This window comes from Pseudoalteromonas sp. NZS11_1, from assembly GCF_015864275.1.
Lineage (GTDB): Bacteria > Pseudomonadota > Gammaproteobacteria > Enterobacterales > Alteromonadaceae > Pseudoalteromonas > Pseudoalteromonas arctica.
The window spans coordinates 1-57671 of the sequence record NZ_JADYXK010000022.1 but is presented as its reverse complement, the minus strand read 5'-3'; the positions used below and the strand labels follow the sequence as shown (position 1 = coordinate 57671).

Genomic DNA, 57671 nt, shown 5'->3' with positions numbered 1-57671 from the left:
CTAAATGAGTTAAAACCTGTTGCACCACCATTACCCGACACACCGCGCATGTCTGGCACGGCTCCAGTAAGTACCACTACATTTGCCATTTCTGCCAAAGCTTCTGAAACAGAACCTAGTTGTCCATTTTCTAATAGTGACTTATCTACCACTGCAACTGATGTAATCGTATCTTTGAGTGACCTTTCGATTTTTTCGCCTGTTACAATAATTGTATCTATTGATTCGCGACTTGTTTCATCAGCAAATGCATTGCTTTGAGCCAACAACAAAGAGCTTGTAATCAGTAGTGAAAGTTTATTAGGCTTAAATGAAGCTACCACAGTTATTTCCTTTTATGGATAGTTGTTTTATTTTTCGAAAAAATAGCACAAACACACACTTGTTGCAATTGAGTTTAGTTATCATTTAGAATAGCATCATCATTAATAAGTGTTTTAATTTATGTTGCAACTTACCCTTTCTCTTATTTTATTTACTGCTACATCCCTGTTTTATCTTAGTAACCGCCACCAACGACTTCTAAGCAAACCCATTAACAAAAGCTGGCGCAAGCTCGCATTTATCCTTTTTGTTATTGCAATACCATTAGCCTTATATGCTTTTTCTAATGCGGCAGCCGTATTTTTTATCATTTTAATGATAATGCTCGCTTTAATAATAATTCCGCTCGTAAGCCTGATTAAACACAAGGAAGTAAAATAATGTCATCTGCAAAAAGGCAAAAAATAAAACCAACTTGGCTTGGCAAAAGTTTAGCTGGTTGTTTTTTAGGGCTAGCGCTAGCGTTTATTCTCGTTGCTTTTTTTGCATGGTACGGAGCGGGAGGCATAGATGCGCCCGACAAAGTGCAATTTAATATGTGGATGATACCCATTTTATGGTTAACTATTTTTAGCTTCACCTACCTGTTTAGTTCAGCAAAAAATGCTTGGCTGACACTTGGGGGCTTAAATATAACGCTATATAGTTTATTTATAATTTTAAGGAATTGGCTATGAGAGTAAGAGCCGATATTTTGCGTACCTACCAAGGCGTGCATACATGGACAGGAATAATTGCAGGTTTAGTACTTTTTATAGGTTTTTATGCTGGTAGTTTAACCATGTTTAAACACGAATTAGCGCAGTGGGCAAATCCCGCCAGTGCACCAGTGACTAAACCACAAACTAACAATCACCAAACATTAGTTGATCAAGCAATAGCTAAGTACCCTGAGCAAATGGGTAATGGTTTTTCTCTCGATTTATTAACAAATCAAGCGCCACTATCTTGGTATAGCCAAGGTAAAGAGCGCGGAATGAAACTTGATAATCAATTACAGGTGCTCTATCTAAACCAGCAAAATGATCTTGTAATACAGCAACAAAGTGAGAATAAACTTGCAGATTTAATAGATTACTTACATCGAACCGCAGGGTTTGCAGGCGAAATTGGGCACGACCAATCAGGCGTATATATACTCGGTATAGCATCTGCGCTGTACTTTTTAGCATTAGTGTCTGGCGTAATTATTTTACTACCTACGCTTGTAAAAACCTTTTTTGCGATTCGAAAAGAAAAAGGCGCCAGTCGCTTTTGGCTCGATAGTCATAATTTAGTTGGGATCGCCAGCTTGCCTTTTCATTTAATTATAGCGTTTACTGTGGTGGTATTTGCATTTCATGATCTGGTTTATGATGGTCTATCAGCATTTTATGACGATAAATCCTTTTTTCAACGGCCTGCTCCAGCAGCACATAATTATCATATTGCAAACTTACCAAGCATAAATAAGCAGCTCCTAGCGGCAAAAAACTACGCCCCAGGTTATGAGCCAATTCATATTACATTTAGTCGTTTAAATACAAACAGTCCGACTGCAACATTAAAAATGAGTAATAGCAGCGCTGTTGTTCGCGGACCTGATACCGACTACTTATTCTTACACCCCTATACATTAAAAGTACTTAACTCAAGCTATCCGCAAGGAGATGATGGTGTTTGGGGTAATATAGTAGGAAGTTTCTTTTCACTTCACTTTGGTACTTATGGAGGTGAATGGGGACGTTGGGGATATTTTGTTATGGGGCTACTTGGCGCATTCTTATTTTACTCTGGTAACTTATTATGGCTAGACAAGCGCTTTAAACAAGATGCCAACAAACGAAGTACACGATTTATGGCAAATTTAACAATTGGTGTTTGCTTAGGGTCAATGATTGCAGTGGTTGCCACTTTATTACAAGCTAAATGGACTAACCAATATATGGGTAACGCAAATTACAGCTATCTCTATAGTTACTATTTGGTATTTTTTGCCTTTGTTGCTTATACCTTTTTTAAAGGAACTCACCACGCTAGCTATTGGGGCTTAATGGGTATTGCACTTTTATCTGCTGGTATGGGGGGGTCAACACTTATACAGGCTTTATTAGCTGATGATTTTTTAAAATATTATCAAAGCGGTTTTGTTGATATTAGCGCTGCAGTATTTGCATTAATATTTTATTATTGTGCAAAAAAAGTTAGAAATAAATCAGTAAGCTATGCAGTTATACCTGCAAAATTATAAAGAAAAACTTAATGAGGCGTATTGCACGCCTCATTAAAGGTATAAATTTAGATTTAAAATATAAAATCATTAAATATCAGTGTTTTATAAGCATTAGCTAAAGTAGATTAGTTTACTGTGCGTTTAGGCTTTTCTCGCGTTACAAAGTAGCAAATTAGCGAGCCCACTGTTACCAGCACAACCCCCTGCCAAAACGAAGCACTCAGCGTAATAGATAAATACAACGCCGAAATAATAGTAGAAAACACCGGTGTAAAGTACGAAAGCGTTCCCAACAGCATTAAGTTACCGCCAATAATAGCTTGATTCCACAGTGCATAACCGCTCCCCACGACTACACCAGCTAATAGCAACGTTATGCTTGAGCTGAGTGAAAACGTTAATGGCGCTTCATTACTAAGACCATATTGCGCCCACAAACTCATTGCCGTAACCGCAAAAAATAACGTAATGGCATTTTTACCATTACTCAGCTTTTGCGTTACTACGCAATAAATAGCCCATATAAACGCTGCAGCTAATGCCATTAAGTAAGTAGCAGGATTATCAGCAAAGTTAGTAACAAGCGTATCGAGTGACATTTTTTGATCGCCCGTAATACACCAAGCAACGCCTAAAAAAGCAATGATCATGCTTGGGTAAACCCAGAAATTTACTTTTTTACGGCCAATAATAATAGAGAGCAGTATAGTCAGCGTGGGCCATAAATAATTAATAACCGCCATTTCCATTGCCTGATGACGGCTATTTGCCATACCAATAGAAAGCGCCAAGCAAATTTCGTACGCTACAAATAATAAAGTACCTACTCCCAAGTAACGTTTCGAAAACCCACTAAACTTAGGCACTCCCATAACCAAAATTAAAAATATCGCACTGACAGAATACATAGCCGCCGCACCACCAATAGGGCTAAACAACTCAGAAATATCTCGTAGTAATGCAACTAAGCAACTCCACAGTAATATGGCCGCGACTCCATAAAGCGTGTATTTATTTTTGCTTAAAAACTCCATATTAAACCTAAAGTACTACTCGTAAATTTGAAACTAAACTAACAGTAATTATTTAATTAAACAATCAAGGTTAATAGCTTAAACCTCTCGTTTGTTTTTAGCATTCACCCTTTTTAGTAATTGACCTTTTGGTCAGTAAAGCTACAATCAATCAATACGTTAAACACGCAAACTTTATAATGACCACACAAATAAAGCCAAATAAAAAAGAAGTCACACGCGAGAAAAACCAAAAACTAATTTTAGATGCCGCCGAGCAATTGTTTTCGCAATTAGGTTACGACGGAGCAAGTATGAGCATGGTTGCTAAAGAAGCGCAGGTGCCAAAAGCTAATATTTTGTATTACTTTAAAAGTAAGGATGGTCTGTACGAGTCTGTGATTGACCGCATAATAGCTAATTGGAACTTAGGGCTCGATAACGTCACAATTAACGACGATCCAGCTACCGTGCTTTATAACTATATTAAAAGCAAAGTAATACTGGCCGTAAATCAGCCAATGCAATCTCGCTTATTTGCCAGTGAAATACTGCGCGGTGCACCCTATTTACAAAACTACTTTAGAACCAATACCCGCCCTTGGGTTAAACAAAAGGTTGATGTACTTCAAGCATGGATGGACGCTGATAAAATGGATAAGGTTGATCCCTACCATTTGCTCTTTACTATTTGGTCTACCACGCAATATTACGCCGACTTTCAGGCTGAGGTTTTACTCGTAATGAACAAATTAGAGTACGGCGAAACCGATGTGGCACAAATTACGCAATCAATTGCCCACATAATTTTAAAAGGTATTGGTCTTAAAATACCTGAGCAAAGTGAGACTTAACCCATGACATCCTTTACTACACCCGATTTATTTGACGATCATCGCGATAACGTGCAAGTAGCAGACAGCGGCCTTTATCACTTTGGTAAAAAAACCACGTTTTATGGCAAAGTAGTTACCGTTACCTGCCCAGAAGACAACTCTTTTGCCGCCGATATATTGCATGAAAATGGTGAAGGTAAAGTATTGGTTATAAACGGGTTTGCGAGCAAACGCTTTGCGTTTATAGGCGATATTATGGCTGAGCGTGCCCTAAATAATGGCTGGGAAGGCGTAATAATAAATGGCTGTTGCCGAGATATAGAAATACTTGCCACGATGAACTTACCTGTAATGGCGCTAGGCTCTACACCGCGTAGTACCTTAAAGCGCGGCTTTGGTGATAAAAACCAAGCTGTTACCATGCTTAGCACCACTATTGAACCTAACAATTGGGTTTACGCCGATATTAACGGTTTAATCATCAGTAAAACGCCCCTTATTTAGCACTCAAAACCATATAAATAGAGACCAACTTGGTGCACCTTCGCACCAAATTGGTTTGTTTTAACTCATTTTTAATGTCACTATTTTTATAGCCCACATTTATAAACCTCATACAGCCCACCAAACCCTGACCAATTGGACAGGATTTTAATTTATGGCATTCCTCTTGCTTAGTCTAAACACTATAAAATCAAAACTACCGATTAAAAAGCGGAGCTTTAGCAATTGCATTAAATTAGTGATCTATTATAACGCGAAGAAAATAGCGCAATAACAAGGCAAAAATTATGACATATAGTTGTTCTCTATGAATAATTTTTAACGAAGTAAGTGCGCTATTTAATCCGATAGAATGATCATGTTTTTAATAAAATTGGTATTAAAATAATAATAACCAGCCCGCTTTCTAATCACTCTTAACTTAATAAGTAAGTACTTGGTCAGTTTTATAATAATGAGCTGCAAATGAGTGATAAAAAAAACAACAAAAGTATATTTTGCAATCACGGTCCTACCCTGTGGCAAACAAACCAATCTGGTCTACTTGCAAACAATCGCTTAGCCGTAAAAGATGTATTTGCAGTAAAAGGCGAGCGTAATAGTGCTGGCAATCCACATTGGTTTAAAACAGCTAAACCGGCTCAAAATACGGCAAGCTCGGTTAATAAGCTCATGACCGCTGGTTGTAACTTTATAGGCTTTACCCACACAGACGAACTGGCTTATAGCTTAGAGGGTAATAATATACATTATGACGCTGCGCAAAATCCTAAATTAAAAGGGCATGCTTGCGGTGGTTCGAGTATGGGTTCGGCAGCAGCCGTTGCTGCTAACTTAGCCGATATTGGCTTAGGCACCGACACTGGCGGCTCAATTAGGATACCCGCCAGCTATTGTGGTTTATATGGCATAAGGCCAAGCCATAACGTGATTGAAAAAGACGGCCTAATACCGTTGGCTCCCCCTTTTGATACCATAGGTTGGCTTACCCTGAGCGCCGAGCTATTAAGCGATGTAGGTAATGTACTGTTGCCACAACAAGCTATTAATAACGTTGATACCTTAGTTATTTGTGAGCCGTTATTTGAACTCGTTGACCCTGCTTTACAAGCCCCACTGGGTAAGCTTTTAGAAAAAACCAAACCTTATTTTAATCATCATATCGATTTTAAGCTCCCCAAAAGCACCCTGCTAAGTGAGCTTGCCGATACCTTTAGAGTATTACAAGGTCGTGCGATTGCTAAAACGCACCGAGACTGGCTTGAACTCCCAGATCAGCTTTCTCATTTTGCGCCAGCAATTGCGGCTCGTTTTAAAATGGCACTGGCTTTAACCGAGCAAGAAGAACAAGAGGCGTTAAAAATACAGCACGAGTGGCAAACAATAGTCGCTAAAAACCTAAACAAACACAGCTGCTTATTTTTACCCACCACACCCACAACCGCACCTAAATTAGGCGCCGACACAAGCGCCTTACGCATGCAAATTATTACGCTTTCGGCAATTGCGGGCCTTAGTGGCTCAGCGCAAGTGCATTTACCGCTGGCTGATTTAGCAAATGATCACCCTTATGGTTTTTCATTAATGATGACCCACGGTAACGATAAAAGCCTACTTGCTTGCGTTAAGCACCTAGCTGCACACTTTAAACAGGACACACCGACATGACCACACACAATATTGCATTTACCGCGTCTCATTTTTCGGCCACTGAGGCGGGTATAAATATACTAAAACAAGGCGGTACAGCTACCGAGGCTATGGTAGCCGCTGCCGCTGCGATTAGCGTTGTGTATCCACATATGAACTCAATTGGTGGCGACAGCTTTTGGCTTATCGATAACCCAAATCAAAAAACGCCCACAGCTATTGACGCCTGCGGCCGCGCAGCAACTAATACAACGGCCTATAACACGCTCACGCAAATACCAGAGCGCGGCGGATTAAGCGCACTAACTCAAGCGGGTACAATACGCGGTTGGCAAAAAGCGCTTGAACTAGATGAGCACGCAGCACTACCACTGTCAAAAATTTTAGCACCCGCTATTGAGCTTGCGCGCGAGGGTTTTACCGTAACAAAAAGCTTGCAAGCAGGCTGCGAAAAGCTAGCCGCTGTTAACAATACTAATGACGCGTTTAAAAACCTCTACATATCCAATGGTAACCCCTTGCAAGCAGGTCAACATTTTAAAAACCCTAAACTTGCAGCAACGTTTGAATACTTAGCAAAACATGGTTTAAACGCATTTTATGAAGGCGCACTTGCTAACTCATTTGCCGCCGACTTAGCAAAAGCAGGCAGCTCAATCACCGCAGGTGATATTGCAAATACAAAAGCCGAGGTCGTTACTGCGCTAAATGCTAACTTATCAGGTATTGATTGCTACAACTTACCCGCGCCAACACAGGGCGTGCATTCACTACAAATAATTGGTGCCGTAAATAAGTTAAAGCATTTAGCTAAAACCGATGCCGACTGGACGCACTTAATTGTTGAGGCAACTAAACAAAGCTTTACGCATCGCCCTACCCTTTGGGCTGATCCTGAAGTATTAGGGAATGATTATAAAAAAGCACTAACTGATGATCGCTTAAGCCAACTTGCTAACAATATTGATATGAGTAAAGCCAAACATTGGCCATTTAACGCAGAGCCTGGCGATACTGTATGGATGGCAGCCAGAGATAAAAACGGGCAATTAGTCAGCTTTATTCAAAGTATTTACTGGGAATTTGGCAGCGGAATATTAATGAGTGAAGGCGGCTTTGTGTGGAATAACCGAGGTTTAAGCTTTAGTTTAAGCAATGAAGATATTGATGCGAGTAACAATAATAATGCCCTTGCGCCAAATAAAAAGCCGGCTCATACACTTAACCCAGCACTGGCAAAGTTTAGCGATGGTCGTCGACTCGCTTACGGAACAATGGGCGGTGAAGGGCAGCCACAAACCCAAGCCGCTGTTTTTGCAGGCTACGCATGGCGAAATAAATCAATAAAACAAGCGATTAGCGACCCTCGTTGGTTACTTGGACGTACATGGGGCGATACAAGTACAAATTTAAAAATTGAAAAAGGGTTAGTTTTTCATATAGAACATGAATTAAATCAACGTGACCACGATTGGGTAAGCGTTGATAATAATAGCGAAATGATGGGGCACGCTGGGGCTATTTTAGATACACCTACAAGCCTTGAAGCTGCAACAGATCCTCGTTCAGATGGACGTGCAACAGTAACTACAGCAGGAACACAATGTCAGAAATAATAAACCAATGGCCAATAGTAGCGGCCTTAATAGCAACCGGTATTTTTGCCGGAATTTTAGCAGGACTTTTTGGTGTAGGCGGCGGTATTGTTATCGTACCTGTGCTGTATTTTTTACTGCAAGGTTTTGGCGTAAGCCCAGAGTCGGCAATGATGATAGCCACCGCCACATCACTTGCAAGCATAGTACCTACTTCGCTTTCATCTATTCGCTCGCATCATAGCAAAGGAAATATTGACCTTGCGCTAATAAAATACTGGGCACCGTTTATATTAGTTATGGCGGTAGTCGGTAGTATTATTGCTCATTCCGTTCGCGGTAACGCATTAGTGCTCATGTTTGCCTGCATTGCCATTTTGGTAAGCCTTAATATGTTATTTAGAGCCGGCGCACCCGCGCTTGTAAAACAACTGCCAGGTAAATTTGGTCAAGGCGTTATGGCAAGTATTGTAGGTGGTTTGTCGGTAATGATTGGCATAGGTGGCGGTACTATTGGCGTACCTATGCTAAACGCATTTAATGTACGCGCCCATGTTGCAGTAGGAACTGCGGCCGTTTTTGGTTTATTGATTGCGCTACCAGGTGTTATTACCTTATTAAGTATTGGCACAACGCCAACCGATGCTCCCCTAGGTACGTGGGGGTTGGTTAACCTCCCTGCCTTTTTCCTTATTATTCCGCTGACTATTTTATTTGCACCTATTGGCGTAAAAATTGGTAGCAAGCTGGATCAAAAACAACTAAAACGCGCTTTTGCCGTTGTCTTAATGATAACCGGCATTCGCATGCTCATTCAGACTCTGGGAGCCTAAAATATGTTTAATAACACGCAAGTTCAAACCTTAAACCCACCACAGCGTTTATTAATGGGACCAGGCCCTATTAATGCAGATCCTCGTGTTTTACGTGCTATGTCGGCGCAACTTATAGGTCAATACGACCCAGTAATGACCGGTTTTATGAACGAAACCATGGCGCGTTACCGCGAAATTTTTAAAACTAAAAACGAATGGACCATGCTAATAGATGGCACATCGCGCGCAGGGATTGAAGCCGTATTATGCTCAATTTTACGCCCAGGCGATAAAGTACTAGTACCAATTATGGGGCGCTTTGGTCACCTACTTGCTGAAATAGCAGAACGCGTTGGCGCAAAGGTGCACACAATAGAAGTACCGTGGGGCGAAGTGTTTACGCCTGAACAAATCGAAAAAGCCATTGTTGATGTAAAACCACATGTGCTTGCTATGGTACAAGGCGATACATCCACCACCATGAACCAACCTCTTGAGCATATTGGTGATATTTGCCAAAAGCACGATGTACTATTTTATTGCGATGCCACCGCCTCTATTGTGGGTAACGAACTTCCTGCCGATGAGTGGAAACTCGATGCACTTTCTGTTGGCCTACAAAAGTGTTTAGGCGGACCTTCTGGGTCTGCGCCATTAACACTAAGCGACAAATGCGCCGAGTGGATCCAAAAACGTAAAAAGGTAGAAGCAGGCATTCGCACAGCCAATCATATCGACGGCACAGAGCCCTTTGTACGCTCTAACTATTTTGATTTAGGTATGATCATGAATTACTGGGGAGAGGAGCGCCTAAATCATCATACCGAAGCCACCAGCATGCTGTATTGCGCCTCAGAATGCGCCCGCATAGTAATTGAAGAAGGCGTAGATAACTGCGTAGCACGCCACAAATTACATGGCGATGCCATGCTAACAGGCATTCAAGCACTGGGCTTAAATGTATTTGGCGATTTAACGCATAAAATGAACAACGTACTGGGTGTTTATATACCCGAGGGCATTAATGCCGATCACGTACGCGGGCAAATGCTAACCGATTTTGGAATAGAAATTGGCACCTCGTTTGGGCCACTTCATGGCAAAATTTGGCGTATTGGCACTATGGGCTACAACGCCCGAAAAGATACCGTACTACAAACACTTGCAAGCCTAGACGCTTGTTTGCATGCCAACGGTTACAAAGGTCCTAAAGGCGAAGCCGCCATTGCCGCCCTCACTCACTATAAATAAAAAAAGGATTTAGCATGACGATTGTAAGCCCCCTTTTAAAGCCTTTGTTAAACAAAGAACTTGCTGATGAATACGCAACACGCGCTTTATCTCGCTGTAAGACCCTCAGCGCACTATCGCAAATGCAAGGTGGTATTCACCGTGTGTACTTATCAAAAGAGCACAAAGAGTGTAACGCCGTTACTGCATCGTGGATGGTTGAGGCAGGCATGCAATCGTGGCAAGACGAAGTGGGCAACCTTTGGGGTCGGCTAAAATCATCAAACCCATATGCTAAACGTTTAATTATAGGATCGCACCTCGACACCGTACCAAACGCAGGTGCGTTTGATGGTATTTTAGGTGTACTACTGGGGATAGAAATTGCAGCGCTTGCACATAAGTTAAAGCTCGACCTGCCCTTTCATTTAGATGTAGTGGGCTTTTGCGATGAAGAAGGCACTCGCTTTGCCACTACTTTAATTGGCTCAAAAGCCCTCGCTAACGAATTTGACCCACAGTGGCTAAACATTGAAGACACAAACGGCATAACTATGCGCCAAGCCATGCTCGACTTTGGCTTAAATCCCAACGACTACGCAAAAGCTGCACTTAATAAAAATGAATTACTAGCTTACTGGGAAACTCATATTGAACAAGGCCCTGTACTCGAATCGGTTAATCAGGCGTTAGGCGTTGTAACTGCAATAGCAGGAGCAAAGCGCGCCATGCTTACCCTAACAGGGCAAAGCGGTCATGCGGGTACAACGCCAATGAATTTACGTCAGGATTCGTTAGCAGGCTGCGCCGAATTAGTAATCGAAATTGAAAAACTAGCAAGCAATGCTAAAAATGGCGAAGTTGCCACCGTAGGGCAAATACAGTCTCGCCCCGGTGCAACAAACGTGATTGCAGGTAAAACAACCATAAGCCTAGATGCACGCGCACAGAGCGACACCGATCTCGCTAACTTACTAAGCGCCATACAAAGCAGCGCTCAATCTATAGCAAGCAAACGCAATTTAACACTTGATTGGCAATGGACGCATGCCGCCGGTGCCGTAGCGTGCGACACCACTATTCAGCATTTGTTTTCAAGCGCATGTAAACTCAACAACCAAGCATCGCCTTCACTTGCCTCAGGCGCTGGGCACGATGCAATGGCAATCGCTCCTATTTGCCCCGTTGGCATGTTGTTTATACGCAGCCCTGGCGGTATAAGCCATCACCCAGCAGAAGCGGTTATAGACCGCGATGTAACAAAGGCACTCAGTGTAATGTACAGCGCGCTCGTACTTTATGTAAAAGGGTTTGAGTAATTTTAAGGTAATCGAGTAAACCAAGTATATTAACTTGGTATGCTTAGGGGCTTAAACCTCCTCAAAGTCATTTGGAGGTTATTACTGAAGGCAGGTAAATGCAGGAAAACACAGGAATATACGTTATTTAAAGTAGCTTTATCGAGCTGCCCTTTGCTCTTTTAGGCTAAGGCGTTTATGTGAGCTATATACATGTTGAATGTTTGTACCATTGACCAAATATGCATCCATTTCAACGGTAATTAAACCCGATAATGGCTTGATTTCTAGAACACCCAACTCACCTAAATTTGCAGATAGTAAAGTATTATTCCTAATAGCTAACAAAGTTTTGTCAGTATCTCGTAAGTCACCATTCACATATAATTTAGCACCACTAAACCAAGCGTTAATTATTTTAACTTTGATTGACTTAACGGTAAATTCAAAGGGTTTTCTCATCAGATCTCCATATTCAGAAAATGTAATTATTATACTTTGTGTTCTTATGTATTTGGCGCACAACCACTTTCTTTTAATACCCGCTTAGTTGATGCTGGGTAATTTTTTAGTGCAGCCAAAGGGCGAATTGGCCGCTGAACCAAATTACCTGAGCAGTTTGGGCACACGTTATTTAACACCGTTTGAGCACAGCCAGAACAAAATGTGCATTCAAATGAACAAATAAAAGCCTCTGTGGACTGTGCAGGTAGATTCTTATCACAACATTCACAATTAGGTCTTAAATCTAGCATTTAGAGCTCCCTTTTATCCACCCAATGCTGAGTAAATATCGACTACCTTTTATAACTTTTGATACCTGATGCTCACTTACATCAGGGCGGAATAGCTTAACTCGCTTTGTTTCAAATATCGGATTAGTGCAAATAAACTCACCACCCAAATCTGCCTTTTTAAGCACTATATTCAATCGATAGTGTTTACCAGATTCAACCTTGTCTGTGTGTGGTGCTATTTCACTTCCTTGTGGAAATTTAAGCAAATATGTATCAAATTTAATTGGCCACGTAGCACCACAAATCAACATTTTATCGTAGCCTGACTTTTGCCTGCCTCGCTCCCAACAAAATAATTTACTCAAAAAAAACATGCAATCCCTCGAAACAGCTAACAAGCAGCAGGTTAACTCGTTTTTTATTTATTTTTATTGGTAAATAAACCATAGCCGAGTTCATATTTTGGTTCAATCGTTTACTGTATTTTACGTAAAATACAAAAAGTGTTCGGTGTTGTTTAAATTAAAAGTGTTCGGTGTTGTTTAAATTAGTATTTTAGAAGGGAACACTGGTGTTTGAGTGACTTTATTGAGGTACTAAGGGCTTATCTTTCTTAATACATCGCGTTTTGCAGCTTTTCTACATTAAGAACAAGGCAATACAGTTGCCGCAGCGTAAAGAAACAGCTAAACAGGACAGCCATTCTAACTTAATGAAAAAACTTAGGCTGGCGTCACTGTTAATTCATCAAAAATTGAACATGTTTTCCAGAGCCGCCTCTAAAGACATGGGCATATGACGTTTATTCATAATTCGGTTGTTAAGCTCTTCTTTAAGTGATTTAACCGTAGTGCAATACTCTAAACGTTTAGCAATTTCATCACATTCATTATTTAGCGCCGCTAAATGGTTTACAAAATTATCTTTAATTTGCGCTTTACTACGACCATTAAACTTACGCCACACAATTGTATATTGGTCATTACTTTCTTTTTGTTGCCGATGCTGTTCATTTAGCTCGATTATTTTATTTTGCAGTAACGGAATTAAGTTTGCTTTGGTTTCTTCGTCAAAATCGACATCGTCGTCAAAATGGCTTATGTAAAGTTGTAATAAAGTAAAACCGTCTTTCTCTTTTCGAGCTTGTACTAACTGTTGCATTAGTTCGTGTTTTTCTGCTTTTTTTGCAAGATCAGATTCTTTATCTGGATGCAACTTAGATGCTAAACGTTTATACATTTTGTTTAGCTGCGAGCCTTTAAACAACTTTTCTAATTTTGAGTTGTTTTTTTGTTGTTTAATTTCATCGCGATCAAATCGCTCGTGTTGGTCAAAAAAGTCATCCCAATCTTCATCTTGTTCATAGTGCATATTATCTGCACTAAACGCTTCATCATCTTTCTCCTCACCAAAACCTTGCTCGTCAAGGTGCTTATAAAGCAATGAAGGATCAGCTGTTATTTCTCTCAGTTCGTCATCTGTTAATTTTAAACCGGGGAAATCTTGCTGTAACATATTACGTAATATGTTTAACTCTGAAGAAGGGATTGTACTAACCGTATCTTGGTTATACTTATTTAGGTAAGATTGAAAAACTTGAGACACTTCCTCAACATTCAACTCGCCAATGAATGGATGTTCTGACAAATAATCTAAATCTTCATTTATCCAATCCACAAGTTCATTACGCTGTTCAATAGTTAAGCTTTTACGTTGGATAAACTTACTAAAATGAATAATTTGTTCTGCAATCATTTGAGCTTGAATTTGCTCATGGTGCTCTACTTGTTCTTGAAATTGAGAAAACAGGATCTGCTTTTTAATATCAAAGTTTGCGTTACGCTTAGTATGTTTTTCAATTCGCTGCCATAAACGCTCTAATTCAGAAGGCGTTTTAGTCGCCGCTTGTTGCTTTACATTTTTTAAAAATGTCATATTAAGTTCCACTAAAATTTGTATCCATTACTTTTTATGCACGTAATTTGTATGCTTGAATTATAAATTTAATTAAAGCATACATAAAGCCAAGCATTAAAAAGAACAAGGATAAAAAGCGCCTGAGTTCATTTAAGAACAATATGCTAAACAGTTACTTTAAGGTCTTATTTAATCGTTACCTTTGCATCACTTACCCATGTTTCAGTTATAGCTTCATCATTTTTATCAACTAAATACGCGCGTATGTTCACTGGGTTATTGTTAGCTTGTTTGTAGTCAAACGCTAATCGCCATTGGTTTGTACCAACTACCGGATAAACTCCAATAGGTTCTAGTATTTCACCGTTGCTGGCTTCAACAATCGGCTTTATACCACTTTTGTTATCTAAGCCTTTAAATACTGGGCCTTCAAAATCAATCACCATCTTGTTAACGCCTTCAGGAATAGGCTGGCCGGGAATTCCGCCTAAGCCTTGGCGAGTATTTACAACGCTTGCAAGCGTTTTTGATTTTGGATCGAGTGGACGCCATTCAATATCATAAGAAAAGGTAAACTCATCACCTTTGCGCGCCTCTTTTTCGGGCACCCAGTAGGCAACAATATTGTCGAACGTTTCATCTTTTGTAGGAATTTCGATTAACTGTACTGCGCCTTTGCCCCAATCGTCAGTAGGTTTTATCCACGCTGATGAACGCTTATTGTAAAATACGCCGTCGTCCTGGTAGTTATTAAAGTCACGATCTCTTTGGATTAAGCCAAACCCTTTTGGGTTCTCATCAATAAAACTATTGGTCGACACCGACTGAGGATTATTTAATGGGCGCCAAACGTATTGACCCGATCCTGTGTGAATAGCCAGTCCATCACTGTCGTGAATTTCTGGGCGCCAATCTTTAGCTTCTGTTTTATCTTTTTGTGAGTACCAATACATACTGGTTAACGGTGCTACGCCTAAACGTTCAACATCGGCGCGCATATACAGATTAGCGCTTACTGAGGTGATATGTCCTTTGGCTTCTTTGTTATCTTTGCTTAAACCAAATCGATAAGCACCAGTGATAGAAGGCCCTTCAAGCAATGCCCAAACAGACACACTTTCACCTTTTTTCTCTGCGGGGCCAATCCAAAATGCAGAAAAGCGCGGAAATTCTTCTGGCTGATTCATACCCGTATTAATTGCAATACCTCGGGCTGACAGTCCATATTGTCCCTCTGGCCCGTCAGTACGAAAATAAGACGCGCCTAAAAAAGATATCCAATCTGGTTTCATATCTGGGCGCATTATTCTAAAGCCTGCAAATCCAAACCCTTCTGGGAGATCGTGAGCTGGGCTATTATCAGGCATATCAAAAACGTCATTACTAAAAGGTACATTTTGAACCTGATTTTTATCGTCTCTGATGTAAATACTTACTGGCTCAGGAAAATATCGCCCTGGGTAAAATAATTGTACAGGTGCCTTTTTTCCACTTGGGTATAAGGTTTCATCTTCTTTAAAGCGTATTTTCCAATGTTCGTCATACGTAATTTTATCGATTAACTCCGGCGCTGGCACCTTAGTTGACGTATAGGGCTTTTCGGCTGAGGCTTTTGCCAGCGCTTTTAAGTCTTCGAATGAAAACTCCGTTTTATCTACTGCTTCTGTCGCGTAAGACGACATCGAAGTGCTAAAAATAATTGCGATAAATAACTTTAATTTCATAAAAAGAATGTCCAATAAATTGAGTCAAATAAAAATGGGAACGCTGCACGAGCGTATGTTTAACTTAAAGTTCTGCATGAATATTACGTGACGTAATATGAACTAGCGTTTACTAAAGTATTGTTATTTGACTACAGGACCTTCTATAATTATTTTTTTAGGCTATTGATTTTCAGGGAAATTGCGCGCGTTTAATGATACCGCTGAAGTAAAAATAAGCGGGGATAGCGCAATTTATTGAACGAAGCCCTCAAGAGGTATGGATATATTTAGGTTTTAGTTGCCCACTTTTCTAAGGCAAAAATTTGTAGAGTGGCTGGTTTTTCTAATCGTTATAGGTGCATAGTTGATTTTAGGCTAAAGCGTATTATAAGCAGTAAAAGTGAAGGATAAGCCATATAACCACACTATTAGATCGCTGGTATTCAAATGGATAAGGGTTGTATTTAGGTGGTGGAAAACAAAGAGGCTCACCACTTTTAAAACTTGCAATTAATGGCTGAATTTTACTTGGCCCTCACTTCAGGGCATGTTTTGAAGTTAATTTTTCAATGGCATTTTTAGCTTCTTTCAAACTTACACCATGAACAGATCTATAATATTTTATTGCTCTAACTTTATGACCTGATTTTAAAGCAACAATAACATCACCTTCAGTTACGCTGCCATGCTTGGGTATTGAGTTACCAAATATTAATATAAATAAAACTGCAATAACCGCTAAAACACCCCAAATATATTCAATTTCCATAAATATCCTCGATGTTCGAAAAATAATGAGCCTGTAGATTAACTCGTTTTTTATTTATTTTATTGATAATCAAACCATAGCTAAGTTCCTATTTTGTTCAATCAGTTACTCAGTTATGCATAAATTTTCAAAAGCGGCTCTGGTAATAATTCAAAAGCCTGCCATTTCAATTCGATATATCGGCATTATTTTTTGTTTGATTTATACCAATAAGGATTTTCTCCAAATAAGTAAAAGTAAGCATTATTGCTAACTGTAGGCAAACAAAAATAACAATGGAGAACGGTGAACTTGATAGCATGCTTTGTGTTGTTTTTTCTGAAGTGTCAGCCAAATAAAAATCAACATAGGTCAAAAGTAAAAATAAACCCGAAACATAAAGGACAACCTTAACTTTTGCACTGCGTAGCTTTGAAACTACTTCATCATTAGTCATTTAAAACGCCTTCAACTGTATTATTTTTTTAAGGCGTTTTTTAATGACCTTTTGCTCGCAATAAAGCCCGATAAAACCACCAACAGCAATTGAAGCCACAACCAACAACCAATATAAAGAGCTGTTAGATGCCTGAATACCCGAAATATAAAGGTATAAGTTAAACGGGATAATAAAAAATAAGCTACCTAATACTTTAATGAATTCCCTAAAAAGCTCTGTATCAGACTTTGCTTTGTCGATATGAGAGTTAATAGTTTCATTTGATATCTCATTTAGCTCTGGGTATGTCTTTTGTAACCAATTTAAATAATTCAATCATGCATCCTTGTATTTTTATATCTAGTGCTGCCTTAAATAGGCAAAATATATTTGCTAAAGTAAGCGACATAGCAGTAAAAACCAGATTTTTTTTGTTCTGCTTTACGACTTGTTAGAGCTACTTTTTATCCACAACATAATAGCCTACATTTGATAAAGAATAACTAGCAACGCCCTTTTCGGTTGAAGGCGTAAAGTATATAAATTTTGGGGATATTAATTTTAGTTTCCCTTTAGTTTTAACTCCAGATTGAGCATTAGTTATTGTTATTGATAAATCACCACCAACGCCAAATGCCTGTAAGCCAATTGAAATTACTTTGGAGGATTGAGCAGACCAATTAAAAGACATAAAAACTATACAAAAAGTAATAGCTCCTAAACTGATAAATTGTGCCTTAGCCTTGAAGTAAATTAGCACTGAAATATGAGTAATAATAACCGCACACATACCTAATACAAAGAAAATCCGAGCAGTATCAGCACCAGAAATAAACTCTAAGATAAGGATCGACCAAGTAATTAAAGTAAATAAAATACTCAGGGCAATTAGTTGTTTATCGATTTTCTTTTTCTTAACTTTTCCAACAATCAATAAGACAGGGCTAAATATTGCTAATGAACTAATAAGTAAGAAAAAAGCAGTAGTTACGAAAAACAATTTCATTCCAAATACACCCTCCGTAAAGAAGTCGTAAGAGAAAAAGTCATATTCTCCCATGTAAATTAGAAACATGATCATCGTAATATTTGGTACAAGGAAAAAAGCGGAAATAATATACGAAAGTGTTCTCCACCAAATTTCGTTAGGGACACTTTTGATTTTTGTTATTAGATCATCCAATGCTAGATACTCCTTTAGTACCAACGAGCCTGTAGATTAACTCGTTTTTTTATTTATTTTTATTGATAAACAAACCATAGCTGAGTTCCTATTTTGGTTCAATCGATTACTGTGCTTTTACGCAGCATATAAAGAAGTGTTTGGTGTTGTTTTAATTGGCGTTTTGGAAAGTATTACTGAAAAATTTAGTGTGGGTACCTTTTTTACTCTTTCTAGAATGAGCAGGATTATCTGTGCGTTATTTATTTTTGGCTAAAGCACCGTTAATTGACCACGATAGTTGGCAGCAAGAAACCATAGGAAAGCCTCATAATACCATCATCAGTTCATTGGCATTTAAGTGGATACGAATACTATTTAGGTGCTGGAAAAAACACACGCCTTACGACGAATCAACTTACTTAACAGCATTAAAAAGTAAGGGATCACCACTATTAAAATTTGCGGTGAAAAGTGAGCTTTGGTGCTTGCTGTCCACCTCTGGTCGTGCTGTTATGTTTTATGGGAATACAGCCCCATTTTTCATTCCATGATTAGTATTTTTATCATACTTTTTTTCAAGCACTACGTATTTATCAATAATCTTTTTACCAAGACTATTAGCTTTACTTTTTAAACTAGAGCAATTTTTTGCTGCTAAAACTGACAGACGATTTTCAATCTCTTTAGCTGCATTAATACCAAAGTCTTTATGGCCATTTTCGTGAGCAATTAGTGCATTGTAATAATGTGCCCAACGCTTTTTTAGGTTTACCTCTGCACTATTACTATTCTCCCACTTGGGAAGAGTGAAATTAACTTTGACAGTACTTTTAACACTCGTCATAGAGCACAGACCATTACTTTCATTCCAGTTAAAGCGCCAATTAACAAACCAAGAAGTATAAGCATCGTAAGTGTTTCCCGATTGCTTAATAGAGCTTTTAGTATTCATTTCATTTCTTAGCTCATTAGCCGTTGAACCATGTATTGAGTAATACTCAGTATTTATATTTACCTTAGGCGTAGCAAAGGCACTACTTGATAATAAGCAAAACAATATTGAGGTTTTGCTTAGTAATATGAGCTTTTTCATGAAACCTACTCCTTGGTCAGATTTAAAAACTAATCTGCTTATTAGACACCACTTTGGGGGGTTATAACACCCCAGAACGGCGTATATTACATAGATCAATAATTTCACTAAATAACTTCAATGTAAACAAGTGATTAGGCATGTTATAAAAAGGCCTTTGTTATTTTGCACCAAAACGACTTTTAATAATGTTATTGGACAAAATTAAAATAGCTGTTTATTTAAACAGCTGGCTCTGTAAGTTAGCTTTATTTATGTAGCTACCTTTTACGACCATAATTAACAAACACACGATGACCAAGCGCCATATATGGACATATAAAGGCTTACTTATTACAGAATTAGCATTTTTATACGCTTTAATAGTTGGCGTTTAGCCTTGTTCGGTGAAAAACTCGAGTAAAGAACAAAAGAAAGTTGTAGGAAAATTTTGGCTTTATGTATTTAGCGCGTAATTAGCTAAAGCATTGGTGAGATAAGCGAGCCTTAACATATTAATGATACAGGCTCGCTGAGGTGCTTATGATAAAAACGAATGAGTGAGGTGTTTACTTTACATCAAAGTTCACGTGGTCAAAGTATGGATTTTTCTCATGCGCTTTAAGTACACTAATTGTAGTAAGCACAATGAGTTGCAGCTCGCTATTTACGTTAACAACTATGCATTCGTCTCTATTAGCATTGCGTTTTGTGTCAGTTGCTACGCCACATACACCATCACCATTTTTTAATATAAGCTCAATGCTTAAATGGTGCATACAGGCAATTTCGATGTAGTCGTATTGGTTGCAACTGATCATAAAATCCCTCTTTTATATTATTTAGCCGGTTTAAAAATCATTAAAAAAGCAATAACAACAAGGTTGGCTATATACCAAAGATCTTTAATTACAAACTGCCCTAAGCGCTCCAATAAAGTGGAAGAACTAAATGCACCGGTTGCAGTAATTAAGAATGTTTGGGTCATCATAAATACGCTTAAACACGCTAAGCCACTTACAATAATTAGCTTTTTATTATTTAAAAATAGCCCTAAGCCCAATAACACAGCAAATAATACATCAAACCCGCCAATCACGTTAGACGCGCCTTGTACGCTAAATACCGTGTATAACCACGACATAAACGGTGAGGTTTCTACTAAACTTACAATGCCTTTTGCTTCAAACTCATAAAACTTCATGCCGCCAATCCACAATAAAACCATGGCAACCGGTATAAAGTTTAAAAGTACGTGTTGTTTGTCGGTAAGTTTGTCTTTATAAAATAAAAACAAATACAAAGGCACTACAGCAAAGTATTTAATTATGCCCTGCCCACTACCAATGATTGGAAAGCCGCCAAGTTGAGCCATCCAACGGTTACTGGCAAACAAGGTAAGTAATGCAACTAAACTTATAATTGCTGCAAGTAAAAGTGCTGATGTAGGTTTCATTAATTTAAGGCGAGCGAGCACGGTGGCAAACGCTAAGGCAATCATAAATGAGCCACTAATCAAACCTAATGCAGATACAGACATTAGCGAATCAACGCCATAAAAACTAAACGTAGCCGTTAACGTATTAGGGTTTGCTCCTAACGCAAACGATAAGCCAAGTAACAAAAAGCTACTCGCTAATAAAAAAGTAATCACGTTGTTGGTTAATTTTAAGTTCATTGTATTTCCAAGTATTCGTTAAGACTTACAAAGACCTTGCTAGTCGATAAAACAATTCAAGCTAACTCTTAAAAATATAAGAGTTGATTAAGCACAACGTAAGCTCTCATCGGGTAATGTAATCAATCACTTTAGTTTATGATTTATTACCTCTTTATTAATAAAATTAAATAAGTCTAATATTCATATGATGTGCGTCATTTTTTTTATTATAAAATGAAGTAGAATAACGTCGCCTTTTCAATACACAGAATGCATGCATTTCTAAAACTTAGGGACATTTTTAATGAAGGGTACTGATATTCGAGTTACCTCTGGACTGATTTCTATAGCCATTGTTTTACTACTTTGGTTTGCTGTACCGCCCCCGCAAGGTGTTACCGAAAACGCATGGCATTTGCTCGCTTTATTTATTGGTACTGTTGTTGCCATTATTGGTAAAGCAATGCCAATCGGCGCCATTGCTATTTTAGCTATTACCTCTGTTGCGTTAACCGGCGTAACTAATGACAGCCCATCTGGCGCTATTAAAGATGCATTAAGTGGCTTTTCTAATTCATTAATTTGGTTGATTGGTATTGCTATTATCATATCTCGGGGTTTAGCTAAAACCGGTTTAGGTAATCGTATTGGCTATAATTTTATTTCTTTTTTTGGTAAAAAAACTATTGGTATTGGCTATGCACTCGCACTTTCTGAACTTGTTATAGCGCCTGTAACGCCAAGTAATACCGCACGAGGCGGCGCTATTATTCACCCAATAATGAAGTCGATAGCAACAAGTTTTGGCTCGTCCCCTGAGGAAGGTACATCTCGTAAAATTGGGCACTACCTTGCTTTAGTGAGCTACCATATAAACCCTATTACATCAGCTATGTTTATTACGGCAACTGCGCCAAACCCTCTAATTGTAAAGCTGATTGCTGATGCTACCGGTGCAAATATTAGTATTACTTGGGGTACGTGGGCGCTCGCAGCGCTTGTTCCTGGTTTGCTATGTATTGCCCTTGTGCCTTTGGTTGTTTATGCCATTTACCCACCTGAAGTTAAAAGTACGCCCGACGCTAAAACCTACGCAGAATCTAAATTAACTGAAATGGGCCCAATGAGTTACGGCGAAAAAATAATGGTGGGTGTTTTTGCCATGCTGCTTATTTTATGGGCCGGCGTGCCTGCAATGATTTTAGGGGCTGACTACGCAGTTAACACAACCGCAGTGGCCTTTTTAGGTTTATCGGTTTTATTAGTGACTGGTGTATTAAGCTGGGATGATGTACTTAAAGAAAAGTCTGCGTGGGATACCGTTGTTTGGTTTTCAGCATTAGTAATGATGGCCACTTTTTTAAATAAATTAGGTTTGGTAACGTGGTTTTCAACACTTGTTGAGAGCAACATTGCGCAACTGGGTTTTGACTGGATTGTATCGGCCATTATATTGGTAGCTGTGTATTTTTACGCTCATTACTTTTTTGCCAGTACCACAGCACATATTACTGCTATGTTTGCCGCATTTTACGCCGCAGGTTTGGCGCTTGGCGCTCCGCCTTTATTTTTAGGTTTACTGTTAGCAGGCGCTTCATCACTCATGATGTCGTTAACGCATTACGCAACAGGCACATCACCCATAGTGTTTGGCTCAGGCTATGTATCGTTAAAAGACTGGTGGGTAATGGGCCTTATAATGAGCGTTATTAATTTAAGTGTATGGGGAATTGTTGGCGGGCTTTGGTGGAAAGCACTTGGGTATTGGTAGTATTGCCTTTGTTAGCTTGGCTTGCACATTTAATACTGCGCACATATTTTGATTAGTTCTACAAATATAAACATTAAGGCTGTTGCAAGGGAGCACTATGGTTTTTAAATTTATAAAGGCAGCATATTCAGACCGAGACTACTTATTAAGCCTCAGAAAACTGACTATGGTTGAACACTTAGAGAATGCCGGGTTATTTTTAACTGATCAACAGCATGTTTTAAGGCTTGATGATCAATATGACTGCTCCCATCTTATAGTTATAAATGAGGTACCAATTGGTACTTTAAAATACCAAACGCACGCTCAACACGTTGAAATAATGCAATTACAAATACATCCATTGCACCAAAATAAAGGGTATGGGAAAGCGGTTATTGAACAAGTAATTACAAATGCGCAGTCAAAACCCATTAAACTCACCGTGCTTAAAAACAACCCAGCATTAGGACTTTATAAGCGGCTGGGTTTTACTATAACGGATGAGGATAATTACGAGTACCACATGCAAACGCGAGCTACTCGTAGCTAAAATTAGTCGCTTTGATCTCTGAAGTCTTTTTTTCTGAAAATAGTTAAATGCCAACCCCAATGCAAAGAGCCTAATCTTAAAAAGATAGTCGTGAAAAATGAGCCTAAAATACACCAAATGTAATCTACATTAAGGCTAAATAAAGCGGCATAAACTGCACCACCCGCTAAACACGCAGAGGCGTAAGGTTCGCTGCGCATAACAGTTGGCACCTCACGGCAAATTACGTCGCGTATTAAACCACCAAATATACCTGTAGTAATGCCCATGGTAATTGCGACCACCATGCCAGAGCCATTAATGAGTGCTTTTTCTATCCCCATAATATTAAATAACGCCATACCAACAGCGTCTACCAATAAAAAGTAGTAATTATTAACGCGCGGTAAGTATCGAATAAATGCAATTGTTGCTATAACGGCCCCGTAGGTCGAATACAAATACTCCGGGGTAGCAATCCAAAATACCGGTTTGTTTAAAAGTATATCTCTGAGGGTACCGCCCCCTAGTGCTGTAACGGTTGCAACCACTACTACGCCAAAGCCACTAATGTTTTTTTCATACCCAAGCAATGCCCCTGCAACAGCAAAAAATGCAACACCGAGTAACCCTAGTACCATAAAGTATTCAGCAGTCATGGTAATTCCTTTTTAAAATTTATAAGGAGTTGTATCAACTTACGTGCCAAAAAACATCCCTTAAAAGTTGAATTAACTTTAAAAAATACATTTAAAAACAACGCTGTAATTTACACTGAATGCAGTTTGAGGTTAAGTTTTATGAAAGGTAATATTTGAGAAGGTAATTATTTTAAAAGTAGGTATTTTTTACACGTTGTTTATAAGTAGGCTCATAAATTAAGCTAGCGCTATTTATCCACTCAAAATAAGCAAGATAGCCTACAAAAATTGACTCAAAGATTAATAGGCTAATACCTATCCAACTTGCAAAGTTACATAAAAAAATAACGCTGACACCTACCCTAATTTTTCATTGTTGATTGGTATTATACGGCCATTAAAAAACATGTCCCCTTGGTCAGGTTTAACCACATCATAAAGCATTTTCATTAATGTGCTTTTACCAGCCCTACTTTCCCCTTTAGATTTAAATAGTAAAAGCATTCGCTTCACCGTGCCTTATTTTTAAGGCTACTCCGTTATTACCTATACCTCGACAATTTAACCCAACCGCCCTTAACTGACCAAGCGGTCAACAATGGCATAGTAACTGCAATAAGCTAATTAAAGATTAAAAAGTATTTTTGTTACCCGTTCGCAAACAACAAGAAAAAACATACGCCAAGCCTTTATGTATCAGGGCTTTATAAAAATTAAGGGGGTCTGTGTGATTCAATTTTTATTAAATAACACGCCAATTGAAGTACAAGAATGTTCGCCAAGTCTCACCATTTTGGACTGGCTACGCACCAAAAAAGGGAAAGTGGGCACCAAAGAAGGGTGTGCAACTGGCGACTGTGGCGCGTGCACAATTTTAGTGGGTGAAGAGCGTATAAATGCAAACGGGCAAACTAGTTGGCAATACAAAACAATGAACAGCTGTTTATTGTTATTAGGTAATGCGCATGCAAAACATATAGTAACGGTAGAGGCTGTGACTACTGGCTTATACCCAAACTTAACCGATTTACACCCCGTACAACGTGCACTGGTGGAGTGCCATGGTTCGCAATGTGGTTTTTGCACGCCCGGTATAATAATGAGTTTGTTGGCTCTTTATATTAATGAGCCAACGTACCCTGGTAAAAAAGCGGTTATTCATGCACTTGGCGGTAACTTATGCCGTTGTACAGGTTATAGCCCTATATTACTTGCAGCCGAAAAAGCCTATAGCTATGAGCGTAAAGCTGAACCTTACTCAGCAATGGCCGCTCAATTTAAAGCATCACTTAATACGCAATATGATGACGATATTCCATTTTTAAAAAATGGTCCTCGCAAATTTTACTTACCACAAACTGCCCAACAACTTGTTGAGCTAAAAGCGCTTTATCCTTATGTACATTTAGTTGCTGGTGGCACCGACTTTGCCATTGAGCTTAGCCAAAACATGCTCTTACCAGATGTAATTATCTCCCTTAGCCAAGTAAAGGAGCTTTGCACCTTGGCAGATAATAACGGTGAGCTACACATTGGTGCAGCACTACCTTATAGCCAATTTGTTGAGGTATTTTATAACCATTACCCAGAGTCAAAAGAGCTATTTGAACGCTTAGGATCAAGCCAAGTACGTAACAGTGGCACACTCGGTGGCAGCATAGGGAATGCCTCACCGATTGGCGATCCAGCTCCTCTTTTAATCGCTCTTAATGCATCAATGGATTTATTAAGCAGCGCTGGTACGCGCACTATTAAAGTTGCCGACTACTTTATTGATTACAAAAAAACAGTGCTTAAAAGCGATGAAGTAATAAGTAAGTTCACCATCCCAAAGCGCCCAGAGTCGCTAAAACTGGCGTGTCATAAAATATCAAAACGCTTTGAAGACGATATATCTACCGTGTGTTTGGTGCTTGCTATAGAGCATTCACAAAACATGATTACTCAAGCCCGCTGCGCTATGGGCGGTATGGCTGCTATTCCTAAGCGCGCACAGCATATTGAGCAAAAGCTGATATCTCAATCATTACAAGTAAGTAGCTTTATAGATGCAGCAACGGCTATTAACGATGACTTTACGCCCATGAGCGATGTAAGAAGCAGTGCACATTATCGCACTACGGTAAGCAAAAACTTATTACAACGCATTGGTATTGAATTTTGTGAGCCGCAAGCACGCAACAATAACAACATTGCCATTACGAGGATCTCACATGCGTCACTTTGAAATGGATAAACTAAAAGCGCAAGGTGGTAGCGTTGGACAATCTAAATATCACGAAAGCGCTATTAAACAAGTTTGTGGCAGTGCAAATTTTGCCGACGATAATCCTGAGCCTTACGGTTGCCTGCATGCCTACCCAGTGCTCGCCCCTGTTACAAGCGGCTTTATTAAATCAATTGATACAAGTCTCGCACTGGCAGTTAAAGGCGTTAAACGTATTTTATCGGCAGAAGATGTACCGGGTAAATTAGATATTGGCCCGGTATTTCCTGGTGATGTATTACTCACTAGCCATGAGATTCAATACCACGGACAACCTGTATTAATTGTCGTTGCCGACACCTATGAAATAGCGCGCCGCGCTGCACGTTTGGTGGTTATAGAGTGCGAGCAAACTACGCCCATACTTGATATTAAAGAAGCCATTAGCAAAGAGCACTGGGTGAGGCCGCCCCATTCACTTAACCGTGGTAACAGCGAACAAGCCATTAATAACGCAGCCCACCAGCTTAAAGGAGAAATAAACATAGGCGGGCAAGAACACTTTTATTTAGAAGGCCAAATAGCGCTGGCGCAACCTGATAACGACGGGGGCATTCATGTTCAGTGCTCTACGCAACACCCTACTGAGGTGCAGCATTTAGTTGCTAAAATTTTAAAAAAGCCATTTAGCTTTGTAAACGTAGAAACCCGCCGTATGGGCGGTGCTTTTGGCGGCAAAGAAACCCAAGGCGCACCATGGGCATGCCTTGCAGCCCTTGCGGTTTACCACCTTGGCTGCGCAGTAAAAATGCGCCTAGCCCGTAGCGACGATTTTAAATTAACCGGTAAACGCCACCCTTTTTATAATCAATACCATGTTGGTTTTGACGAAAATGGCTTAATAGAAGGTGCCGACATTACCGTAAACGGATTTTGTGGCTACTCGCCTGATTTATCGGATGCAATTGTAGACCGTGCCATGTTTCATGCCGACAACGCCTACTACTACCCAGCCGCCACAATTAAAGGTAATCGCTGTAAAGTAAATACCGTAAGCCATACCGCATTTAGAGGATTTGGTGGCCCGCAAGGCATGATCATGGGCGAGCTAATAATGGACGATATAGCCGCCACATTAGGTAAAGATCCGCTTGAAATTAGAAAACTCAATTTATATAAAAAAGGCCGCGACACCACGCCGTACCATCAAACCATAGAGCAACATATTTTAAAAGATATGATAAACCAGCTTGAGGAGTCGGGTGACTACTGGGCACGTAAAGAGGCTATTAAAGCATTTAACATATCGTCACCTATTATCAAAAAAGGCCTTGCGATGACGCCGGTTAAATACGGTATTTCGTTTACTGTACAACACTTAAACCAAGCCGGTGCATTAGTACATGTATATAGCGATGGCTCTATACATTTAAACCACGGCGGCACCGAAATGGGCCAAGGGCTCAACACCAAAATTGCGCAAATTGTGGCCCATGGCTTTGGGGTCGATTTTAACACGGTAAGTATTAGTGCTACGCGTACCGACAAGGTACCAAACACTTCACCAACAGCGGCCTCAAGCGGTACCGACTTAAACGGTATGGCGGCGCTAAATGCAGTAAACACAATAAAAGAGCGCTTAATTGATTTTATTACCGAGCACTTTGAAGTAGACAGCCAAAGTATTACATTTAAAGATAACCTCATTACTTTTAGTAAAGGGGAAATTAGCTTTAGCGAACTTGCAAATCTTGCTTACATGAATCGTATATCGCTTTCATCAACGGGTTATTACGCCACACCAAAAATTCATTACGACAGAGCCAAAGGCGAAGGCCGTCCGTTTTTTTACTACGCTCACGGCGTAGCACTGAGTGAAGTTGAGGTAGATACACTTACGGGCGAAAACACGGTAACCCGCGTTGATATACTGCACGATGTAGGCAGTTCAATTAATCCAGCACTTGATATAGGCCAAATTGAAGGCGCCTTTGTACAAGGTATGGGCTGGCTAACAACTGAAGACTTACAATGGAATGATAAAGGCCAGCTTGCAAGCTTTGGCCCAGCCAACTACAAAATACCAGCCATTGGCGATACACCTGCCGAATTTAACGTCAATCTTTATAACTCAGCAAATCCAGAAACCACCGTGTTTAGATCAAAAGCCGTAGGCGAGCCGCCATTTATGCTGGCCTTTAGTGTATGGAGCGCGATTCGTAATGCCATAAGCAGTGTGGCTGATTACAAATACACCGCCCCATTGGATACACCCGCAACCCCAGAGCGAGTATTGAGTGCAATTGAGCAAACCGCTAGTTGGTTTAAGGAGCATCAACATGACTAATTTAAATGAGTCGTTTCAGGGTTTTCATACTCAAAACTGGGCGCAGGCTATAAACGAGCACGAACAAAGCGGCACTAATTATGTTATTGCCACGGTGCTTGGCACAAATGGCTCAACCCCACGCGGCACAGGCTCAAAAATGGTAATAAGCGGCGAGCATATTTACGACACCCTTGGCGGTGGCCACCTTGAATACGTAGTAATAGAAAAAGCTCGCGAACTACTTGCCAAAGGCGAAGCCGCCCAAGTAATAGAGCAATTTAACCTAGGTGCAAATTTAGGCCAGTGCTGCGGCGGGGCTGCCACCGTTATGCTTGAATGCATGCAATGCGAGCGCTTTACTTTAGATATTTACGGCGCAGGCCACGTAGCACAGGCGCTTATTGGTATATTGGCACAACTACCTATGCGCATACGCTGGATAGATAGCCGCGCAGATGTATTCCCACAGGCTATTCCAAATAACGTAGTAAAAGTGATTGATGAAGAGCCAACAGAACAAGTAAAGCGTGCGCCTAAAGCTAACAACTACTTAATATTGACCCATAACCACCAGCTCGACTTTGCACTCACCCAAGCCATTATTAAACGCGCTGATGCCAATTGGCTGGGCGTTATTGGCTCTGACACTAAAGCAAAACGTTTTAAACAACGCCTAGCACATCGCGATTTTACAGCCGATCAAATACAACAAATGACCTGCCCTGTTGGGCTTAAAAATATTACGGGCAAATTACCAATGGAAGTGGCTATTTCGATTAGTGGACAGCTAATTGCCCTTTATCAGGCTATGCAAACCCAAGCGCCAAAACGCCAAGGCTTGCAGTGGCGCACACTAAAAAATGCCTTAATTAGCACCACGCAGGAGGAAGTAGGCGCATGAGTAGCTTACAAATAAATACGCTAAATGATGCACAAGCAAAACAAGCACTTGAGCATTGCTGCGCGGCCCCTAACTGGGTGGCGGGCATGGTAAAAGCGATGCCATTTAAAAGTGCTCAACAGCTGTTTGAATGCGCAAAAAGCATATGGGATAGCCTTGGCGAGAGCGACTATTTAGCTGCCTTTGAAGGCCACCCGCAAATAGGCGACTTATCAACCCTTAGCAAAAAATACGCTGCTACAGCACAAAAAGCGGGGCATGAGCAATCGGGTATGAGCAAAGCAAACGAAGCCGTACTTACCAAAATGATCGTTCTTAATAATGAGTACCTGAGCAAGTTTGGCTTTATTTTTATTGTGTGCGCCACCGGTAAAACGGCCGAACAAATGCTTGAACTCATAGAGCAGCGCATACACAACACCCGCAGTACAGAGCTAAATATAGCCGCGGGCGAACAAGCCAAAATAACAAAAATAAGATTGGAGTCACTGCTATGAGCAAAAGCCCTATAACCACCCATATACTTGATACCAGCACCGGAAAACCTGCAGCAAACGTTGCTGTTAAGCTATTTAAACTTACAAATAACGAATGGGTACAACTAACCCAAGGCACAACCGATACCGATGGGCGAATTACCGACTGGCTAAATACAGAAGTAGAATTTGCAACCTATAAACTGGTATTTGATTTAGATAGTTATTACCAAAACCAACCTATCCCTGCATTTTACCCAGAAGCGCAAATAACGTTTAGATTACAAGATACTAAACATCATCATATCCCATTGTTGCTTAGCCCGTTTGGCTACTCTACATACAGAGGTAGCTAACTATGAGCACGCAAAACAATAATAACTTAACAGTAGTTTGTGCCGATATACTCGACTTTGTTGACGACCCGGCCATTGCTGGCGAAAGCGCCCATCGTTTTTTTGAAAAGGGCGCATTAGTTATCAAGCACGGCAAAGTAGTTAAACTTGGTTACGAGCAAGACATATTACCTACGATTGATAAATCAGCGCGTGTTATCCGCCACGATGGTAAGCTCGTTATGCCTGGTATGATTGACACCCACATACACTTACCACAAACCGAAATGGTGGGTGCATACGGCGAGCAACTGCTAAGTTGGCTAACCGAGTATGCGTTTCCGACAGAGAAAAAGTTCACTTGTAAGCATTATTCAAAAGAGATCTCTAATCGCTTTTTAGACGAGCTGCTGCGCAATGGCACAACCACCGCCCTTGTATTTGGTACTGTGCACCCGCAATCGGTTGATGCGTTTTTTAAAGAATCACAAAAACGCAATTTACGCATGATTGCCGGTAAAGTAATGATGGACCGTAACTGTCCTGACGACTTATCTGATTGCGCGAAAACAAGCTATGACGAATCCAAAGCCCTAATAGAGAAATGGCACAATGTTGACAGGCTAAGCTACGCAGTTACACCGCGTTTTGCGCCCACATCAACCCCTGAGCAATTACAAAAATGCACTCAGTTACTTGAAGAATACCCAGACACCTACCTGCACACTCATCTATCTGAAAACAAAGACGAGTGCGAATGGGTTAAAGGGTTATTTCCAGAAGCTGAAGATTACCTTGGCGTGTACGAGCAAGCAAAAATGGTACGCAAACGCTCGGTATTTGCCCATAGCATTCATTTATCTGAGCGCGAGCTTTGCTGCCTTGCCGATAACAATGCGGCTATATCGCACTGCCCTACCTCAAACCTATTTTTAGGCTCTGGCTTATTAAATTTAAAAGCCTGTGAAGAGCACGGCATAAACGTAGGCATGGGTACCGATGTAGGCGCAGGAACAAGCTTTTCTATGCTACAAACAGGTAACGAAGCTTACAAAATCCAACAGTTACAAGGTCAAAAGTTTTCAGCATTTAAGGGGCTGTATTTAGCAACACTCGGCGGTGCTAGAGCGCTCGATTTAGAAGGGACAATTGGTAATTTTGAAGCCGGCTGTGAAGCCGATTTTATTGTAATGGATTGTTCGGCAACTTCGTTTTTAAAATTTAGAATACAACATGCCAAAACCCTACATGAAAAACTATTTGCAATGATGATGTTAGGCGACGACCGCTGCGTTGAGCAAACCTACATTATGGGTAAAAGTGTGTATAAGCGCGATGATAACAATCAATTTTCAGACACCCGCTCACCGGTATTAGAAGAGGCTTAACTGTTATGGAAAACTATTTATTTGAGCTTGCTCATTTAGTACTGCGTTATTTTCATGTTATTGCTGGTATAGCCTGGATTGGCGCTTCATTTTATTTTGCATGGCTTGATAACAACCTACAAACACCACCGCAATGGAAAATAGATAAAGGCATAAAAGGCGATTTATGGGCCGTGCATGGCGGTGGCTTTTACGAAGTGGCTAAGTATCAAAATGGCCCTGAACAAATGCCTCATACCCTGCATTGGTTTAAGTGGGAAGCGTACACAACCTGGATCACCGGTATATTACTATTTAGCTTACTTTATTATGTTGGCGCCGATGTGTACTTAATTGATAACAGTAAAAGTGAGCTAAGTAAATTTGCAGCTATTGGCGCATCCCTTGGTTTTATTGGCTTAGGTTATGGTGTTTATCGTTTATTGTGTAAAACCCCGCTGGTTGAAAACGGCAAAGTGTTTATTGCTGTAGTTATTGGTTTATTAGCTCTGTGGACTTTTGGGGTTGATCAATTATTTAGCGACCGCGCTGTGTATATTCATGTAGGTGCGCTTATTGGTACTTGTATGGTTGGCAATGTGTATCACATTATTATGCCAGGGCAACGCTATATGGTGAGTGAAGTAGAAGCTGGTAGAATCCCTGATTCAGCGCCAGGTTTAAAGGCAAAGCTGTGTTCTATTCATAATAACTACGCCACATTACCTGTAGTATTTATTATGCTTAGCAATCACTTTCCTTACACGTATAGCCACAATTTTGGCTGGCTTATTTTAATTGCGCTGTTTGGTATTGGTATGTGGATACGCCATTACTTTAACTTAAAACATCAAGGCGTTAATAAACCTTCAGTACTTATAAGTGGTATCGCAGCATTTTTTGCCCTTATGCTAGCAATAGCACCTTGGCCCAGCAGTACAACAAATGCAGACGAAAACGCGCCTTTACAAGCAAGTATTACCGACGCACAAGCGTGGGATATAATCAGCAAACACTGTACGCAGTGCCACAGCGAGACACCTACCTCTGAGCTTTTTCAAACAGCGCCACTTGGCTTTAAACTTGATTCAATTGAACAGGTAAAAAAGTCGCAAGTACTTGTGCATACTCGCGCCGTAATAACTAAAGACATGCCACTGGCTAATATGACAAAAATGACAGACGCAGAGCGCGAAACGCTCGAGTTTTGGCTCACGGCACTTAAAAAGGAGCAATAAAATGAGCGAACAATTTAAAAACTACCCACGAGACTTAATTGGTTATGGCCCACATGCGCCTCATGCAAATTGGCCCAATAAAGCACGTATTGCCGTGCAAGTGGTATTAAATTACGAAGAAGGCGGCGAAAACTGCGTATTACATGGTGATGCAGCCGCTGAAACGTTTTTATCAGAAATAGTCAGTGCTCCCCATGTAGAAGACCGCCATATCAGCATGGAGTCTATTTACGAATATGGCTCGCGCGCGGGCGTGTGGAGGTTACTGCGTTTATTTAAAAAATACGATATACCGGTCACCATTTTTGCAGTGGCGATGGCCCTTGAGCGCCACCCCGATGTAGCTAAAGCCTTTGTTGAAGCAGGCCATGAGATTGCAAGCCATGGCCTGCGCTGGATTAATTATCAAAATATAGATAAGCAAACCGAGCGCGAGCATATGCAACAAGCCATTGAGATTATTCAAACGCTTACGGGTAAAAAGCCCAAAGGCTGGTATACCGGCCGAACTAGCCCAAATACCGCAGCCCTTGTAGTTGAGAATGGCACATTTTTATATGATGCCGACGATTACAGCGACGACCTACCTTTTTACAGTATTAAAGAAGGTAAACCACAGTTAATAGTGCCCTACACGCTCGATGTAAACGACATGCGCTTTGCTGCCGTACAGGGTTTTAATGCCGGCGATCAGTTTTATAATTACTTAAAAGATGCATTTGATACGCTTTATGAAGAAGGTGACCCTGAAGGTGAAAACACCCCAAAAATGATGTCGATAGGTTTACATTGCCGCTTAATTGGCAGACCAGGAAGAATAAAAGCATTAGCACGGTTTTTAGAATATGCTCGCTCGCATGAGCAGGTTTGGTTTGCCACGCGTGAGCAAATAGCCGAGCACTGGCTTAAAACCCACCCGTATAAAAAAGCATAGTTTATATTTTTTAAAACATAAAAAAGCCCAGCAAAGCTGGGCTTAAATTACTTTAGGAGTAGTGAAATTTATTCAAAAAACTATTTCCCCATTGGCAGCAAAACAGATATATAGCGCTGCGCCCAATTAGCAAGCTCCACCCTGTTGCGTGAGTTAGTTTTTTTAAACGCACTGTATAAATGTGTTTTTACAGTGTGGTCGCTAATGTTAAGTTTATCAGCGATTGTATTGTTACTCGCACCCTGTGCAATTAAATGAATAACAGACTTTTCTCGTTTTGTTAAATGATCGTAATCGTCCTGCTTTAACTCAATCTCGTCGTGTAAGCTATTAAACGACGATGCCACGGCTAAAATATCGTTAAAAGCTTTTGAAATCACTTTACGCGTAAACCAAAGCTCGCCAGTATTAACACGAAGTAACCCTTTAAAAATATCTTCTGGTGGATCAGATTTATAAAAAACACCATTAAAATGGTTAAGCAATAAGTTTTGCTCGCACACATCTTCTTTATCAACATTAAAAATGACAACGCTATAGTGTTTAGCTAAACAAATAAGGTCAGTCGGAATAAGGTCTTGCCATTTGCTTTTAGCACCATCTATTAAAAACAAATCATAATTTGTGCGCTGCTCAGCTTTAGGAATAACCTCGTCCATTTTAATATCACCAAACAAAGCTTGTAGTGTTCTTAAAATAGCGGTGTAGTTGTGTGAATGAAAAGATGATTGAAACGTTGTTTTTACAAATACCGAGTTTTTATGGGGCATAAATTTCGTCCTTGAAACATTTACACTACATTACCTAAATCAAATACAACTTACAATGGGATTTTGGTATTAAAATAAAGCTATCGCTTCTCATCCTGAAATAGATAAAACCCAATTAAATCAATGTAAAACCTTAATCAATTTTATTTTTAAAATTGCTTTTATAAGATAAATAACAGATCGGATTAGTGGCTTAATAACTTATAAAGCCTTAAATATGCATTAGCCTAAACTAACTTTAGGATCAATTATTCTATACTCGCTTTTAGTTTATTTAGCGCATCAACCGAAAAACCTCGATCATAAAAATATAAAATTTCGCCGCTGTTATTTATAAGTACCACACGTGAGTTATTTGGGCTTTGGTTACCTGTAAACTTTTGTACCGCTTCACCATCTTTATAAATAGTGATTACCCCACCCCATAATTCTTTAGGGATGCCTTTGCGCATACCGCTGTCTATAAATGTGCTAAACATGCGTGGCGCCATGCCGGCAATGGTTGGTAGTTCGTATGTAGGGAGCGTTACACCCGCCATATCTAAACCAATTAACCAACGGTCTATATCAAACTGACTATCTTGCTTGTACCCAATAAGCAGTAGTGTTTTATCTGCTTTAAAATCGCTGGGTATAGTCACCATGCTTTGCTCTAAACTTTCGCCGCTAATGCTTGGGAACTGCTTACCTGTTAACTGCTGGTTTGGATACTGTGTTGTACACGCACTAAGTAATAAAAATGCAAAAGCACTTAATGTTAATCTGATCATAATAAACCTAATATTTATAAATTTCATACCGATACGTTTAGTATGGCAGCTGAGATCTAAAAATGCTGATTAGTTATATAATTTTTAAATTTAGACGCCGTCATGGGCTTACCGTACTTCCAGCCTTGTCCATAATGCACACCCGCTGTTTTTAAAATTGCTTCTTGCTCAGTGGTTTCAATCCCTTCTGCCACACAGGTATAATTAAACTTATGCACAAGTTCCATAATATTTGGGATCATAGAGGCTTTTAAGCCCTCAGTTGCTATATCTTGAACAAACGTACGATCAATTTTAAGTTGATGAAAACTCAAGTTTTGTAAGTTTCTTAAATTCGAATAACCCGTACCAAAGTCATCTAATGATAAGTTAAATCCCGATTCAACTAAGGTTCTAAAATGAGCATGCGCAATGCTTGTATCAAGGTACTCGTCTTCAGTTATCTCTAAACAAATAATAAAGCGTGAGTTGGTAAGCTCTGTAATTTGCGGCAGTAACGACACATTACCCAGCTCTACATCACACGGAAATATATTAAGCGACACTTTAAAGCCTTCTGGCAATAACTCTATAGAGGTTAACTCTTTTATTGTGGTAGCAATCATTGCCTCAGTAAAAGTCCAGGTTAAATTATTTTTTCTAATAACCGGAATAAACTCATCTGGAAATAAAGCACCGTACTTATCTTCAAAACGTGCAAGTACCTCGCAACCAATCAGCTTGCCACTTTGAAAACAAATAATGGGCTGGTAAGTCCAATAAAATGATCCCTTTTTAAGCCCTTTACGAATACGCTGATTAGTAGAGCGTCGTGCAGCAATTCTCGCATCAACTATTAACGCACTCGATATGCCCGCTAAACACGTTAAAATTAACGAAATTATTAATAATAAGTGATTATTAGAAAAAAACAGACTCCAAGGTAAGCGCACTACTACACAATATTGACTACTTGTAGAACTACAAACTGAATTAGTTTCGTAAGGAAAAAAAATATTACTTTTTACCTGCTGATATAGCCCTTCTTTACCTGCTAAATGATGCAAAGCATTTGGTGTTTTATAAATAACTTCCCAATCTGGCGCAGTAATTCCAATGTTGGTAAAAGGCGTACTCTGCATAATTAAATTATAGTCCCCTTGTCTGACTATAATTACCTCCATAGGGCGCTCACTAAATAATAATAGATAAAGCTCTGACTCAAAACGAACCCTCACCTGTTCATCATCTCGAATAAAGTCAGGCTGTTTGTCGTTAATTGGTTTACTTAATAAGCCTGCACCCGTAGTGCAAACTAGCTGGTTACCTTTAAAAAAGCCTATATCAATTACATATTTTGCATCAAATAAAGCGCGGCGCATCTCAAGAAGAGTTGTGTTGTCACACTGTTTAAACGCAAGCTTATTTAATGGGGTAAGTATTCGACGCCTCTCTGCAATTGCACCTTCTATATGAGTGAGAATATATTCAGCGTCTGACTTTGTTTGTGCTGTTAATTGTTGAGCTGCAAAGTTGAGCAAAATAAAACAGCCAGCTACAAATACCAACCCTCCGGTTAAAATGGCTATAATAGATTTTTGTTGGTACTTTTTCATAGCATCTCGAAGTTGTTAATTTATGTCGTTTTTTTTAGATGATTACATAAGTCGTACTAAATTCAAATAGATAGATTCAAGAATTGTTGAGCAAATTTCGAACCAGTTGAGTGATTTTAGTGCTTAGCGTTAAATGCTGATTACTTTCAAAGTGAAGCCCATCACCGGCTGTTACATTAATAAATGTATTAAAATCAATAAAAGTACATTTATTATTAGCCGCAACGCTTTTAAATGCACTAGAGAGCTTTGTTGCTTTTGTATCTGCACCTTCGTAAATACGCGAATACTGCTCGGTAATTCTTATTTTAGGTGGGCTAGCAATAATAATTTTAGGTGATTTTAAAGTACTACTTTTCTGATAATAACTATGTATTGAGTTAATTAAATCATTTAAGCCATCTGCTATTAAACTAGGTGTTAAATTAAAACGTTTTTTAAGATCGTTTGTACCAAGGGCAATAATAATAAAGTCAATTCGATGCGCCTCTAAATAAGGCTTTAAATAGCTAACACCACTCAGCACACCATCAAAAGGCGGGTTATGCACTAACGTGCGGTTAGGTTGCCCCGCCTCAATAATAGCAAAAGCACACTCTAAATTTTTAGCTAATAGCGATGTCCAACGGGTATTTTCATCAAAGCGTTTACCCGTTATAGAGTTTAATCCCCAGGTATTAGAATCACCAAAGCAGAGTATATTTTTTATCATTTGAGTCATTAAAATGGGTTAAGTGTATAACCTTGTTGTTGTAACTGAGCATGTGCTGTCATCGCAGAAAGTGACATTTTTACGCCATCAATTAAAAGCTCTGGCGTTACTTTAAAGTGAGTAGCCGATTGCCCGCAAACATACACTTTAGTGTTATTAGCAAGTAGCTGCTCAATTAACGCTTGGTTTTTATTGTCAGCGTCAAAACGTTTTTTATATTCGCTATTAGCTAACACATCAACACTTGCACTACCGTGCACAACTAACGCTAATTGAATGTTATCTGGCTTTACACCGTGTGCTACATGCATATTAATAAAACGTGCAAGTGAGTTCATTGAATTGTTCTGCTCACCTTTTTTAGCGCCATCTGCAACATCAAAGGCTATTTTAAATACCGTAGAGTCATTTATTTCATCATGTTGAGGAACATTGTAATAATTCCCAAACCCTTTAATTGGTTGCTCATTAGCATTAATAAACGGGCTAAAAATTAGTACTAACCATAGTAAATATTTCATTAAACTATCCTTTGTTTTTTAAGCGTATTACTAAACTACCAGAGACAACCAAAAAAGGCTGCAATTTAAGCAACCTTTTGGGTACTTTTATGGTTGTGGTTAATAAACTGCATACCTAAATAGCTAAACGTATTTTTAAACTGATCTACAAAACAGGCGGGAGCTTCGCTTGATGACGCATTCGAAAGCACTGAAAAATGCTTACTACGTAAACTACGAAGCTTAGGTTTTAATGCTTCATCGTCCATATAATCGGTTATTCTATCAATAAATAATTTCATTTGTACTGTGGTGCTGTACCAATAAACTGGCGAAGCAAACACCCAATGGTCATACGTTAAAAGTGCTTCAAACACAGCGTAAAAATTATCATTTTTATAGTTTTTGTTATAGCAGTACGGCGCAATTTTGTAATCATCTAAGCATATTACACGCACATTATTTTGCTCTGCAAATCCGTTAACGTGCGCCTGTGTATTACCATTTTTACGTGCGCTTGAATAAACAATAACCGTACTACGCTCAAGTTTTTGTTGCATTTAGTTAGCTCCTTTTTTAATGTTGAATGAAGCTTAAAACCTTAAGTTATATTGAGGTCAACTAAAGGATTAAAATAATGTCAGTAGGACAAAAAAAATTAACTGAGGCCAACCTAACCGTTGGTTATGTAGCAAAAAGAAGTGGTGTAAAAGTATCTACTCTTCATTTTTACGAAACTAAGTTTTTAATTAAGAGCTGGCGAAATAATGGTAATCAACGACGCTATAAACCGGATGTATTACGCCGTGTAGCTGTAATAAAAGCAGCTCAAGCGATGGGAATTACGCTCGAAGAAATTAAAAACACCTTAGCTACCCTACCCGACAACCGCACACCAACAAAACAAGACTGGTCAGCACTTTCGAAACATTGGCAAGCGCAACTTGATGAGCGAATTGCGCATATGCAACGCCTGCGCAACAAAGTAGACGGCTGTATAGGATGTGGTTGTTTATCACTTAAAAGTTGTCCAATTTACAATAAAGATGATCATTTAGGCGAGAATAAAAGTGGTGCTGTGCTTTTAAATACATAGTCTTTGCCTGTGTAAAAAGTTCTCCACTTTTGTATAACAAAAATAAATACCCCTCTTAGGAGTTGGGCCAACAACGCCTTAAATATAAAAGCTAACTACGCCTCATTATTGAGTTATTAAAGAAGGACTTTTTAGTCCATTTATTGGTAATACTTTACTTTGCTAACAAAATAGCCTCCGGCACTACAAAAACTCTCTATTCATTAATATAGAACTATGATGTTTCTCGTTTAGTTGGATCGTGAGATGATTTAAAAAACAATTTAAAATTTAAGGGAAAGGCTATACTCGAGTGGTTTCTTTAATATACGTATATATGTAAAAAGTATATTCAATGTTGGTAGGAGCATTGATAACTGGTTAATTTTTAAGTATTCTTGTGCACCTTAAAAGGAAGCAAATATTCAAGGAACAAGCTGTTGGAACCAACTAATCACACCCCAGAAAACAATACAAAACCACCTGTAGCTACTCAAAAATTCACTCAAGCCCTTAAAACGGTCGATCATAAAGAACTGAAAAGCACAGGCTTTTGGTTAAATCAATTTTTTATGGTTATTTCTACTGTATTTGGTGTTTTTCTGGCGGCCCAAAGCGGTTTAGAACAAGCACTTAAGTTTGATTCATTTAGCAAGATGGAAGATAACTACTATTTACGTACATCACTTTATGACGAAGTTAATGATAATGCAAACACGGTAGCTGAGTATGCAGAACGCTTAGCGAAGAGTCCTCCAACATCAGAGATGGAGTTTTTTAAACCCACACTTGAGCAATATATATGGAAAACCATGCAGTTTTCTCCTACTACGCTTGAAACACCGAGTGAGTTTTTAACTAAAATACGTCGGTTTTATTCTCGAGCCGACTTTATCATTAATGCCGCAATAAATCGCAAAATGTCTGCTAAGCAAGCCTCTATCGAATTAGCAAAAATAACAAACTTAATTAAAACTCAAACACTACCAGCATTAAAAAATAGCGCTAAACAATTAAAAATGGAATTACAGCAGAATGATATTTCTGTTGGTTCGTTAAAGGAACTTGAAAATGCTAACTAAGAACTGCCCTCATTGTAAAGACCATCCATTAGAAGCAACCAATTATCAAGGTGAAGAAATAGATATTTGCCGTGAGTGTGGCGGTTTATGGTTCGAAAAAAATGAAGTAAACCGGATGATTTTAGAAATAAATGACGGCCCTGAAGGAGATAAATTTGAAACTCACTTTGGTGAGCCATTAGGGATTTCTGAGCTTGACTGTCCTGACTGTAAAAAAAGTTTAGAACGTTTTCATTTACTTGAAGCTTTTCATACCGAAATTGATGTTTGTAGACACTGCGATGGCACATGGATTGATAAAGATGAGCTTGAAAGTGTAGAAAAAAGCCCTGAAATAAAAGCGAGTTTAGGCGAGCTAAATCAAAAAGTAAGCTGGAAAACCTACCTGTTCCAATTTTTAACGCAAATGCCTGTTGAATATAATATTAAACCACAAAAAACCCCTTGGGTTACTCGCGGCCTTATTGTTTTAAATACATTGATTTTTGCACTTTATTTTTTAAATCCAAGCTCATTTAGCTATGTTATTGATAACTTTGCTATGACACCTGCAGATTTAAGCAAAGGTAATGAGCTATGGACTGTATTAACTTGCGTATTTTTACATGGCTCTATAATGCATTTAGTCGGTAATATGTACTTTTTATATATAGTTGGCGATAACCTAGAAGATGTTTTAGGCCATAAACGCTTTTTGTTATGGTATTTAGCCTGTGGACTACTCGCTTCGTTTGCAAGCTATATTGTAAGTCCAATGTCGAATATACCAGGCGTGGGTGCAAGTGGCGCCATAGCCGGTTTATTTGGCATGTACTTAATGTGGTTTAGACACGCAAGCCTTACTTTTATGTTTGTAATTTATCAGAAGAAACTTTCTGCGGTATGGTTTTTTGCTATTTGGTTAGGATTTAACATTTTTGGTGCAGTAACAGGCCCTGATGGCATTGATTATGGTGCGCATATTGGGGGCTTTATAGCTGGACTAATTATTGGTTATATTTTGAAAAGTAAAATATTAGAGCAAAACCCTATAATTCGTTTACTAAACCAAAAAGAAGCACAGTTAAAACGTTAATCGTCATATTAAAGCCACTAATAGATGAACATTAGTGGCTTTATCAAACTTCTCACTAATTTCTATAACNATCATTTTGCGGGGCTAAACGTGTCGCTACCTGCGTTAAAAAATTCTCATTTAGAACAACTAAATAGCGAATTTTTTGCCTAGCTATCAACACGTTTTTCCGCCCTCAAAATAGACCACTTAATTAAGCGAATTGGTATTACAACGCGTATAAACTGTATAAAATTGACTCGTATTTTTTATCGGTATATCGTACGTTCTAGCCTCTTCACTAAGTTCGCATTCAAAGTTATTTAATATATCAGACAGCAGTGCTTGCTCTTCGGTGAACTGTATTGTGGTATACCACAAGATTGAATCTTCATCTTTTTTGTTTTCAATATAAATACTCTGTAGCAAAGAGCTATTAAAAAACATGCTTGAAGGTTTTGAACTGCGTATTGTTTTATTATCGAAATAAAAGTAACCATTGTTATCACTTATGGCTTCATCAATATAAGTATCACCATAAATCAGCTCTCTTGTTACTTTAACGCCCTGTTGGGGTTCACCATTACTTAATAGTCTGCCTTTTACAGGCAACGACAACGTAACGTCTTGTTTATTAAAGAACCCAAACATGTCTGCACATCCTTGCATTGGTATTAATAAAAATAAAATAAGCGTTAAAGTCACGCCAGCCGATCTTGTATTGGTCATAAAAAGTCCTTTTCCTATTTATACTTTAACCTAACAATAAATCCGGAAAATAAATAGCGACAATACTGCATCCTACATTAATTAAAATACATAACCACAACACAATAATAAAACGTCGCTTTTGCGATTTATGACGAAGTAATTGTTGAGCAAGTAATGCCCCCGGCCATCCTCCAAATAATGCAAGTAGTTGCAGTGTACGCTCTGGCGTGCGGTTTACTTTTGTATGTGAAGAACGCCTAGCTTGTCGCTTATCCCACGCGTACATTAAAAAAGTGATAGCACTTAATACACTTATATAACCAGGTACATATATTGGTATATAAACAGGTAAGTATTGCAGAGGGTAAGCTAACCAAATGGCAGCTAAATAAAGCAATGAGAACGTGATTAATATTTTCTTTATCAATTAATTATCACCTATACTGGGCTTATAAGAGCCTAACAACGAGAGCCAAATTATGACATATTTTAAATCGCTATTCTTCGCATTATGTTTATGCACATTTAGTAGCTTTGCTAATGAAAATGCCAGTAACCTTGATAAAGACCTAGAAGTGTTTAAACCTTACTTAGGAACGTGGCAAGCAGACTTTAAAGTACCAGAAGGCGCTAAAAAAATACAAGATGTTGGCCGTTGGGAACGCGCTTTAAACGGTAAAGCTATTCGTACCATGCACTCGATTAACGAGGGTGAGTATGGCGGTGAGTCGATGATTTTTTATGATAGCAAAAGGAAGTCACTCGTATTTTATTATTTCACTACGGCAGGATTTTACACTAAAGGCACAATAACGGTATTAAGCCCTACTCAATTTGTAGCCTATGAGGAAGTAACAGGCAGTAAAGAGGGAGTGACTAAGGTTAAATCTACTAGTGATTTAAAAGACGATAAGTTTATTGTATCGACCTCTTACCTTAAAAAGGGTGAGTGGACAAAGCCCGAACAACGTATTTATACACGCAGTACAAAAACGGTTAAATTTAAATAGCCGCGATTTATAAGCACAAAAAAGGCAGCCTAGGCTGCCTTTTGTCATTTATAAAATTGTATTTATTTTACGTATTTTTTAAATGCAGCGTCTACTGGTGTATCAGCAAGGTGATTAGTGTAGTTGCTCATTACTTTTTGAGACAAGCCTACAATAATTTCAAGTAGTTGTTGCTTACCGTAACCTGCTGCAAAGAATTTTTCGATTTGCTCATCGCTGATCACGCCACGTTCACGTGTCATTGCGAGTGTAGTTTCACGAAGAGTTTCTAGCTTAGGGTTTTCAAGTGGTGTTTTGTTTACAAGTGCGTCAACAATACCTTGATCAACTTTCATTGCCGCTGCAATACCACTGTGAGCAGGAACACAGTAATGACATGCGTGCTCAACGTTAATTGATTGCCATACTACTGTTAGCTCTTCTGCATTGAATGATGTTTTTTGAAACAGCTCATGCAGTACTTGGTAACCTTTAAGTAATGTTGGTGCTTCAGCCATTACTGCATGTAAGTTAGGAAGCATACCAAATGCTGCTACTGAATCAGCTAGTAACGGTTTTGCTTCTTCTGATGCGTTTTCTTGAGTGTATAAAGTAAATTCGGCCATGGTTAGCTCCTAATAATTAATAGTTTTAAGTAACTTCGAGACACATAGTATTTGATTTTGAGCGACTGTTCAAGTTAAAATTGAGCAAATGTTCAAATTGATTGAGAATGATATGGCTAATAAGGTTAAATTTGAACGCGAGAATGTAGTTCGCGTTGCTAGTCAGCTATTTTGGCAAAAAGGTTTTCATGCAACCTCAACGCGTGACTTACAAGAAGCCGTTAATATGCGCCCGGGTAGTATTTACTCTGCGTTTGGCTCTAAAGAAGGTCTATATTGCGAATCGCTGAAAGATTACACAGTACAAATGAAAACCCAAATAGAGGGGTTTCTATCAAGTGCAGATACAGTACTTGGTGGGTTACGTGCATTTGTTGAAAACGTGGTAATTAAAACAAAAGATTGCAGCCCAAGCGCTATTTGTATGCTGGTTAAAGCAAACAGCGAGTTTGCAGAAAAAGACTCAAATCTATATGAGCTAAGCTTAGATTTAACAGCTCAATTTGAAGCTTATTTAACGCAGTTGTTTACACAAGCAATAAACAAAGATGAGTTAAGTAATACGTTGACCGCTGTTGAATATGCGCGCTTTTTTCAGGTGCAATTTACAGGTTTACGCGGTTATTTTAATCGTCCTAATGTAGATCAATTTGCTGAGCCAATGATCAACCAAATGTTTATGTTGATTAAAAAGTTATAAATAGCAGTTATCGAGCATTCTCAACAAGTTATACTTATTTTACTAAATAAAAATGGCCAGTATTAACTGGCCATTTTTTTGTGCTTAAAACTTAATTTATAAGTTACGTTTTAAGCTTATTTAGCTCATTATCTTGCTGGGCAACAAGTGCATTAAGCGCTTCGCTGCTATCCCCTGCTTGTGTAGATAAGTCAGCAAGCTGCGATGCGGCATCAGATATAAGCGTTAAATTACGGTTTATTTCTTCAGTCACTAAGCTTTGCTCTTCAGCAGCGGTGGCAATATGTGTAATTTGATTGGTTATTTCATCAACTTTAACAACAACACTGTGCAGAGCATCAAAAGCTACCGATGTTTCATCAACGGCATTTTGTGCACGTACTACGCCTTTTTCAATAACGGTAGATGCGTTACCTACTTCAGATAATAAACTATCAATTAACTGGCTTATGTCATCTGTTGATGAACGCGTTTTAGAAGCAAGTGCACGTACTTCATCAGCAACAACGGCAAAGCCTCGCCCGTGCTCACCAGCGCGCGCAGCTTCAATGGCTGCGTTAAGTGCAAGTAAGTTTGTTTGTTCTGAAATAGTACGAATTACATCTAATATTTGCGTAATGTCTTTACTACGCGAAGCGACTTTTTCAACTGCTTGGTTTGCTTCTTTAATTTCTTCAGACATCGTTTTAACTTGTGTCATCGCTGACGATAAGCTCGACTCACTGCTTACTACCAAGCTATTTATTTCATCGGCTTGTTGGGCTGATTGCTCTGATGCTCTGGCGACTTCGAGTGCTGTTGCGCTCATTTCGTTCATAGCCGTTACCACACTTTCAATTTCTTGAAATTGAGATTGAACATTATGCTTAGTATCAATAGCGATGTGTTGTGCTATTTCGCCTTGCTGTTTAGTTTGCTCAGACACCGCTTTTAGTTCAGAAATTAAATCACGTAGTTTTGCTAAAAATCGATTAAACCCACCAGCTAATGCAATAAGTTCTGCGTGGCTATCAACATGCAATGTATGCGTTAAATCACCCTCAGAACTTGCGAGGTTATCAACCCGCTGTTGAATTTGTTGTAGCGGCGCTATTACACCTGCAATTACTAATTTCATAATAACAAAAGCAACCACAGCAATTATTAAGCCTGTAATTAAAATAATAAACCCGAGTGATGCTGCTGTTTCTTGCATGTTTTTTTCTAGCGCTTCAGGCCCTGCAAGTGCTAGGTCTGTAGGTACTTCTATGATTAATGACCACTGAGTGTTTGCTAGTTTTATATCAATTGGATAATTTACTAAATATTCACTATTTGTTTTAAAAATACCGCTTTGCCCTTTAGACTTTTCAATATCATTAAATATAGTAGAACTAACAGCCTCTTTAATTGGGCGCCCTAATTTAGATTTATAATGACTGCTGCCTACAACTAAACCTAAATCACTTAATAAGGTTACTTTAGCTTGACCATTGTAAAGCTGCTTAGAAAGCTGCTCAGTCATTACTTGAAAGGTTGGTAGAGTTAAATCAACGCCTGCTAAACCAATAAACTGGCCTGACTTTAAAATAGGCACGGTTAACGAAGTTAGCATTACCGAATCGCCCGATGGAATTTCGTATAAATACGGTTCCATAATACAAGGCTTAAGTGTGTCTTTTGCGCACAAATACCACTGCGCTTCACGAATACCAAATTCATTTAAAGAGGTAATATATTTATCGGCAGCATTCGCTACTTTTTGTTGTTCAATTACGCCTTTTTGATCGCGAGTTATATATACCTCTAACGTACCAGCACTATCTACTGAATGCTTATACCCTTGTTGATATTGAGAATCTTGCCCATCAAAAGCGTTCGGTTCAAATTGAGAATAAATAGATGATAAGAGAGTGTTTTGTTCTAAAACCGCTTTATTTATACTGACAACTGTATCTCGGTCTAAAGTGCTTTGTTTTGCTGCATCGCCAAGTAGTGCCGCTAATGAATAAGGAACACGGTAAGCTTCATTAATAAAGCCAGCAATTTTTTCTCCGTATCCAGCCGCATGAGCATTAAGCTTTTCTTCTACTTCTACAGTAATGTACTCTTCGGATTTGGTCGCTAACTGCTTATTACTTGATGATAACTGCCACCACAAAATGCCTGATAGCACTAGTACAGTTATAAATATACTGCCGACGCTAAGCCAGAGTAACTTTTTTGCTAACGATATTTCTCGCATTCATCACACCCTTTAAATTAAAACTACTGGTACAGTTTAGTAGATCTAATCAATGAAGCTATGAATATCGTTAAACAAATTGAATTTAATACAATACGTTGAGTTTTTTAAAGTTTAGCTAAACGTGCCGTTGTAATTGAGGCTGCAATTAATAAACACACACTTACCCATAAACACGCACTAAGCCCATATACTTGAAAAACCCAGCCAGAAAGCACCGTACCAAGCAAACGCCCTATCGCATTAGCCATATAATAAAAGCCAACGTCGAGCGACACCCCATCGTTTTTAGCAAAACTTACTATTAAGTAACTATGCAGCGATGAATTTACAGCAAATACACCACCAAAAATAAGTAAACCGATTACAAGCGTAAAATGTACCGCTACATCAAATTGCATCAACAACGCTAAAATGCCAGTTACGCCACTTAATAGAGCAACCCACCAATACGCTTTTTTGACTGAATGTGAATTTGAATCACCTTGCCCAGTTATACGCGGTGCTTGCGATTGCACAAGCCCATACGCAATAACCCACAAAGCCATAAAGCCGCTTACCCACCAGTGATCCCAGTTAAACTGAGCGGCTAAGTAAACCGGCAATGCAACCACAAACCATACATCGCGCGCCGCAAACAAGCATAAACGCGCTGCACTAAGTAAATTGATTGCCCGCGATTTAGAAAATAATTCTTTAAACTTAGGTTTGTTTTTAGCTTTACCAATATCGCCTTTTAAAAAAGTTAAACTAATAACCCACGCAACACTGAGTAAAAGAATTAGGCTTATTAATGCCCCCACAAAACCAAATACGGTAAGTAGCAAGCCACCTAAAAAAAAGCCCACTCCTTTTAATGCATTTTTAGAGCCTGTAAGTATGGCAATCCATTTATATAATTGGCTTTGCCCTGCATCGTCTTGTGGTACTAAATACTTAATGGCGCTTTTTGCGCTCATTTTATTTAAGTCTTTAGCTATGCCACTCAGTGCTTGCGCTGCCATAACATAGGCAACGGTTAGCCAATCCCCAGGCACGCAAAGCATAGCTAAAGCTACAAGCTGCAGCCCAAGCCCTACATTCATGGTTTTATTTAACCCTAAATGTGCTCCTAGCCAACCACCTATTAAATTGGTGATTACGCCAAAAATTTCATAAAACAAAAACAACATGGCTATCGCAAATGCGCCATATCCCAACTGATGAAAGTACAGCACCACCAGCATGCGCAATGCACCATCAGTTAAAGTAAATGCCCAGTAATTACCGGTAATTATTAAATATTGTTTTATAGAGCTTGGTAAATTAGCCAACTGCGCAAGCATGAATTTAAACCTTTTTAAACGAGATTAAACCAAATCACTTTGTGCAACTTTAAGCATTAGCTCAGCGGTACGGTTTGCATAACCCCATTCGTTATCATACCAAGCGTATAATTTAAGCTGAGTGTTGTTAATTACCATAGTTGAAAGCGCATCTATGGTGCAGCTACGTGGATCTGTTTTATAATCTATAGATACAAGCGGTCTTTCTTCGTAGCCTAAAATGTCTTTTAGCTCGTTATTTGCGGCGTTTTTAAACCAAGTGTTTACTTCATCTTGTGTAACACCTCGCTCTAGCTCAAAAACACAATCGGTAATTGACGCGTTAGTAAGAGGTACACGCACAGCATGGCCGTTTAATTTCCCCTTAAGCTCAGGGAAAATATGCGTAATAGCCGTTGCACTACCGGTTGTAGTAGGAATTAAACTAGTACCGCACGAACGCGCACGGCGTAAATCTTTATGAGGGGCATCAATAATCGTTTGGGTATTAGTAATGTCGTGAATAGTAGTCATTGAGCCGTGCTTAATACCCACTTTTTCTTGGAGTACTTTTACTATTGGCGCTAAACAGTTAGTTGTGCAAGAAGCAGCTGTAACAATTTTATGCTCACTTGGGTTATATAGGTCATCGTTTACACCCATTACTACATTTAAAATACCGTCTTCTTTTACTGGTGCTGTTACCACAACACGCTTAACACCTTGCGCTAAATATTGATTTAACAGCTCAGTGGTTTTCATTTTACCGCTGGCCTCTATTACTACATCGCAATCTGACCAATCAGTTTCATTTATGGTTTTGTTGTTGGTAACTGCAATCGTGTGCTTACCCACACTAAAGCTATTATCATCACTAGAAACCTGTTGTGCTAAGCGCCCGTGTACTGAGTCAAACTCAATTAAATGTGCGTGTGTTTTAGCATCGCCCGCTACATCATTTACTTTAATAAACTCTATTTCTGGCCAATCAACTGCTGCACGCAGTGTTAAACGTCCCATACGGCCAAAACCGTTAATACCTACTTTAATAGTCATAATTAAATACCTTTAATAAGTTAATTTATTAGTTAGTTACAACAGCTAGCTGCACGTTCAGGGCGATTACCCATAGCGTTTAAGCGCGTTAAATCGTTTTGATAAAATGAAGAGTTAGCAGTAAGCGTTTGCGTTAATACATTTTTAGCCCACTCTGGCAGTGCTTTGTTAATACTGTAGTACACCCATTGATTTTGTTTACGGTCGCTCAATAATCCGCATTGTCTTAACTGTGCTAAATGTCGAGATACCTTAGGTTGGCTTAATTTAAGTGCAGCAACAAGCTCGCATACACACAGCTCTTCTTCGTGGCTAATTAGCAGCATTGCTTTTAAACGTGTATCGTCCGCTAGGCATTTATAAAATTGAAGTGGGTTGAATTGTTCCATACTGTCCTCACTGTGCTTATGCATACACAATAAAACAAAACAACAACATATGGAATAGTGAATATACGTTTTATCGTATATTTAATTTTTATGCCTTAAACGCAAAAAAGCACACAACGACTAATTGTCGTTGTGTGCTTTTATAACTTTTCTTTATTTAGTTATTAAATAACTGAAAGCTCTACTTCAATATTGCCACGTGTTGCGTTTGAATATGGGCATACTTGGTGTGCTTTATCTACAAGCGTTTGCGCTGCAGCTTTATCCATATCACCTAGTGATACAGCTAGTTTTACCGCAATACCAAAACCGCCTTCAATAGCACCAATAGACACTTCAGAATTAATATGTGTGTCGCTTGGTAAATCTATTTTTTCGCTACCTGCTACAAATTTAAGTGCGCCAATAAAACATGCTGCATAACCTGCGGCAAATAATTGCTCTGGGTTAGTGCCTTGTCCGTCGTCTCCGCCTAAACCTTTAGGTGTTGATAAATTTACATCTAAACGACCATCATCAGATTTAGCTACGCCTTCACGGCCACCAGTTGCAGTTGCTTTTGCTGTGTAAGCTACGTTTTGTAATACATTCATAATGAACTCCAAAGTTTTAAAATATCAATCAATTTAGTTTGTGTGCAAAATAATAGATCAAGTAATTAGAGATTGCAAATACTTTGCATGCAAATTAAAATAGCATGTATCGAAATAAAGGATAACGTTATGCCGTTTGAGCAATTAAAGTTAAAAAATCAGTTATGCCATCGGTTATATATGGCATCTAACAGCATTGCGCGTGCGTATCGCGAGCCTTTAAACGAGCTAAATTTAACTTACCCGCAATACGTAGTAATGATGGCGCTGTGGGAGCAAGACGAAATAACAATTGCAGGGCTAATAGATAAAACCGCGATAGACGGCGGTGCAATGACCCAAATACTCAAAAAAATGAGCGACAAATCATTACTGGCTGTTATTAAAGATGAGCACGACAAACGCAAACGCCTAGTCCAGCTAACCCAGCATGGCCAATCACTTAAGTTAAAAGCAGCCGATATTCCTAAAAATATTTTATGTAAATTTGATAGTGTAGATGCAACACAAGCGAAGCAGTTGATGCAGCTGCTCGATTTAGTAGTAAACGACTTAGCCGATTAGGCTCTTAATTTTTAAACAATAAACGTGTTTTAAAAGGTTTTAAAAATGACTCATATTAAAAAATTACTATTAGCTGCGGCGTGTAGCACGGCACTTTTAGGTAGTAACGCAGTAATTGCTAATACTGCTAATCAAAATGCTGATTTAAAAACAGTAGCCACATTTGATGCGCAGCACCCACCGGGTAACATTGCTATTACCCCATCGGGCAGAAAGTTTTTATCTGTGCACGGTTTTTTTGGCCAAAAGCAAAAAATTATGGAGCTTTTAAGCGATGGTACAACTAAGCCCTACCCTAATGAAGAGTGGGCATACGCGTACAATAACGGTAAAGGTTTTTACGATGTACTTGGCATAAACGTATCAAGTGATGGTGTGTTATGGATGCTCGACACTTCAGGGCCCGATCACGCTGGGCGCTTAGTAGGCTGGGATACAAACAAAGAGCAACTGCATAAAATTATTTATCTGGCTAAACCAACCATTACCGACACCTCATTTTTAAACGATTTAGTCATCGATAATAAGCATGGCGTTGTATACATTGCCGACACAGCACAAGGCAACCAAGCCGCTATTATTACCGTAAACCTTAAAACAGGTGTCGCACGCAGAGTATTACAAAATAGTCATTACACCACAGCCGAAAATATCGATATGGTTATTGATGGGCGCACAATGAGCATTGGCGGACAACCTGCCCGTTTAGGTGTTAACCCAATCACGCTTGACCCTAACGAAGACTGGCTTTACTTTGGCTCTATGTCGGGCACGTCGGTTTACCGCATTGCCACCAGCGATATAAATAACAAGAGCCTTTCGGCTAAAGCGCTTGAAGACAAAGTTACGCGTTACGGCACTAAGCCAATTTCAGATGGTATTATTGTTGATGGCGGCGGTAACGTATATGTAACCGACATAACCAATGGCGCAATTGGCGTAGTTAAACCCACTGGCGACTACGAAGTATTATTTAAAGACGAACGTTTGAGCTGGCCTGATGGTTTTAGTTACGGAGCCGATCATAAAATATATTTTACCGTAGACGATTTACATAATTCGCCTGTACTTAATAATGGCAAAAATCAAAGCCACGGTAAGTTTAAAGTAATGTCGTTCGAGCCTTTAGTAAAAGGAAAAGTAGGCCGCTAGTTTACTTTTTAAGTGACTACATTTTTAAAAAAGCCTTGCACATTTAAGTGATCTAATAGTTGCAGGGCTTTTTGTTAAAGACACACCACACTGGTGCATCTTTTAGTAATACTTCACCGCTTTGGTGCTAATGCTTTAGTACGCATTTATACTTAAATACTAAATACCTGATTTCTATTCATAAAATATTCAAGTTAATGTTGGCATACTTCTTCCTATAAACTGATGTGTTCAGTGAAAATACCAAGGAAAAACCATGTTCAACTTATACCATACCCTTTACCTTTTATGGCGCTTAGACATCAGCGTTTGGCAAGTTAATGATCCAACAAATACCCATACCACCGCTGACAAAGAGCGCGTCTATGTTAAGTAGCATCGTATTGTGTAAAGGCTTGGCATAAAGCTTAAATGTATAAACCTACTTTAGGCTAAGCTTTTGCACACTATGAAATTTATGTGTACATTTTAATTAAACTTCAAATTAATCGTTCAATATAAAAACAACCCCTTTGTAATAAACTCCACATTTAAAAACGTCGAAAAAATTAGTAAAAACACTGCGTTTATAACTTTGCAAGCAGCCCTAATGCGTTGTATTGTTGCATCCTATTGAAAATTTTTAGTTGGAACGTGTATGCACGCTTTGGAAGTTAATTTTGATGGCTTAGTTGGCCCTACTCACAACTACGCTGGTTTATCGTATGGTAATGTTGCCTCGTTAAATAACGCAGCAAGCTTTTCAAATCCTCAAGAGGCAGTACTGCAAGGCCTTGAAAAAATGAAAGCCATGCACGACAAAGGCCTAACTCAAGGTGTATTTGCCCCTCATGCGCGCCCCGACTTAAACGTACTGCGCCGCTTAGGCTTTACCGGTAATGATGCACAAGTAATTCATAAAGCATTTAAAGCAGATCCTATTTTATTACGCGCGTGTTATTCAGCGTCAGCAATGTGGACAGCCAATGCCGCTACGGTATCGCCATCACCTGATACAACCGACGGCAAAGTACATTTTACTTCAGCTAATTTAAATAATAAGTTTCATCGTTCATTAGAGCCTGCAACCACTACACGCTTATTAAAAGCGATGTTTAACAATGACAAATACTTTGCGCACCATACCCATTTGCCAGACCAAGGCTTTTTTGGCGACGAAGGTGCAGCAAACCATACTCGTTTTTGTGACAGCCACGGCGAGCAAGGCCTTGAAATGTTTGTATTTGGTGCCAGCGCGTTTAATAGCCAATTACCAAAACCAGCTAAATTTCCTGCAAGGCAAACTCTCGAAGCCTCAGAAGCAATTTGTCGCTTACATAACTTAAAAGATTCAAGCCAAATTTTACTACAGCAAAATCCAGACGTAATAGACCAAGGTGTGTTTCATAACGATGTAATTGCAGTAGGTAACGCCAACGTATTACTGTGCCACCAGCAAGCATTTTTAAACCAAGCTTTGGCACTGCAAGATATTCGCGAAGCGTATGTGGGCAATAAAGAATTTTATATTATTGAAGTACCTACCGATAAAGTAAGCATTACCGATGCTGTAAGTAGTTACTTATTTAATAGCCAGCTAGTGAGCCTTGAAGATGGTTCAATGCTGTTAGTGGCACCACAAGAATGTAAACGCAACAGCGCGGTTAACGCCTACATTGAAGAAATGATCATGGCAGATAACCCAGTAAACCAAGTGCAGTTTTTTGATTTACGCCAAAGTATGCAAAATGGCGGCGGCCCAGCTTGTTTGCGTTTACGTGTAGCCCTTAACGAGCAAGAACTTGCTGCAGTAAACCCAGAGGTTATTTTAACTGATACTAAATACACACAACTGTGTGACTGGGCAAAACGTAACTACCGCGACAAATTAGGCGCAAGTGACTTTGCAGACTCAGCCCTATTAACTGAAAGCTACCAAGCACTTGATGAGCTAACGCAGCTACTTAATTTAGGCTCAGTGTACGACTTTCAATTAGAAGGTTAATACCTCAGTTAACACAAAGGCTAATACTACGGCTAATACAAAAATAGCGAGCCAAGGCTCGCTATTTTTATTTGTGTTTATGTTAATACATATTTAAGCATCTTTGTTAACAGTTATTGCCGACGCCATAGACTCAGATATATGCAGCGTACGCTGCGGAAACGGAATACTCAGCCCAGCACCTTCAATTGCTTCTTTAACGCGTTTATTTAAATCCCACACAGTTTGCCAATAATCACCATTAACAGTCCACGCACGTAATTGAATGTTCACTGCGCTTTCGCCTATTGATGTCACCATTACTTTAGGTGCAGGCTCTGCAAGTAATCGGCTCTCTGATGCAGCTAATTCTTTAAGTACATTTAAGCCAACGTCAATAGAGTCGGCATACGAAATCCCCACCACTATGTCCATTCGTCTTTTGCCATTACGGGTAAAGTTTTTAATATTGCCACCCCACACTTTGCCGTTAGGCGATGCGATATAAAGACCGTCGGTGGTTTTAAAAATAGTGGTAAACAAGTTTATTTCACTCACAGTACCAAGCGTGCCACTGGCATCAACAAAGTCGCCTATTTTAAAAGGTCTGAGTATTAGCAGCATAATACCCGCAGCAATATTGCTCAGCGTATTTTTAAGGGCTAAACCAATCGCTAAACCAGCAGCACCCATTAGCGCAATTAAACTGGCCGTATTAACGCCAAAAATATCTAAAATAAATAGCCCACCAATTATATAAACTAAATAACCAGCAATACTCGATAAAAGAGGAAGCAGCGTACTATCCACTCTTTTTAATGGCGATTTAGAGTTTTTAATCGCTTTTTTAACCGATCGTGCAATTAAGGCACTCGCAACTAAAATCACCAACGCTAAAACCACTTTGTACCCTAAAGTGATGATTGTTTCTGAATGGCTTTGCCAAAACGCTAAAAGTTTATCTTTCATGTTTGTTCCGATAAATGTGGCTGAAACTCAGCAAAATAATGGTTAAATCTAATAAAAACCGACTTCAAAAGAAGTGGCGCGAGTATATAGAATAAAAAATTTAAACCTACCTTTTTTAATCACTTATTCCAATTTTAATAACGGCCTAAAAACCATGGTTATTAGAATATAAAACACCGCCATTTATGGCTAATTTATAGCGACTATTCAATGTAGGTTAATCGTTTATTGGTATGGTGATTTTAAGTTTTTAACGTTCATTAAAGAGGTCATCTATGGCAAAAGAAAAAATAGTACTTATAACTGGTGCTTCAAGTGGCATTGGCGAAGCAACCGCAAAAACCCTTGTTAACAACGGCCATAAAGTAATACTTACCGCTAGACGCGAAGATAAGTTAACGGAGTTAGTTGAGTCGCTAGGCTCAAATAACGCACTGAGCGTAGCTGCAGATGCAACCGACTTTACCGCACTTGAAAGCGTGGTTACCAAAGGCATTGAAAAGTTTGGTCGATTAGACGTAGCCTTTGCTAATGCAGGTATGGGCGTTTCAACCGCAGGCACCGAAAAAGGTGACCCAGATGAGTGGTCAACCATGATTGATATAAACATTAAAGCCCTACTGTGGACTGCAAAATTAACCCTGCCGCATTTACGCCAAAATAAAGGTCACTTTATATTAACCAGCTCAGCTGCTGGTCGTAAGCCATTAGGAGGCTCTATTTACGGGGCAACTAAATGGTTTGCTTATGGCTTTGGACAAAACTTAGCTGAGGAAATGAGCGATTGGAACGGCCGCTGCACAACCATAGCACCAGGTATGGTAAACACCCCGTTTTTTGATGAAGCAAAACCCGACAAACTCGACCCACAAGATGTAGCCGACGCGGTATTGTTTGCTATTGAAGCAAACCAGCGCAACAGCGTACGCGAGATTTATTTAATGCCGACTAATTAACGTTGATTGGTTGAGTTCGGGCTGTCAGGTTTAATGCTAATGGTGTTAAACCTGATGGTTATTAGTACTTAGTTTGGGTTAGGTGTTAGTAGGTAAGAATGAATTAAAGGTATTACGCATTTAAAGTCTTATTAATTGCCAATGCTGCCCTTAAACCATATGTAAGCAAAATATAAGACAACGGCAATATATCCAAAAGAAATAATTAGGTTTACTTTCCAAAGGTTTAGCCAAAAATTGCCTCTGAAATAAGTGCGTTCTCTTACTTCATGGTTGAACAATGCTACTGAAGAGGGCACTAATATTAACGCAGACCAACCAAGTATAGGTAACACCATAAACATAATGCCTATGCCTGTACCTCCTGCTGAAGCGTCGGATGCTTCACCATCAATTGGGGCTAGCATCACGTAGCCTAAAATAAACCCAACAATCGCAAGTATAAAACCTAAAAGCTGAAATGTTCTCATTATTATCCTTGGCAACTAACGAGACTGTAAAATAACTCCAACAGCCAAATTCAATTAAAAAATGATCTCCTTTAATTAACCCTAAGCGTTTTTAAAGCATTACAAGATTTAGATTGGGTGTCACTGTAATTCACGCTGGAGCAAAACTAACTGTTTTTTGTCCTTATTGGATCGTCTTGTTAGCACTATTTTAACGACTTTGCCAAAGAACTATATACTAGATCTACAAAAGTTGTTCCGTGCCATTCATCGTCAAGCGATGGATTTACTGTATCAGGTGCTCCACCAATTAGATCACGCATAATACGGTAATCATTACTACGCTGCGCAAGTATTTGCATTTTCTCTTGGTGCTCAGGAGGAAGCATTTTATTTTTATACCATGCACGAAAAACATGTTTAAAAAGAGGTTCATTACAAGAAAACCATTCGCCTTGTCTTCTTAGATGAGAAAACTTTTGGTGTAATTCAGCCTCTCTAGCAGAGCCTCCTGGTTCTAATGCGCCAATAATTAATTGGCCATACGTACCAGTTTGTAAATTTTGTAAACGCTGGAGTACATTTTTAGATCTACCAATCTTTATAAATAGCCCATGTAAAGGGTGTGCATTTTTAGGTGGTCCAGCCCAAGAGTCTGGTACCTGAATAATATAATAAACGCTATCGATAGTCCCAAAAGAAACTTTATTCGCCCACTCACACCAAGGTGTAACCCATTCATCTGCTTTTTTAAAAGTAGAAAAGTATTCGGTTGTGAAATAGTGTTCACCATTTTCAAGGTGTATATCTGCTACAAACTCACCGTTTTCGCATTCTCGAATACTCTCAACTTTCAATAGAACCTCTGATAGTGCTAACGCCCACTTAAGCGGACAAAAATAGTTGGTTAAAATGTGAAGCGAAGCGGAACCTAACCAACTGTTTTTGTTCCGTTTGAAGTGCTTGTTATGTGGCAGTGTACTGTAAATTTTATTAAGCTTTAAAAGCTATAAATACACCAACAACACAAATAAGTTGAATGAAGTACACCGCTTGTAATACTTTCCCATTTTTAGCCGCTACAACAAAACCTGTAGAGTCAGAAGTTTTAGGCTTATAGGTAATAAAAAACAATAAATTTTTAAAACCACCAAAAGGGTTTATCCAAGAATTTTTACTTGGGTTCTCTATTTCTGAGTCTGAATGTTTTTGCATGTTATCAATGCAACTATTTTCCAAATAATTAAACAGAAATGAGCTTACGAATATCCATACCCAGATTATCAACCCTATAATTAGTTCAAATTGACTCAATGCTGACTCCATACCACATAACGCTTAATATAACTGGAAAATACGAGCGCTTTACAGCGAGTAGTTTCCCAGTTGATGTTTTTGTTATACGCACATATTACGCTAATGTTTGGGAACATAGGTTTTACCCCACTTATTAGCCGCTGCCAAAGCAAAACCAAAATAGACAATACTAAAAACACCATTGAAAAATTCAAAATTTACTTCGTTGTTTACAGATTCAAAAGCGGCACTAAAAAGAGATATGAAAAATCCAAGTACAGCACTAAACCAAATGAATCTAATTATCACACCATAAACTTTCTCACTCAAAATCCCACTGTGTTCCTGAAAGCTCAGGAAAAAACTGGTTATTTTATGACAAATATAAACCATCAATAACGTTAGCGGCGGTACTAAAATTGCTTCTACAACTTCATGAAATATTAGGCCAATTAACATAGCTAACGAACACCACACTAAAGGAATTTTAAAACCCAATATCTCAGTGTAATTTAAGTATTTTGGTTTAACAGCTTCGTTAT

At 39.1% G+C, this 57671-nt stretch carries 61 protein-coding genes and 1 pseudogene (1 of these 62 running past the window's edge); 28 read left to right on the top strand and 34 right to left on the bottom strand.

Annotated elements, in window-relative coordinates:
• Positions 1-323: the beginning of a TonB-dependent receptor gene (locus I6F44_RS14935; protein WP_197174078.1), read on the bottom strand. It extends 1726 nt beyond the left edge of the window; only the first 323 of its 2049 coding nucleotides appear in the window; its start codon is at positions 321-323; its stop codon lies off the left edge, out of view.
• A gap of 674 nt (positions 324-997) precedes the next feature.
• On the opposite strand from I6F44_RS14935, the gene I6F44_RS14930 reads away from it, so the two are divergent.
• Positions 998-2554: a PepSY-associated TM helix domain-containing protein gene (locus tag I6F44_RS14930; protein WP_197174077.1), complete on the top strand. Its 1557-nt coding sequence runs from the start codon at positions 998-1000 to the stop codon at positions 2552-2554.
• 107 nt (positions 2555-2661) lie between these two features.
• Here I6F44_RS14930 and yddG read toward each other — a convergent pair whose 3' ends face one another.
• Entirely contained in the window at positions 2662-3570 is a 909-nt protein-coding gene (gene yddG, locus I6F44_RS14925) for an aromatic amino acid DMT transporter YddG (protein WP_197174076.1), read from the bottom strand.
• Positions 3571-3749: 179 nt separating this feature from the next.
• Here yddG and I6F44_RS14920 point away from each other — a divergent pair, with 179 nt between their 5' ends.
• The 7 genes from I6F44_RS14920 (at position 3750) to I6F44_RS14890 (ending at position 11498) form a co-directional block, all read left to right on the top strand.
• The gene (locus I6F44_RS14920; protein ID WP_197174075.1) at positions 3750-4403 is read left to right on the top strand and encodes a TetR/AcrR family transcriptional regulator; all 654 of its coding nucleotides are present in this window, start codon (positions 3750-3752) and stop codon (positions 4401-4403) included.
• Between the two features lie 3 nt (positions 4404-4406).
• Entirely contained in the window at positions 4407-4889 is a 483-nt protein-coding gene (locus I6F44_RS14915) for a putative 4-hydroxy-4-methyl-2-oxoglutarate aldolase (RefSeq protein WP_182692420.1), read from the top strand.
• Positions 4890-5354: 465 nt separating this feature from the next.
• The gene (locus I6F44_RS14910) at positions 5355-6557 is read left to right on the top strand and encodes an amidase family protein (protein ID WP_197174074.1); all 1203 of its coding nucleotides are present in this window, start codon (positions 5355-5357) and stop codon (positions 6555-6557) included.
• Entirely contained in the window at positions 6554-8155 is a 1602-nt protein-coding gene (locus I6F44_RS14905; protein ID WP_197174073.1) for a gamma-glutamyltransferase family protein, read from the top strand. Before I6F44_RS14910 ends, I6F44_RS14905 begins: the two co-directional genes overlap by 4 nt.
• On the top strand, positions 8143-8967 hold the full coding sequence (locus I6F44_RS14900) for a sulfite exporter TauE/SafE family protein (protein ID WP_197174072.1): 825 nt from the start codon (positions 8143-8145) through the stop codon (positions 8965-8967). The genes I6F44_RS14905 and I6F44_RS14900 overlap by 13 nt, the downstream gene beginning before the upstream one ends.
• Before the next feature lie 3 nt (positions 8968-8970).
• On the top strand, positions 8971-10200 hold the full coding sequence (locus I6F44_RS14895; RefSeq protein ID WP_169044698.1) for a pyridoxal-phosphate-dependent aminotransferase family protein: 1230 nt from the start codon (positions 8971-8973) through the stop codon (positions 10198-10200).
• 14 nt (positions 10201-10214) lie between these two features.
• Positions 10215-11498 carry an allantoate amidohydrolase gene (locus I6F44_RS14890; protein ID WP_197174071.1) on the top strand — a complete coding sequence of 428 codons (1284 nt, stop codon included), beginning with the start codon at positions 10215-10217 and terminating at the stop codon, positions 11496-11498.
• A gap of 138 nt (positions 11499-11636) precedes the next feature.
• Here the strand turns inward: I6F44_RS14890 and I6F44_RS14885 are convergent, their stop codons facing one another.
• From I6F44_RS14885 to I6F44_RS14845, 9 genes are all read right to left on the bottom strand, one after another.
• Complete coding sequence (locus tag I6F44_RS14885; RefSeq protein WP_197174070.1) at positions 11637-11939, bottom strand: hypothetical protein; 303 nt, start codon at positions 11937-11939, stop codon at positions 11637-11639.
• A gap of 44 nt (positions 11940-11983) precedes the next feature.
• Positions 11984-12232, bottom strand: a complete 249-nt coding sequence (locus tag I6F44_RS14880) for a DUF1272 domain-containing protein (RefSeq protein WP_165729010.1) — start codon at positions 12230-12232, stop codon at positions 11984-11986.
• A complete protein-coding gene (locus I6F44_RS14875; protein WP_197174069.1) occupies positions 12226-12588 on the bottom strand; it encodes a 2OG-Fe(II) oxygenase in 363 nt (120 codons plus the stop codon). Before I6F44_RS14875 ends, I6F44_RS14880 begins: the two co-directional genes overlap by 7 nt.
• Before the next feature lie 373 nt (positions 12589-12961).
• On the bottom strand, positions 12962-14149 hold the full coding sequence (locus I6F44_RS14870) for a hypothetical protein (RefSeq protein ID WP_197174068.1): 1188 nt from the start codon (positions 14147-14149) through the stop codon (positions 12962-12964).
• Positions 14150-14316: 167 nt separating this feature from the next.
• Complete coding sequence (locus I6F44_RS14865; RefSeq protein WP_010553584.1) at positions 14317-15855, bottom strand: glucan biosynthesis protein; 1539 nt, start codon at positions 15853-15855, stop codon at positions 14317-14319.
• Positions 15856-16372: 517 nt separating this feature from the next.
• On the bottom strand, positions 16373-16606 hold the full coding sequence (locus tag I6F44_RS14860) for a hypothetical protein (protein WP_010553583.1): 234 nt from the start codon (positions 16604-16606) through the stop codon (positions 16373-16375).
• 166 nt (positions 16607-16772) lie between these two features.
• Positions 16773-17042 carry a hypothetical protein gene (locus tag I6F44_RS14855; protein WP_010553582.1) on the bottom strand — a complete coding sequence of 90 codons (270 nt, stop codon included), beginning with the start codon at positions 17040-17042 and terminating at the stop codon, positions 16773-16775.
• A complete protein-coding gene (locus I6F44_RS14850; RefSeq protein WP_010553581.1) occupies positions 17043-17360 on the bottom strand; it encodes a hypothetical protein in 318 nt (105 codons plus the stop codon).
• Between the two features lie 121 nt (positions 17361-17481).
• A complete protein-coding gene (locus I6F44_RS14845; RefSeq protein WP_039488371.1) occupies positions 17482-18207 on the bottom strand; it encodes a hypothetical protein in 726 nt (241 codons plus the stop codon).
• A 299-nt stretch (positions 18208-18506) separates the two neighbouring features.
• Between I6F44_RS14845 and I6F44_RS19790 the strand changes: the two are divergent.
• Positions 18507-18647: pseudogene (locus tag I6F44_RS19790) on the top strand (IS110 family transposase); the annotation flags it as partial.
• Between the two features lie 59 nt (positions 18648-18706).
• Here the strand turns inward: I6F44_RS19790 and I6F44_RS14835 are convergent.
• From I6F44_RS14835 to I6F44_RS14825, 3 genes are all read right to left on the bottom strand, one after another.
• Positions 18707-19282, bottom strand: a complete 576-nt coding sequence (locus I6F44_RS14835) for a DUF922 domain-containing Zn-dependent protease (RefSeq protein ID WP_121954195.1) — start codon at positions 19280-19282, stop codon at positions 18707-18709.
• Between the two features lie 548 nt (positions 19283-19830).
• Positions 19831-20082, bottom strand: coding sequence for a Rho-binding antiterminator (locus I6F44_RS14830; protein WP_024604525.1), 252 nt, complete (start codon positions 20080-20082; stop codon positions 19831-19833).
• Positions 20083-20099: 17 nt separating this feature from the next.
• On the bottom strand, positions 20100-20939 hold the full coding sequence (locus I6F44_RS14825) for a DUF417 family protein (RefSeq protein WP_197174067.1): 840 nt from the start codon (positions 20937-20939) through the stop codon (positions 20100-20102).
• 286 nt (positions 20940-21225) lie between these two features.
• On the opposite strand from I6F44_RS14825, the gene I6F44_RS14820 reads away from it, so the two are divergent.
• On the top strand, positions 21226-22692 hold the full coding sequence (locus tag I6F44_RS14820) for a DASS family sodium-coupled anion symporter (RefSeq protein WP_121954193.1): 1467 nt from the start codon (positions 21226-21228) through the stop codon (positions 22690-22692).
• Between the two features lie 97 nt (positions 22693-22789).
• Positions 22790-23224, top strand: coding sequence for a GNAT family N-acetyltransferase (locus I6F44_RS14815; RefSeq protein ID WP_197174066.1), 435 nt, complete (start codon positions 22790-22792; stop codon positions 23222-23224).
• A 2-nt stretch (positions 23225-23226) separates the two neighbouring features.
• Here I6F44_RS14815 and I6F44_RS14810 read toward each other — a convergent pair whose 3' ends face one another.
• Positions 23227-23862 (bottom strand): trimeric intracellular cation channel family protein, encoded by a 636-nt coding sequence (locus I6F44_RS14810; RefSeq protein WP_004334621.1) that lies wholly within the window; start codon positions 23860-23862, stop codon positions 23227-23229.
• Positions 23863-24571: 709 nt separating this feature from the next.
• On the opposite strand from I6F44_RS14810, the gene xdhA reads away from it, so the two are divergent.
• Genes xdhA through puuE form a run of 8 tightly spaced genes read left to right on the top strand, consistent with a single transcriptional unit; the run spans position 24572 to position 33630 of the window.
• A complete protein-coding gene (gene xdhA, locus I6F44_RS14805; protein WP_101163533.1) occupies positions 24572-26071 on the top strand; it encodes a xanthine dehydrogenase small subunit in 1500 nt (499 codons plus the stop codon).
• Positions 26058-28397, top strand: coding sequence for a xanthine dehydrogenase molybdopterin binding subunit (xdhB, locus tag I6F44_RS14800; RefSeq protein WP_197174065.1), 2340 nt, complete (start codon positions 26058-26060; stop codon positions 28395-28397). The genes xdhA and xdhB overlap by 14 nt, the downstream gene beginning before the upstream one ends.
• Positions 28390-29280: a xanthine dehydrogenase accessory protein XdhC gene (gene xdhC / locus I6F44_RS14795; RefSeq protein WP_007584393.1), complete on the top strand. Its 891-nt coding sequence runs from the start codon at positions 28390-28392 to the stop codon at positions 29278-29280. The genes xdhB and xdhC overlap by 8 nt, the downstream gene beginning before the upstream one ends.
• On the top strand, positions 29277-29777 hold the full coding sequence (uraD, locus tag I6F44_RS14790; protein ID WP_197174064.1) for a 2-oxo-4-hydroxy-4-carboxy-5-ureidoimidazoline decarboxylase: 501 nt from the start codon (positions 29277-29279) through the stop codon (positions 29775-29777). The genes xdhC and uraD overlap by 4 nt, the downstream gene beginning before the upstream one ends.
• Positions 29774-30112 carry a hydroxyisourate hydrolase gene (gene uraH, locus I6F44_RS14785; protein WP_197174063.1) on the top strand — a complete coding sequence of 113 codons (339 nt, stop codon included), beginning with the start codon at positions 29774-29776 and terminating at the stop codon, positions 30110-30112. The genes uraD and uraH overlap by 4 nt, the downstream gene beginning before the upstream one ends.
• A 2-nt stretch (positions 30113-30114) precedes the next feature.
• Positions 30115-31479, top strand: a complete 1365-nt coding sequence (guaD, locus tag I6F44_RS14780; RefSeq protein ID WP_197174062.1) for a guanine deaminase — start codon at positions 30115-30117, stop codon at positions 31477-31479.
• Between the two features lie 5 nt (positions 31480-31484).
• Positions 31485-32696 (top strand): urate hydroxylase PuuD, encoded by a 1212-nt coding sequence (locus tag I6F44_RS14775; RefSeq protein WP_197174061.1) that lies wholly within the window; start codon positions 31485-31487, stop codon positions 32694-32696.
• Between the two features lies 1 nt (position 32697).
• Positions 32698-33630: an allantoinase PuuE gene (puuE, locus tag I6F44_RS14770; protein ID WP_197174060.1), complete on the top strand. Its 933-nt coding sequence runs from the start codon at positions 32698-32700 to the stop codon at positions 33628-33630.
• Positions 33631-33710: 80 nt separating this feature from the next.
• On the opposite strand, the gene I6F44_RS14765 is transcribed toward puuE, so the two are convergent.
• The 6 genes from I6F44_RS14765 to I6F44_RS14740 all read right to left on the bottom strand — a co-directional run bounded on the left by I6F44_RS14765 (position 33711) and on the right by I6F44_RS14740 (position 38537).
• A complete protein-coding gene (locus I6F44_RS14765) occupies positions 33711-34400 on the bottom strand; it encodes a response regulator transcription factor (RefSeq protein WP_197174059.1) in 690 nt (229 codons plus the stop codon).
• 248 nt (positions 34401-34648) lie between these two features.
• On the bottom strand, positions 34649-35170 hold the full coding sequence (locus I6F44_RS14760; RefSeq protein ID WP_197174058.1) for a hypothetical protein: 522 nt from the start codon (positions 35168-35170) through the stop codon (positions 34649-34651).
• Positions 35171-35226: 56 nt separating this feature from the next.
• Complete coding sequence (locus I6F44_RS14755; RefSeq protein WP_197174057.1) at positions 35227-36765, bottom strand: EAL domain-containing protein; 1539 nt, start codon at positions 36763-36765, stop codon at positions 35227-35229.
• A 76-nt stretch (positions 36766-36841) separates the two neighbouring features.
• Positions 36842-37477: an SGNH/GDSL hydrolase family protein gene (locus tag I6F44_RS14750; protein WP_197174056.1), complete on the bottom strand. Its 636-nt coding sequence runs from the start codon at positions 37475-37477 to the stop codon at positions 36842-36844.
• A gap of 8 nt (positions 37478-37485) precedes the next feature.
• Complete coding sequence (locus tag I6F44_RS14745) at positions 37486-37998, bottom strand: DsrE family protein (protein WP_121954180.1); 513 nt, start codon at positions 37996-37998, stop codon at positions 37486-37488.
• 65 nt (positions 37999-38063) lie between these two features.
• The gene (locus tag I6F44_RS14740; RefSeq protein ID WP_121954179.1) at positions 38064-38537 is read right to left on the bottom strand and encodes a flavodoxin family protein; all 474 of its coding nucleotides are present in this window, start codon (positions 38535-38537) and stop codon (positions 38064-38066) included.
• A gap of 77 nt (positions 38538-38614) precedes the next feature.
• Here I6F44_RS14740 and soxR point away from each other — a divergent pair, with 77 nt between their 5' ends.
• The 3 genes from soxR to I6F44_RS14725 all read left to right on the top strand — a co-directional run bounded on the left by soxR (position 38615) and on the right by I6F44_RS14725 (position 41209).
• Positions 38615-39073, top strand: a complete 459-nt coding sequence (gene soxR, locus I6F44_RS14735) for a redox-sensitive transcriptional activator SoxR (RefSeq protein ID WP_121954178.1) — start codon at positions 38615-38617, stop codon at positions 39071-39073.
• Positions 39074-39492: 419 nt separating this feature from the next.
• Positions 39493-40134 carry a hypothetical protein gene (locus tag I6F44_RS14730; RefSeq protein ID WP_121954177.1) on the top strand — a complete coding sequence of 214 codons (642 nt, stop codon included), beginning with the start codon at positions 39493-39495 and terminating at the stop codon, positions 40132-40134.
• The gene (locus tag I6F44_RS14725) at positions 40124-41209 is read left to right on the top strand and encodes a rhomboid family intramembrane serine protease (RefSeq protein WP_197174055.1); all 1086 of its coding nucleotides are present in this window, start codon (positions 40124-40126) and stop codon (positions 41207-41209) included. Before I6F44_RS14730 ends, I6F44_RS14725 begins: the two co-directional genes overlap by 11 nt.
• Positions 41210-41398: 189 nt before the next feature.
• On the opposite strand, the gene I6F44_RS14720 is transcribed toward I6F44_RS14725, so the two are convergent.
• On the bottom strand, positions 41399-41917 hold the full coding sequence (locus I6F44_RS14720; RefSeq protein WP_231612856.1) for a transthyretin-like family protein: 519 nt from the start codon (positions 41915-41917) through the stop codon (positions 41399-41401).
• Between the two features lie 25 nt (positions 41918-41942).
• Positions 41943-42326, bottom strand: a complete 384-nt coding sequence (locus tag I6F44_RS14715) for a DUF1294 domain-containing protein (RefSeq protein WP_197174054.1) — start codon at positions 42324-42326, stop codon at positions 41943-41945.
• A gap of 52 nt (positions 42327-42378) precedes the next feature.
• Here I6F44_RS14715 and I6F44_RS14710 point away from each other — a divergent pair, with 52 nt between their 5' ends.
• Complete coding sequence (locus I6F44_RS14710; protein WP_197174053.1) at positions 42379-42909, top strand: hypothetical protein; 531 nt, start codon at positions 42379-42381, stop codon at positions 42907-42909.
• Between the two features lie 62 nt (positions 42910-42971).
• Here the strand turns inward: I6F44_RS14710 and I6F44_RS14705 are convergent, their stop codons facing one another.
• The gene (locus I6F44_RS14705) at positions 42972-43514 is read right to left on the bottom strand and encodes a carboxymuconolactone decarboxylase family protein (RefSeq protein ID WP_197174052.1); all 543 of its coding nucleotides are present in this window, start codon (positions 43512-43514) and stop codon (positions 42972-42974) included.
• Positions 43515-43626: 112 nt separating this feature from the next.
• Here I6F44_RS14705 and I6F44_RS14700 point away from each other — a divergent pair, with 112 nt between their 5' ends.
• A complete protein-coding gene (locus I6F44_RS14700) occupies positions 43627-44214 on the top strand; it encodes a TetR/AcrR family transcriptional regulator (RefSeq protein ID WP_197174051.1) in 588 nt (195 codons plus the stop codon).
• 103 nt (positions 44215-44317) lie between these two features.
• Here I6F44_RS14700 and I6F44_RS14695 read toward each other — a convergent pair whose 3' ends face one another.
• The 5 genes from I6F44_RS14695 to I6F44_RS14675 form a co-directional block, all read right to left on the bottom strand.
• Positions 44318-46438 carry a methyl-accepting chemotaxis protein gene (locus I6F44_RS14695; RefSeq protein WP_197174050.1) on the bottom strand — a complete coding sequence of 707 codons (2121 nt, stop codon included), beginning with the start codon at positions 46436-46438 and terminating at the stop codon, positions 44318-44320.
• A 107-nt stretch (positions 46439-46545) separates the two neighbouring features.
• Complete coding sequence (gene arsJ, locus I6F44_RS14690; RefSeq protein WP_197174049.1) at positions 46546-47763, bottom strand: organoarsenical effux MFS transporter ArsJ; 1218 nt, start codon at positions 47761-47763, stop codon at positions 46546-46548.
• Positions 47764-47787: 24 nt separating this feature from the next.
• Complete coding sequence (locus I6F44_RS14685; protein WP_197174048.1) at positions 47788-48798, bottom strand: ArsJ-associated glyceraldehyde-3-phosphate dehydrogenase; 1011 nt, start codon at positions 48796-48798, stop codon at positions 47788-47790.
• 32 nt (positions 48799-48830) lie between these two features.
• Positions 48831-49187, bottom strand: a complete 357-nt coding sequence (locus tag I6F44_RS14680) for a metalloregulator ArsR/SmtB family transcription factor (protein WP_024591540.1) — start codon at positions 49185-49187, stop codon at positions 48831-48833.
• A 164-nt stretch (positions 49188-49351) separates the two neighbouring features.
• Entirely contained in the window at positions 49352-49780 is a 429-nt protein-coding gene (locus I6F44_RS14675) for an organic hydroperoxide resistance protein (RefSeq protein WP_024591541.1), read from the bottom strand.
• A gap of 129 nt (positions 49781-49909) precedes the next feature.
• Between I6F44_RS14675 and I6F44_RS14670 the strand changes: the two genes are divergently transcribed.
• The 3 genes from I6F44_RS14670 to astB all read left to right on the top strand — a co-directional run bounded on the left by I6F44_RS14670 (position 49910) and on the right by astB (position 53480).
• Positions 49910-50344: a MarR family winged helix-turn-helix transcriptional regulator gene (locus I6F44_RS14670; RefSeq protein WP_197100905.1), complete on the top strand. Its 435-nt coding sequence runs from the start codon at positions 49910-49912 to the stop codon at positions 50342-50344.
• 45 nt (positions 50345-50389) lie between these two features.
• On the top strand, positions 50390-51496 hold the full coding sequence (locus I6F44_RS14665; protein ID WP_197174047.1) for an L-dopachrome tautomerase-related protein: 1107 nt from the start codon (positions 50390-50392) through the stop codon (positions 51494-51496).
• Positions 51497-52133: 637 nt separating this feature from the next.
• Positions 52134-53480, top strand: coding sequence for an N-succinylarginine dihydrolase (gene astB, locus I6F44_RS14660; RefSeq protein ID WP_004334492.1), 1347 nt, complete (start codon positions 52134-52136; stop codon positions 53478-53480).
• A gap of 93 nt (positions 53481-53573) precedes the next feature.
• On the opposite strand, the gene I6F44_RS14655 is transcribed toward astB, so the two are convergent.
• Entirely contained in the window at positions 53574-54428 is an 855-nt protein-coding gene (locus tag I6F44_RS14655) for a mechanosensitive ion channel family protein (RefSeq protein WP_197174046.1), read from the bottom strand.
• Between the two features lie 275 nt (positions 54429-54703).
• On the opposite strand from I6F44_RS14655, the gene I6F44_RS14650 reads away from it, so the two are divergent.
• Positions 54704-55384, top strand: a complete 681-nt coding sequence (locus I6F44_RS14650; RefSeq protein WP_197174045.1) for an SDR family oxidoreductase — start codon at positions 54704-54706, stop codon at positions 55382-55384.
• A gap of 131 nt (positions 55385-55515) precedes the next feature.
• On the opposite strand, the gene I6F44_RS14645 is transcribed toward I6F44_RS14650, so the two are convergent.
• The 4 genes from I6F44_RS14645 to I6F44_RS14630 all read right to left on the bottom strand — a co-directional run.
• On the bottom strand, positions 55516-55854 hold the full coding sequence (locus tag I6F44_RS14645; RefSeq protein WP_007586232.1) for a hypothetical protein: 339 nt from the start codon (positions 55852-55854) through the stop codon (positions 55516-55518).
• A gap of 185 nt (positions 55855-56039) precedes the next feature.
• The gene (locus I6F44_RS14640) at positions 56040-56690 is read right to left on the bottom strand and encodes a GIY-YIG nuclease family protein (RefSeq protein ID WP_197174044.1); all 651 of its coding nucleotides are present in this window, start codon (positions 56688-56690) and stop codon (positions 56040-56042) included.
• A gap of 136 nt (positions 56691-56826) precedes the next feature.
• Positions 56827-57147, bottom strand: coding sequence for a hypothetical protein (locus I6F44_RS14635; protein WP_145990803.1), 321 nt, complete (start codon positions 57145-57147; stop codon positions 56827-56829).
• 102 nt (positions 57148-57249) lie between these two features.
• Positions 57250-57671 (bottom strand): hypothetical protein (locus I6F44_RS14630; RefSeq protein ID WP_231612855.1); only part of this gene is annotated, 422 nt, incomplete at its 5' end.

Excerpts from the sequence above, each read along its gene's own strand:
- xdhB (WP_197174065.1), top strand. The coding sequence starts at position 26,058 with ATGCGTCACTTTGAAATGGATAAACTAAAAGCGCAAGGTGGTAGCGTT.
- uraD (WP_197174064.1), top strand. The coding sequence starts at position 29,277 with ATGAGTAGCTTACAAATAAATACGCTAAATGATGCACAAGCAAAACAA.
- astB (WP_004334492.1), top strand. The coding sequence starts at position 52,134 with ATGCACGCTTTGGAAGTTAATTTTGATGGCTTAGTTGGCCCTACTCAC.
- yddG (WP_197174076.1), bottom strand. The coding sequence starts at position 3,570 with ATGGAGTTTTTAAGCAAAAATAAATACACGCTTTATGGAGTCGCGGCC.
- I6F44_RS14755 (WP_197174057.1), bottom strand. The coding sequence starts at position 36,765 with ATGAAAAAGTACCAACAAAAATCTATTATAGCCATTTTAACCGGAGGG.
- I6F44_RS14820 (WP_121954193.1), top strand. The coding sequence starts at position 21,226 with ATGAAGGGTACTGATATTCGAGTTACCTCTGGACTGATTTCTATAGCC.
- I6F44_RS14885 (WP_197174070.1), bottom strand. The coding sequence starts at position 11,939 with ATGAGAAAACCCTTTGAATTTACCGTTAAGTCAATCAAAGTTAAAATA.
- I6F44_RS14725 (WP_197174055.1), top strand. The coding sequence starts at position 40,124 with ATGCTAACTAAGAACTGCCCTCATTGTAAAGACCATCCATTAGAAGCA.
- I6F44_RS14825 (WP_197174067.1), bottom strand. The coding sequence starts at position 20,939 with ATGAACTTAAAATTAACCAACAACGTGATTACTTTTTTATTAGCGAGT.
- I6F44_RS14710 (WP_197174053.1), top strand. The coding sequence starts at position 42,379 with ATGACATATTTTAAATCGCTATTCTTCGCATTATGTTTATGCACATTT.
- I6F44_RS14900 (WP_197174072.1), top strand. The coding sequence starts at position 8,143 with ATGTCAGAAATAATAAACCAATGGCCAATAGTAGCGGCCTTAATAGCA.
- guaD (WP_197174062.1), top strand. The coding sequence starts at position 30,115 with ATGAGCACGCAAAACAATAATAACTTAACAGTAGTTTGTGCCGATATA.
- I6F44_RS14855 (WP_010553582.1), bottom strand. The coding sequence starts at position 17,042 with ATGACTAATGATGAAGTAGTTTCAAAGCTACGCAGTGCAAAAGTTAAG.
- I6F44_RS14930 (WP_197174077.1), top strand. The coding sequence starts at position 998 with ATGAGAGTAAGAGCCGATATTTTGCGTACCTACCAAGGCGTGCATACA.
- I6F44_RS14655 (WP_197174046.1), bottom strand. The coding sequence starts at position 54,428 with ATGAAAGATAAACTTTTAGCGTTTTGGCAAAGCCATTCAGAAACAATC.
- I6F44_RS14775 (WP_197174061.1), top strand. The coding sequence starts at position 31,485 with ATGGAAAACTATTTATTTGAGCTTGCTCATTTAGTACTGCGTTATTTT.
- I6F44_RS14720 (WP_231612856.1), bottom strand. The coding sequence starts at position 41,917 with ATGACCAATACAAGATCGGCTGGCGTGACTTTAACGCTTATTTTATTT.
- I6F44_RS14765 (WP_197174059.1), bottom strand. The coding sequence starts at position 34,400 with ATGCCCCATAAAAACTCGGTATTTGTAAAAACAACGTTTCAATCATCT.
- I6F44_RS14685 (WP_197174048.1), bottom strand. The coding sequence starts at position 48,798 with ATGACTATTAAAGTAGGTATTAACGGTTTTGGCCGTATGGGACGTTTA.
- I6F44_RS14915 (WP_182692420.1), top strand. The coding sequence starts at position 4,407 with ATGACATCCTTTACTACACCCGATTTATTTGACGATCATCGCGATAAC.
- I6F44_RS14830 (WP_024604525.1), bottom strand. The coding sequence starts at position 20,082 with ATGATCAGTTGCAACCAATACGACTACATCGAAATTGCCTGTATGCAC.
- I6F44_RS14670 (WP_197100905.1), top strand. The coding sequence starts at position 49,910 with ATGCCGTTTGAGCAATTAAAGTTAAAAAATCAGTTATGCCATCGGTTA.
- I6F44_RS14895 (WP_169044698.1), top strand. The coding sequence starts at position 8,971 with ATGTTTAATAACACGCAAGTTCAAACCTTAAACCCACCACAGCGTTTA.
- arsJ (WP_197174049.1), bottom strand. The coding sequence starts at position 47,763 with ATGCTTGCGCAGTTGGCTAATTTACCAAGCTCTATAAAACAATATTTA.
- I6F44_RS14910 (WP_197174074.1), top strand. The coding sequence starts at position 5,355 with ATGAGTGATAAAAAAAACAACAAAAGTATATTTTGCAATCACGGTCCT.
- I6F44_RS14890 (WP_197174071.1), top strand. The coding sequence starts at position 10,215 with ATGACGATTGTAAGCCCCCTTTTAAAGCCTTTGTTAAACAAAGAACTT.
- I6F44_RS14870 (WP_197174068.1), bottom strand. The coding sequence starts at position 14,149 with ATGACATTTTTAAAAAATGTAAAGCAACAAGCGGCGACTAAAACGCCT.
- soxR (WP_121954178.1), top strand. The coding sequence starts at position 38,615 with ATGTCAGTAGGACAAAAAAAATTAACTGAGGCCAACCTAACCGTTGGT.
- xdhC (WP_007584393.1), top strand. The coding sequence starts at position 28,390 with ATGACTAATTTAAATGAGTCGTTTCAGGGTTTTCATACTCAAAACTGG.
- I6F44_RS14905 (WP_197174073.1), top strand. The coding sequence starts at position 6,554 with ATGACCACACACAATATTGCATTTACCGCGTCTCATTTTTCGGCCACT.
- I6F44_RS14740 (WP_121954179.1), bottom strand. The coding sequence starts at position 38,537 with ATGCAACAAAAACTTGAGCGTAGTACGGTTATTGTTTATTCAAGCGCA.
- puuE (WP_197174060.1), top strand. The coding sequence starts at position 32,698 with ATGAGCGAACAATTTAAAAACTACCCACGAGACTTAATTGGTTATGGC.
- I6F44_RS14865 (WP_010553584.1), bottom strand. The coding sequence starts at position 15,855 with ATGAAATTAAAGTTATTTATCGCAATTATTTTTAGCACTTCGATGTCG.
- I6F44_RS14745 (WP_121954180.1), bottom strand. The coding sequence starts at position 37,998 with ATGAAATATTTACTATGGTTAGTACTAATTTTTAGCCCGTTTATTAAT.
- I6F44_RS14875 (WP_197174069.1), bottom strand. The coding sequence starts at position 12,588 with ATGTTTTTTTTGAGTAAATTATTTTGTTGGGAGCGAGGCAGGCAAAAG.
- I6F44_RS14680 (WP_024591540.1), bottom strand. The coding sequence starts at position 49,187 with ATGGAACAATTCAACCCACTTCAATTTTATAAATGCCTAGCGGACGAT.
- I6F44_RS14750 (WP_197174056.1), bottom strand. The coding sequence starts at position 37,477 with ATGATAAAAAATATACTCTGCTTTGGTGATTCTAATACCTGGGGATTA.
- I6F44_RS14705 (WP_197174052.1), bottom strand. The coding sequence starts at position 43,514 with ATGGCCGAATTTACTTTATACACTCAAGAAAACGCATCAGAAGAAGCA.
- I6F44_RS14700 (WP_197174051.1), top strand. The coding sequence starts at position 43,627 with ATGGCTAATAAGGTTAAATTTGAACGCGAGAATGTAGTTCGCGTTGCT.
- uraH (WP_197174063.1), top strand. The coding sequence starts at position 29,774 with ATGAGCAAAAGCCCTATAACCACCCATATACTTGATACCAGCACCGGA.
- I6F44_RS14880 (WP_165729010.1), bottom strand. The coding sequence starts at position 12,232 with ATGCTAGATTTAAGACCTAATTGTGAATGTTGTGATAAGAATCTACCT.
- I6F44_RS14815 (WP_197174066.1), top strand. The coding sequence starts at position 22,790 with ATGGTTTTTAAATTTATAAAGGCAGCATATTCAGACCGAGACTACTTA.
- I6F44_RS14920 (WP_197174075.1), top strand. The coding sequence starts at position 3,750 with ATGACCACACAAATAAAGCCAAATAAAAAAGAAGTCACACGCGAGAAA.
- I6F44_RS14860 (WP_010553583.1), bottom strand. The coding sequence starts at position 16,606 with ATGGAAATTGAATATATTTGGGGTGTTTTAGCGGTTATTGCAGTTTTA.
- I6F44_RS14695 (WP_197174050.1), bottom strand. The coding sequence starts at position 46,438 with ATGCGAGAAATATCGTTAGCAAAAAAGTTACTCTGGCTTAGCGTCGGC.
- I6F44_RS14665 (WP_197174047.1), top strand. The coding sequence starts at position 50,390 with ATGACTCATATTAAAAAATTACTATTAGCTGCGGCGTGTAGCACGGCA.
- I6F44_RS14760 (WP_197174058.1), bottom strand. The coding sequence starts at position 35,170 with ATGATCAGATTAACATTAAGTGCTTTTGCATTTTTATTACTTAGTGCG.
- I6F44_RS14810 (WP_004334621.1), bottom strand. The coding sequence starts at position 23,862 with ATGACTGCTGAATACTTTATGGTACTAGGGTTACTCGGTGTTGCATTT.
- I6F44_RS14645 (WP_007586232.1), bottom strand. The coding sequence starts at position 55,854 with ATGAGAACATTTCAGCTTTTAGGTTTTATACTTGCGATTGTTGGGTTT.
- I6F44_RS14835 (WP_121954195.1), bottom strand. The coding sequence starts at position 19,282 with ATGAAAAAGCTCATATTACTAAGCAAAACCTCAATATTGTTTTGCTTA.
- I6F44_RS14675 (WP_024591541.1), bottom strand. The coding sequence starts at position 49,780 with ATGAATGTATTACAAAACGTAGCTTACACAGCAAAAGCAACTGCAACT.
- I6F44_RS14650 (WP_197174045.1), top strand. The coding sequence starts at position 54,704 with ATGGCAAAAGAAAAAATAGTACTTATAACTGGTGCTTCAAGTGGCATT.